A 45,786-nucleotide genomic window follows, 5' to 3' on the forward strand; every position below is an offset into this window, starting at 1 on the left:
CGTCGTCATCGCCTGCATCGGCATATGCAAGCCCGCTAAATAACATCTGCTGTTCAACACCCGCCTTCTTGCCAGAGGGCGGGTGTTTTTGTTCAATACGTACTATTTTTTACGCTCGCTATGTCTATTTCTTTGAGCTCTGTATTTTTGTTGCCGCTTTTAGCCAGTACTGGAACCTATTCTAATGAGTCAGTCTGATTCTCAAGCCCTGGACGAGATCTCCCAATTACGGGCCGCTCTGGATGAGGCGAACTATCGCTACTACGTACTGGATGATCCCGAGCTGACGGATGCCGACTATGACCGCAAGCTGCAGCGGCTGCAGCAGTTGGAAACCCAATATCCTCAGCTGGTCACCAGCGATTCGCCTACCCAGCGTGTCGGCGCCGCCCCAGCGGATGGTTTTCCCTCTGTGGCCCACGCGATTCCGATGCTGTCGCTGGATAACGCTTTTAGCCGTGACGATATCCATGCCTTCGCCGAGCGAGTGGCCGAACGCCTGGAGTGCACGGCAGACGAGGTGGAGTTTACCTGCGAGCCGAAACTGGATGGTGCGGCGGTATCGCTGGTTTACGAACAGGGTGTGTTGATTAGCGGCGCAACCCGTGGCGATGGCCGCACGGGCGAAGGCATTACTTCCAACTTGCGCACATTGCGTTCGGTGCCGCTGAAGTTAATGAGTAAAAACGTGCCTGAGCTATTGGAAGTGCGTGGCGAGGTCATTATGCGCCATGCGGGCTTTGAGGCGCTGAACGAGCGCGCTCGGGAAGAGGGCAGCAAGGTATTTGCCAACCCGCGTAACGCGGCGGCAGGCAGCCTGCGTCAGCTAGATCCGCGCATCACCGCCAAGCGACCGCTGGAATTCCACGCTTATCAGGCTGCGCGTTTGGAGCCGGACTTGGGTGATACCCGCCACAGTGAATTAATGACGCGGTTATCCTCATTAGGGTTTCGCGCCAGTTCAGAGCTAAAAGTCGTTAAAGGCCCCGAGGCGGTCGCCGATTATTGTGAGCAGTTGGGCGCAAAGCGTGATGCGCTGGGATTTGATATCGACGGTGTGGTGATCAAGGTAAACGATCTGCGCCACCAGCGTGAACTGGGCTTTGTTGCTCGCGCCCCACGCTGGGCGGTAGCGTTTAAATATCCTGCCCAGGAAGAGGTTACCACGCTGAACGATGTCGAGTTTCAGGTCGGCCGCACCGGGGCAATTACGCCGGTGGCGCGGCTCGAGCCGGTCACGGTCGCTGGAGTGACGGTTTCCAATGCCACGCTGCATAACGCAGATGAGATAGAACGACTCAGCTTGCGAAAAGGCGACTTGGTCAGTGTGCGCAGAGCCGGTGATGTAATACCTCAAATAGTTAGTGTGGTTAAAAAAAATAATGGCGATAAAATAGTATTTCCTACATTTTGCGAAATATGTGGATCAAATATAGAAAAAGTTACTTTATATAAAAAACTTAAAAATAAAAAAATACCGAAGCCTGGGGCAGCTTATAGATGTGTAGGTAAATTAGTGTGCCCCGCACAACTTGTTGAAACTATTAAGCATCACGTTTCTAGAAATGCTATTGATATAGAGGGTGTTGGAATATCACTGATTAAAAAGCTTGTTGATGATCGCAAGCTGAATAATCTTAGTGATTTGTATCTTTTAGATGAATTCTATTTAAAAGATCTGCCGGGTTATGGAGAACTTTCTGCAAAAAATATTAAATTTTCTCTCGATAGTGCAAGAAATATAGAGCTGGGAAGATTTATATTCTCGTTGGGCATTCCTAATGTTGGCGCAGAAGCTTCTCGAGTTATTGGTGAAAGCTTAGGTTTTGTGGAAAGATGTTTTTATATATATCCAGAAATTCTTTCTTTTGTTCCAGATGTTGGCTGGGCTGCTGCTGAGAGTTTCTATGAGTTTTTTAAAGATTCGCACAATATTGAAGATGTGAAAAAGCTTGTAAGTATAGGTGTTCCCGACGAAAAAGATTATGGTGTTAGTGCTGATCTGGCTTCTAGTGTGAGAATGAGTAAGATAATTTTACAAATGGAGTTTGATGGTGTTGCTTCAGGTACGGCGAGCAAGATTGAAGCTGCTTATGATTCCATTTCAGATTTTTTTGAAGATGCAAGGTCTTGTTTTTCATCGAATAAAATAAATTTTTCGAAAAAGGCTATTGTTGGGATTACTTCAAAAGTTGAGGATGAAGAGTTTTATCAAAAGTATTTAAAGATAGAAAAACAATTAATTGAGTTGGGTGTTCACTGGACTCAGGCGTTGGCTTTTTCCGAGAAAGGCTCCCAGCCGTTAAAGGATCAGATCTGGGTTATAACTGGAACTTTGGTAAATCTCACTAGAGATGAGGCAAAGAAAAAGCTTCAAATGGAAGGCGCTAAGGTTTCATCGAGCGTTTCAAGTAAGACCAGCTTTGTACTTGTAGGTGATAATCCCGGTTCTAAAAAAGACAAGGCTGAAAAATTAGGTATTGAAGTGGTTGATGAAAAGAGATTTCAAGAAATCGTCGGAGGCCTGAGTGATTGAAGTTCTTTCAGCCGTATACCGTGGTAGCAGGGACTACGCAGTAAAGTTATATGATGTTTCAGGTGGCTATAAAGTTTCTTGCTCTTGTCCTGCTTACCAACTTGGTGAGAAAAGACCTTGTAAACATTTAAGAGATTTAGCTAGTGGAGCATTTACTTATGGGTCTAATGAAGAACAACTGATGAGCTTTATTGTTGAAATGTCATCTTCAGGTTTGGCGGAGAAGGTGATTAATGGCAATAGTGAAGTTTTTTTTGGAAGAACTTCTGCGGGTAAAAAAAGAGTTTCTTCATCTATACCTAATAAGGTTTCATTACCTACTGCAAAAGATAAAAATTTTAAAAAGAGTCTAGCATCTACTACATGGGTTCTCACCGGGAAGCTAAGCACCATGACACGGGATGAGGGTAAGGCACGCCTGCAGGCGTTAGGGGCCAAGGTAGCGGGCAGCGTATCGAAAAAAACCACCTGTCTGGTCGCTGGCGAAGCCGCCGGGAGTAAACTGACCAAAGCCGAACAGATGGGTGTAGAAGTGATCGATGAAGCGACCTTTATTGAACGTTTGGCAGAGTGGGAGCAGGGTTAATGAGCCGTTTTATTGAAGTCCCCGCCAGAATGCTGCCACCGGAAACCCTCGATGCCCTGTTAGAGGCATTTGTGACCCGCCAGGGTTATGACACCACCGACACCACGGGTGAGGGGATGCACGGCTGGGTCGCTGAACTGAAAAAGCAGCTAGAGCGCAATGAGCTGATTATTGCCCACGACCTTGAGCTAGAGATGACCGAAGTCATGACCCTGGCTCGCTGGCGTTCGTTTGGGCGAGATATTGCCGATGACGAAGAAGAGGGCGATTATTGAGCGCGAATAATAGCGCTAATAATGCGCCGCCCTGGGTGTAAATGGTCCACCAGCGGCGCTTCTAGCGGCATCGGTTCATCGCACATGCGTGAGGCGATCACCTCGGCACATAGCGGGGCGCTCGCCAACCCGCGTGAGCCGTGTGCAGCGGATATCCACAACCCCGCATAGTGCTCGCCGGGTGTGTCGGTCACGCGGCTGGCATCTTTGCTCAGCAGTGAATAGTCTTCCCGCCATGCCTCTGCTATCGGCACTGGCCCTGCGTAAGGGGTTTTATCCGGGCTTGCCGCACGCACCGCAGCACGGCCCTGAAGTTTCTCTGGGCTCAACGCAATACCCGCCTGTTCCAACTCCGCTACCAACGCGGGCAGCGTTTGACGCAGCTCATCAATATTGCGTTGATGATCGTCGTCCGTCACATGGTTTGTCGCATTGTTGGGTACAAAGCTGGCGCCAAACGTCAGCACGCCATCCAGAGCAGGCGCTACATAACCACCGGCGCATACCACGCGAGCTGGGCCTGTTATGCCATCGGGTAGCGTTATCTCGCTTATCTGGCCGCGCACCGACTGCAGCAGCAGCTCAGCCGTTTGCGCAAATTGGTTGGCCAAATGCGCGCTGGCAATCACCACTTGATCCGCTTCCAACGTGCGACCATCGGCCAAACTGAGCTGCCAACCGCTCTCTCGCTGGGCAAGCGAGCTAACATCGCCCTGCTGAAAGGTCACTCCTGGCTGGCTAAGCAGGTGCTCACACAGCGCTTTGGGTCGAACCCAGCCCGCCTGTGGATAAAACAGGCCGTGAGGAGCGTTGATGTTAATCGCCGCCGTTTGCGATAACGCCGGGTTCTCCATGGCGGTGACGATATCGCTGGGCAGCGGGTGCAGCTCAATAAAGCGCTGTTGGCGGCGGGCTTCTTTATCGGTGCTCGCCAGCTGCACCACGCCGCAGGGCTGCCACAAAGCGTGGGCGGCACGTTGCTGTGAAAGCCAGCGCTGGCTATACAGCAGCCCGGTAAGATAGACACGGCTTTGATGATTGGTTTCGGCGGCTAGCTTTACGTATAGCGCGCCCTGGCGATTGCCTGAACCGCCCGCGCCGGGGGCTTCGCGATCGATAACCGTTACCTGGAGGCCGCGCCGCGCTAGGGCTGCCGCCACCGTACTACCGGCCAGCCCCGCGCCAATGACCGCCACATGCTTTACCGCCGCCAAGGGCGGTGGCGTAAACCAGGGCGTGGACTGGCGCCGCTGATCCACCGGCGGCGTTTCAATACTGCCTGCGAGCATTTCCCGCTTGCGGCCATAGCCCGGTACTTTCTTCCAGCTAAAGCCTGCTGCTTTCAAGCCGCGCTTAACGATGCCAGCACAGGTAAAAGTGGCGAACGTTGCGCCGGGGCGCGAGCGAGCGGCCATGGCGTTAAACAGCTCTGGCTGCCACATATCCGGGTTTTTGGAAGGCGCAAAACCGTCTAAAAACCAGGCATCGACCTGGCCATCCAACTGCTCCAGGCGCTCGGTGGTATCGCCGAAATGCAGATCAAGCGTGACGCGATCGGTCAGGTGCAGGCGGTGAATGCCGCTCACAGCGGAAGGCCACTGGGTGCATAGCACCTGTGCATAAGCGGCCAAGGAAGGCCAGCTCGCCAAGGCTTGCTCCAGTGCGCTTCGCTCAAAGGGGAATTTCTCTGTGGATAACAGATGCAGACGAGCACTGGCGGGCGCATGTTGCTCAAAACAGGCCCAGGCGCAGAGCATATTCAGCCCCGTCCCAAAGCCGGTTTCGCCAATCACAAAAGGCCGTTCGATGTCCCAGTTGGCAAAACGCTCAGGAAGATGGTTCGCGCCGAGAAAGACATGCTCGGTTTCAGCGCGACCATCACCCCGAGTGAAATAGATGTCGTCAAACGCTTGTGAATGGGGCGCTCCCTCATTCCAGGTAAGAATTGGCGTGGTTAATGCCGCAAGCGGAGGCAAGGCGTTTGGACGATGGGTCACGCGGGTATCCGTATTGATGAAAAGCTGGTTAAAAAATGATCAATTTGTCGGCGCTGGCGCTATCTCTGGCTTAGCGCAAAGCGTCCGCCGGGTTTGCACAGAGTTTTCCACAGGCTCTGTGAAAAAGCCGACGGACCCTCCACACTCGCCTATTAGGGTCAAGGTAAAACTTTTTTGAACGGCTTAACAATTACCTTGGCATAGACCCCTGCAATCATGTATGGGTCGACATCAGCCCAAGACTTAGCGTCTTCCAAGCTGTCAAATTCGGCCACCACCAAGCTACCTGAAAAGCCAGCATCGCCGGGGTTTTCAGCGTCAATGGCCGGGTGGGGGCCAGCTAGTATCACTCGGCCTTCATCGCGCAGTGCTTCTAAACGGGCCAAGTGATCAGGACGAGCGGCTAGGCGACGCTCTAGGCTATTGGGCACATCTTCACTGATAATGGCATACAGCATTTGGGGATAACTCCTTGATAAAAAGGGGATGCAACGTGGGCGTTCATTGACCGCGCTGGTAGAAGCGCGCACCATATCTTACCCATTGCGAACGATTTATTCACAGCTGAAAAGCGCATTCTGACAAACTGCTCCACACGGCGTCATTTATGTCCCGACTTCCTTATACTTTTGATGCCGATCAGCGCTACCCCGTTGATTTGCACATGCACTCCACCGCTTCTGATGGTGCGCTATCGCCCACCGAGCTGGTAACGCTGTGCGCCGAGCGCGGGCTGACGCATATGTCGCTCACCGACCACGATACCATGGACGGCATTGAAGAAGCGGGCCAGGCCGCGGCGCAAGCCGGGCTGTGTCTTATCCCCGGCTGCGAGTTATCCACACGCTGGCAGGGTGTGAATATCCATGTGGTCGCGCTGATGCCTGGCGGCTTGCAGGGGCCAATGGTGGATGGCCTGATTCAACAGCGTGAAGCGCGTATCCAGCGTGCGGAAGTGATAGCCGAACGGCTGGAAAAGGTCGGTTTAACGAATGCGCTGGAAAAAGCCCGCCTTCATGCAGGCAGCGACCGCCCCCTAGGCCGCCCAGATTTTGCCCGCGCGCTGGTAGCAGAAGGGTTGGTGCCTGATTGGGCCAGCGCCTTTAAGCGCTATCTGGGCAGCGGCAAGAAGGGGGATGTGAAAGCCCACTGGCCGGAAATCAGCGAAGCGGTGGGCTGGATTGTCGATTCTGGTGGCGTCGCGGTGATTGCTCACCCGCTGCGTCATGGCTTAACGCGGCGCAAGCGCGGTCTCTTAATGGATACGTTCCAAGCAGCAGGCGGGCAGGCGGTTGAGCTAGTCAGCGGACAGCAGAACCCGGACAGCACTCGTGATCTGGCACGTCAATTAGTCGAGCGCGAGCTGTACGCCTCCATGGGCAGCGACTTCCATTTTCCTGGAAGTCACGCGGCCCCCGGCAGCATGAGTTTAGTGCCCCGAACGGCAGCACCGCCTATATGGCAGCACCCGCGTTTGGCACACCTACGTGATTCGCCCGCTGGCGTGCTTTCGGCAGGGTGATTCGCTGCGCGCTTACACGATTCATTGAGTGCTTACACTATGCTATATGAGTGCGGTATGAATAAAGCTTACGATCAGGAGTAACTAAATGAGCCAATATTTTCAGATTCATCCAGAAAATCCACAAAAGCGGCTGATCGATCAAGCGATTGCGATTATTCGTAAAGGCGGTGTGGTCGCTTACCCCACCGATTCAGGTTACGCACTGGGCTGCCATTTGGGCGAGAAGAAGGCCATCGAGAAGATTAAATGGCTGCGCTCGTTGGATGATAAACACAACTTTACCCTGGTATGTTCCGACCTATCGCAAATCGGTACCTACGCTAAAGTGGATAACGATGTTTTTCGGTTGTTGAAAGCGCATACGCCAGGGCCTTACACCTATATTCTTGATGCCACGTCTGAAGTGCCGCGCCTGCTGCTTCATCCTAAGCGTCGATCCATCGGCGTGCGCGTACCGGATCACCGCATTACCCACGCGCTGCTGGCCGCACTAGGCGAGCCGTTGATGAGCGTCACGCTGATTCCCGTGGGCGATGACCTGCCCATGAATGACCCAGAAGAGATTCGCGAGCGTTTTGGTGCGCACTTGGATGCCATTATCGACGGTGGCGCCTGCCATTTAGACCCCACCAGCGTGATTGACCTGCGCGAACTGCCCCCGACCATCATTCGCGAAGGGCGCGGGGATATCACGCCCTTCCAGGCCTAGGGTTAGACATTAGCTAGTCAGAGGACGCATCTTGGTTCTCATCTTTCTTACGCGGGTCTTCGCTGTCTTCATCGAGCCAAGTCCCGCAGCGCAGGCAGTAGCGGGCTTTTTTATCATGGCGGTCGTGCCCGCAGCCGGGGCAGGCTTCCTCGGAGTAACGATCCTCACGTATTGAGCGGATCACCTGAGCGGAGAATACCCCGGTGGGCACAGCAATAATCGAGTAGCCCAGCAGCATCAAGATCATGGTAATCGCTTTACCCAACGCGGTGGCGGGGACGATGTCGCCGTAGCCCACGGTGGTCATGCTAACGATGGCCCAGTACATCGACATTGGAATACTGGTGAAGCCCGCTTCCGGTGACTCAATGGTGTACATCAACGCCGCGAACAGCGTGACCACCATGAAAATGGCAGAAAAAAATAGCAGTATTTGACGCAGACTGCGTTTTAACGCGTCGAGTAGCAGGCTGGCTTCACCGACAAACTCCATCAGGCGCAAAATGCGGAAAATACGCAGCACTCGCAGCAAGCGAACAATCACCAGCCCATGAGCGCCAGGGACCAGTAGCACTAGCCAAGTGGGTAAAATAGCGATTAAGTCGACGATTCCATAAAAGCTTTTTAGATAGAGCAAGGGGCGCTCAAGGCAGTAAATGCGAACTAACAACTCTAAGCTGAACAGTATCGTTAATGCCCACTCGATGTAGAAGAAAATGGGCCCGTAGCGTTCGGCGTAAATCTCGATACTACCCAACAGGATGACCGCGACACTCAACAAAATAGCCCCGATCAAGGCAATATCAAAGGCTTTAGCGCCCGGTGTGTCGGATTCGAAAATAATATGAAACAGTTGAGCGCGTAGGCCTTCCGCACCGGGGGTTAAGTTTAAATTCATCGCATCATCCTGAAGTGGGCCTCAATACGGTCCTTAAAAACAGTCCTGAAATAGCATTAAGCCGTTAGCGTAGCTCGGTTTGGTACGCCAAGCGATGGGCCAGTGCCAACGCAGCGTTACCGTAAGCCGTGCTGGGCTGACCATGGGCATCTAAGCCGCCGGGTAACGCCTGAGCGTACACGCGGGCGTTGTCATCCAGCGCGGGGTGGTCAGCGAGAGTGGCTAACGCCTGTTGGGCATCGCTTAGAAAGCTTGCCTGCTGGCTGTCGTGGTAGGCATCCAGCGCCAGCGTTGCGCGGTGTAGCCACTCAGCCGGTGAGTGCGCCTCGGGAAGTGGCCAGTGCTGGTTGCTAAGTGCATTGCCCCGAGATGCTTTGCTGCTATCTGAAGGGCGCAGCGGTACCTGTTCTGAAAGTGTCAGTGCCAATGCCCACAGCGCTTCCGGGTCGCCGTCCTTTAATTCAAGTTCTGCCTCGCGAATGGGCGTGCGGTAGCCACCGCTAATAATTTCGCCCTCATCCAGCACCAGCTCGATATGACTGCGCTGGCCTATCGCGCCTGGGTTTACTAAGCCATCGGTTAGCTGCCAGCTGCGCCGCGTAAAATCGGTGCTGAGTTGGGGGGCGAGGGCATGTAGCACGCTGCTAAGCTGGCCTTGAAAGGGGAGCAGTTCGGCAAGAGCTACCAGATCCAGTTCGTGGTCAGGAACTTGCCACTCCCACTCCTGTCGTTGAGATAATCCGCCGCCGCCCTGGCCTGCGGTTTTCACCGTTTGCAGCACTTTGCCATCTATTTTGCGCAGGCGTAGCGCAATATGCGCCTTCGCTAAATCGCCTTCCGGGGTGTCAAAATAGGTATTGGTCAACGTGTGCTGGTGTGAGGGTTTCGATACTAGAAACGGGTGGTTACACAGCGCGGCAGGTCCCTCTGGTGCAAGGGCAAGTTTCAGTTCTACTTCCATGGGGATTGGGTTTTTCATGACGCTCGCCACCTCGTTATCGTGACATTTAAATGAATATTTGATTACATTTATGAACTTTTCATGACGGCGGCGGGCGCACTCTTTATACTGGCGCCGCCATTTCCAGGCTTCCCGAAAACAGGCTAAAAGGCATTATGGTTACCTCCAATCCTTTTTCTTCGATGTTTGGCCGCTCGCCATTCCAGCCGTTATTGGCCCATATCGTCAAGGCAAATGAATGTGCCGATCTGCTGTTGCCGTTTTTTGAAGCAACGCTGGCTGATGACTGGGACAAAGCGGCTGAGCTGCGCGAAAACGTCACCCGCTTAGAGCATGACGCCGATACGCTGAAAACAGAGCTGCGGTTGAACCTGCCCAACACCATGTTTCTTCCGGTGTCGCGCTCCGATCTGCTCGACCTGATCAGCGTGCAGGACAAGATCGCCAACAAGGTGCGTGACATTACCGGCATTATGTTGGGGCGTAAAATGCGCGTGCCGGATGAATTGGCCGATGCAATGCGCGATTACATCCGTACCAGTGTTGCTTGTGTTGCCCAAGCCCGCCAGGCACTGGAAGAACTCAAGGATCTGCTTGAGTCCGGCTTTGGAAAAAACGTCTCCGACGTCATGCAGAACATGATCCGTGAACTGCACACCCTTGAGCACCAAGCCGATGACCAACAAGTGACGATCCGTCGCCAACTGTTCTCGCTTGAGAGCCAGCTACCGCCAGTGGACGTGATCTTTCTCTACAAAATCATTGAATGGGTTGGCGAACTATCCGATCGCGCTGAGCGCGTGGGTAGCCGTCTGCAGATACTGACCGCCCGCTAAGGGGATCTTCATGCTGATTATTGCCCAGTACGGTGAAATCTTCATTATCCTGGCCTGTTTGTTTGGCTTCTTTATGGCCTGGGGCGTTGGTGCGAATGATGTCGCCAATGCGATGGGAACCTCGGTGGGGTCGAAAGCGATCACCATCAAACAAGCGATCTTGATCGCTGTTGTTTTTGAATTTCTCGGCGCCTGGCTAGCCGGTGGCGAGGTTACCAATACGATTCGTAAAGGTATTATCGACCCCGAACTACTGCAAGACGATCCTCAGCTGTTGGTATACGGCATGCTGGCAGCACTGCTGGCGGCGGGTACGTGGTTGCTTGCAGCGTCTATGAAAGGTTGGCCGGTTTCCACGACGCACTCGATTGTCGGCGCGATTGTGGGCTTTGCTGTTGCAGGGTTAGGCCCCTCCACAGTGGACTGGGGCGCCGTAGGCACGATTGCTGCGAGCTGGGTGGTTTCTCCCTTATTGGCGGGCACCATTGGCTTTTTGCTGTTTAAATCAGTTCACCACCTGATTTTTGAAGATGCCAACCCGTTCACGGCTGCTAAACGCTACGTGCCGGGCTATGTGTTTCTGGTGGGCTTTATCGTTTCGATGGTCACGCTGACGAAAGGGTTGTCCCATGTGGGGCTGGACTTAACCTTTAATCAGAGCCTGCTGCTGTCAATTTTGCTGGGGTTGGTGATTATGGGTATCGGCTTGATTATGCAGCGGCGTATCAAGTTCGAGCACAACGCAAATGATCACTTCGGCTATGCCAACGTAGAGCGCGTGTTCGGCGTGTTGATGATCTTCACCGCCTGTGCCATGGCCTTTGCACATGGTTCAAACGATGTGGCGAATGCGGTTGGCCCGCTGGCAGCGGTGATCAGCGTAGTACAAACCGGCGGCGAAATTGGTGGTTCTGCGCTGGTGCCTTGGTGGGTACTGGTACTTGGCGGCGGCGGTATTGTCGTGGGTCTGGTCACCTACGGCCATAAAGTCATCGCGACCGTGGGTACCGGTATTACCGAGCTTACCCCCAGCCGTGGCTTTGCTGCCACGCTGGCGGCGGCCACCACGGTCGTACTGGCTTCTGGCACGGGCCTGCCAATTTCCACTACCCACACGCTGGTAGGGGCGATTCTTGGGGTGGGGCTTGCACGCGGTATGGCGGCGTTGAACCTGCGGGTTATCGGCACGATTGCCATGTCGTGGCTGATCACGCTACCCGCCGGTGCTGGCCTTGCGATTTTGTTCTTCTTTATGTTCAAAGGCATGTTCGGCTAACCACTGGTTGGCTAATAGCTAATAAGCAGTGCCTATAAAACGCAGTACGCCACGGCTCGAAAGACGTTAAGAAGTACCTGAGCGGGAACATCACAGCGGCATCTTCATGTTTATCTGCATTAGATTCAGCAGATTTGCATTAGAAGGTGCCGCTGTTTTTTGTGCTCTGGTAAAGTAACCCAGTTGAATGTGGTAAACGTCTGATGTTTCTTTCACCTGCTGCCGGAGAGCGGCCCTTGGATACGCGCTTCCCCTTTGTTGATTGGTTTCGTAACGCCTCCCCCTACATTAATGCTCACCGGGGGCGAACCTTTGTCATCTTAATTGAAGGCGAAGCGATGGCGTCTGGCCGCGGGGAGCAACTGATTCAAGATTTAGCCCTGTTGCACACCCTGGGCGTGCGCTTGGTCGTGGTGTTTGGTATTCGCCCCCAGGTGCATGAATCGCTCACCGCCGCGGGCGTTGAGCCCACCCGTATCGACGGCCGCTGGGTAGCGGATCGCGCCGTGATGGCCCATGTAGAGCAGGTCGCCGCCCGCCAGCGGCTGTGGCTGGAAGCGCGGCTGTCGCTGGGCCTGCCCAGCACCCCGCTGCACGGTGTAGAGCTCAGCGTGATCTCTGGCAACCTGGTGACCGCCAAGCCACTAGGCGTGCGTGAAGGCGTCGATTTCGACCACAGCGGTGAAGTGCGTCGGGTGCGTGCCAGCGCCATTGAAGGTCTGCTGGAAAAAGGTTCATTGGTGCTGCTGCCGCCGCTGGGCTTCTCCAGTACCGGCGAAGTGTTCGATTTGGACGCCTCCGAAGTCGCCCAGCACGCCGCCGTCGCGCTGAAAGCCGACAAGCTGATTCTGCTCGGTGAGTCGGAGGGGCTGGAAGATGAGCACGGCGCGCTACTGCGCCAACTCTCGCCAGCAGAAGCCGAGCCGCGTTTAACCAATGCCGTTCCTGGCAGTGAGTTAGCCCGCCATTTACAGGCCGCCTGCACCGCCGCACGGGAAGGCGTGGCGCGTACGCATCTGCTCTCCTGGCACAACCATGACGCCCTGCTAGGTGAGCTGTTCACCCGTGATGGCGTGGGTACCATGATTACCCAGCACCGCTACGAACAGCTGCGCCCCGCAACGCTGAACGATGTGGCGGGCCTGCTGGAACTGCTGGAACCGCTAGAGCGGCGGGGCATGCTGGTCGCCCGCTCCCGGGAGCGCCTGGAGCACGAAATCGATGATTACATGGTGATCGAGCGCGACGGTATGGTGATCGGCTGCGCCGCGCTGCATGTCTTCCCCGATACCAGCATTGCCGAACTCGCCTGCGTGGCCGTGCACGACAGCTACCGTGGCGGCGAGCGCGGCGAGCGTCTGGTGGAAGCCATGGAGCGCCGTGCCCGCCAGCGCGGCTTAAACGAAATGTTCGTGCTGACCACCCACACCGCCCACTGGTTTGTAGAGCGCGGCTTCCGCGCCGCCAGCCTGGAAGATCTCCCGCCACTAAAGCGCGAAACCTACAATCACGCGCGTAAATCGAAGGTGTTAGTCAAGCAGTTAGCGTAATGCGCTTATTCACAGCGCTGGATTAACGGGTTGGATCAACTAGCTTCACGCGGCATCAGCGAAAACATCGCCGGCTGTTGTCGCGCTTCTTGTTGAACAGCTTCATCGATCGGTGTGTCGTAGGTGTTGAGCAGGTAGCCCAGCACCGAATAGAAACCCACCATGGCGATCAGATCGATTACTGCCTTACGCCCGATCGCCTCGGCAAGTTCTGCTTCCTGCGCCTTGGCCAGCATGCGCTCATCGAATAACGCATCCACAGCGGTGACGATAAGGCCGTCGATGCCTTCGGGTGTACCGCGAATAGCCGTAATGCGGCGTTCGGAGAACCCCAGGGCGAGCGCCCGGCTCACATGATGGGCCCACTCGTAGGCGGAGCCCATACGCAGAGCCGCGCGTAATATCACCACTTCGGTCAGCGCTGGGCCTAACGCATTCTCCTTAACGACGTGTTGGCGCAAGGGCGCCCAGGCGCTAAGCAAAGCCGGGTGATGGGCCATGGTGCGATACACATTGAGCGCGCCAGCAAAGCCCTCGCGTAAGTCAGCGATCTCCTCAGGCCAGTTGGCGTCAGAAATGGGCGGGCAGGGGGACGGTGGCATGGGTGAACTCCAGTTAGATCGTTATTCAGATAGTTGTCGTGTTATTACTCTGCAATGGCGGCGTCGATGGCCCCGACGATACGCTCAATGATCAGATCTACTTCGTCAGGCGCAATGATATAAGGCGGTGCCAGCAGGATATGGTCGCCGTGAATGCCATCAATGGTGCCGCCCATCGGGTAGCTGATCAGGCCACGCGCCATCGCCTGCCGCTTGATCTTAGCGTGAAGCTTGCGAGCCGGGTCAAAAGGCGTTTTGCTTTCCCTATCCGCGACAACCTCGATACCGTGAAACAAGCCCCTGCCGCGAATATCACCCACATGGGGCGATGCATCGAGCGCCGCTTCAAGGCCGCTCTGCAATCTCATGCCCATTTTATTAACATTCGCCAGTGTCTCCGGCCGGGCAATGATCTCCACCACCTTGTTAGCGGCTGCGGCAGCCACAGGGTGGCCAAGATAGGTATGGCCATGCTGAAAAAGCCCAGACCCATTGGCGAAGCTGGCGTAGAGGTTGGCCGATAGCATCACCGCGCCGATCGGCTGGTAGCCGCCACCCAAACCCTTGGCGATCGTGATGATGTCCGGGACGACTCCATCTTGCTCACAGGCGAAGACGGTGCCGGTTCTTCCCATGCCGCACATCACTTCGTCGAGAATCAGCAGTACGCCGTATTTATCGCAAATGGCACGCACGCGCTTGAAGTAATCCGCCTCGGAGGCGACCGCCCCTAAGGTGGCACCGACCACGGGTTCGGCAACGAAGGCCATGACCTCTTCAGGGCCAAGTTCGAGAATTTTCGCCTCAAGCTCTTCGGCAAGCCGCGCCGCGTAGGCCTCGGGCGATTCATCGCTGCCCTTATCGCGATACGCATAACAAGGCGATACATGGTGGGTTTCTGGCAGGATAGGCTGAAACTGCTGGCGCCGCATGGCGTTGCCACCAGTGGCCAATGCGCCGATGGTATTGCCGTGGTAGCTCTGGCGTCTGGCGATGATATGCCGCCGCTGAGGCTGATTGATCTCGACAAAGTACTGCCGGGCCATTTTCAGCGCCGCTTCAACGGCTTCTGACCCACCCGACACCAGGTAGACGTAATCCAACCCGTCTGGAGCCAAATCCACCAACTTTTCGGCTAGCGCTTCGGCGGCATCGGTAGTGAAGAATGAAGTGTGGGCGTAACAGAGGCTATCGATCTGTGAGCGCATGGCAGCCAGCACTTCCGGGTGGGCATGACCGACGCTGGTGACCGCAGCGCCTCCTGAGCCATCCAGATAGCGGCGCCCCGTAGTATCCGTGATATAGACTCCCTGTGCTGATGCAGCATGAGGCAACTGCGCGCCGATACTGCGGTGAAGAATACGCGTCATAGTCTCTTTTCCCCATGATCAAAACGGTGAGCAGCTCACATGACAATGAGATTGACATACTCACAAAGATATTTGCAACAAATAAATCATTAAAATAACATATGAAACATATAGATCATTTGTTCGCAGAGCCAACCCTTATTTCTTCACAGAGCCAACGACTATGCAGCCGAGCGATTCGCTGAGAGAGCAGATGATTGCCCAGTACGATGCCATGTCTGCACAGCTGCAGCAGGCCGCGCGCTACGTTCTTGAGCATCCGCAGGACGTGGCGCTGGTGTCCATGCGCGAAGTGGCGCGCCATGCCGCTGTACAACCCGCCACCATGACACGGCTGGCCAAATTCTTGGGGTTGCCAGGCTACGACGAACTGCGGGCGCAGTATGCCGCGGCGTTACGCGAGGGGGGCGATGGCTTTGCGGCCAAGGTTCAAAAGCGGGTGGATGAAGGCAGTGAAAGGGGAGTAAGCGATATCGCCTCGCATATGCTTCAGGGGCTAAGTGTCCAGCTTGAAAAGCTGTGTGAGCCCGATTCGCTACGGCGGCTGGAAGCAGCGGCCGATAGGCTAAAGTCAGCGAGAAAGGTGTACGTGCTGGGTTTACGTTCCAGCCATGCCGTTGCCTGGCACTTCCATTACGTGATGACCCTGCTAGGCGAGCGTTCGGTGCACCTGGATGGGCCTGGAGGAACCGGCGGAGACGCGTTAATCCGCGCTACCTCTGAGGATGTCTTGCTCGTTATTTCCATCAAACCTTATGCAGCAGGGGCGCTGGAACTGGCCCAGTTGGCAAAAGCGCAGGGGGTAGGCATTGTTTCCATTACTGATAGTGAAGTCTCGCCGCTGGTAGCGCTGTCAGAGCAGGTCGTTCTATGCCCCACGGAAAGCGATAGCTTTTTCCATACGCTAACCCCCGCATTAGCTGTCTCCGAAGTGCTATGCAACTTATTGGCAGAATTCGATCGGCCCAAAACGCTAGAGGCGTTGCAGCAAGCGGATGAACACCTCTTGCATCTCAATACCTATGCGACGGCTATCCCCAGGCGGCGGTGAGAAGCTGACTTAAACCGACCAGTGTTTTGTCATTTTTTGGCAGTTTTGTTTAATGCGCCGAGACAGGCGCTCTAACAATACATGCTCTGTACCTGGCGTTGCGACCTCCTGCAATGCCTCTATCACAGTGGGTAAAACGCTGAGTATTTCATCGGCGAGACGTGCGCCTAAGCTCATGAAGTATGCAGGTTTAAATCCCAACGCCTGGGCGAGAGAAGCAAGGTGTGAGCGTTCGATACTGCCGGGCTGATCAATGCCAGACACTCGAAATGCAAAGCGGTTCGAGAGACCGCTATAGAGCGTCGTGCACATGAGATCGTAAAACGGGGCTAGTTGAACGCCCTGAGGCGTTTGCAATATAGAGAGGTTTTTGGCGTGGCTGTCATTGTTACCAATAAACAGGTTGAAAAAAAACCACTGCGAAAAACGCAGCAGGTCTTTTGCGGGAACACCCGCCGCCTGAAGTAACTGCCGACACTCAATGAGGCCAGGCCCTCCGTCGCTTTCGTATTTGAGGGTGGAAGGTGTCCCTGCTAATTGGCAAATATCTAGCTGGTGATAACGCTGTAAGTTGCCGTGCTCATCATAAAACCGGTCATAGCGCTTAACTAAACAGGCGCGTGTTTGAGGCTGGAAGGTAGCTTCAGCTACCCCTAGCGCTAACGCGGCGGCTAGTTGCATACAGAGCGTTTCATTAAGCGCAGAACACCACACGCCTTTCAAACCACGGATATCCGGTTTCAAAATATGGCTTGAAGGCGCGGCCCCTTCAGGCAGCGCCGGGCTGCCATCAGCGAGTACCATTAGCAGCAGTTTAGTTTGAGCGCCCGCTAATGAAATTCGCGCTTGGGGAGCAAGTTGCCCGGTTAATTCACCCTGGGTTTCATTATGCAGAAAGTCGTTTATAGCTTCCCAGTCCGTCTTGCGATAGCTGGCTGGTCGAGGCGTTTCACCTTGCGGGAGTAGGGTGTAGCCACTCGCCGTATCACCGCCAATCGACTTTAAAAGACCAAAAACAGTGGTGGTGTGGTGGCGTAGCTCAATATAGCGACGTAGTTCGCCCTCAGGCAGTAGGTTTTCGAAGTAGGCCAGCACACTATCGCCGCTATGTCGTTGTTGAGTCAGCGGTAGCTGGGGCGAAAGGCTATTCGCTTGGTTATTGGCTAGCCACTCCTGAGTATAGTCAAACCGCAACGGCTGAGTGTTATGCAAACGCCCGACATGCAGTTCCCCCCAGAACAGGTCAAGCGCTTCGCTATGGGCGGCCATGGTGATTCCCTTTGCGCTGTATAATCACTTCCAATCCCATTAGATCCAAAACATCGAGTACTTTTTGTAGCTGCAGGGTTGGCTTGCCGCGTTCAAGATCGACGATAAAGCGGTTGCCTGTACCCGCAAGCCCGGCAATATCACTTTGCAGCAATGATTGATCACGCCGGGTTTGTTGAACTAGTTTGCCCAGCTCTTCACTGCTGCGAATACGTTTTGCACTCTCTATCTGGGAGGTCATAGCGACTGTCCGATAAAATTACCGTACGGTAATGATAGACCATATTAGTGATCAAAACGCTATGATTATTCCCGATCGGTAACTTTCAGTGATTAGAGAGGCTTTCTGGAAGGAAATATTACCGAACGGGAATATTTCGGTGGTCAGTGATTTTATACGAAACGCATTAACGGGGCGGCTCGAGGCCGCCCCGTTAATGTGTGCGCTATATCTGAATAACAAACGCTTAGGTGTTTAAAATCACGCCACCATTGAGGTGCATGGTCTGGCCGCTCATGTAGGAAGACTCTTCGCTGGCCAGATAAACATACGCAGGCCCCATTTCGCTGGGCTGGCCTGCGCGATTCATCGGTACCTGACCGCCGAATGAGGCTACTTTTTCATCCTCAAAGCTGGCCGGAATCAGGGGGGTCCACACAGGCCCTGGCGCCACGGCGTTTACGCGAATGCCGCGATCCATCAGTGACATCGCCAGCGAGCGCACCAACCCCTGAATAGCGCCTTTGGTGGCGGTGTAATCGATCAGCGTCGCGTTGCCCTTAAAGGCGTTGATAGAGGACGTGCAGATGATCGTATCGCCCTTGTCGAGATGCGGCAGGGCAGATTTGGTGAGATAGAAATGGCTGAAAATGTTGGTCTGAAACGTACGCAGCAGCTGTTCATCGGGGATCTCGGTAATATCGTCCCAATCATACTGTTCAGCGGCATTATTGATCACAATATTAATCTTGCCGAAGTGATCGAGCGTGCGCTTAACAATATCGCGGCAAAAGTCTGGTTCAGCCACATCGCCTTTTAACACCAAGCAGCGGCGGCCTTCCGCTTCGACTAACCGTTTGGTCTCTTCGGCATCTTTATCTTCGTCTAAATAGGCAATCGTGCAGTCCGCGCCCTCGCGGGCATAGTGCACGGCCACGGCACGACCAATGCCGCTGTCGCCGCCGGTAATAATCGCGACTTTTTCCAACAGCTTGTCAGTGCCGCGGTAGCTTTCGCGAATGTACTCAGGCTCCGGGCGCATCGCGTACTCATCACCCGGCTGCTTATCTTGATGCTGGGGAGGTTGCTTTTGATCACTCATGTGCGGTCACTCCATTGTTGGCACGGATGTGTGGCGTTCAAACTGATGGTTACTACCTATGACTGATGGTTAACATTGATGGTTAACACCTAAGGCAAACAGCAAATATTCACTCCTCGAATATTCGCCAACCTTCAACGTAGACCAAAGGCGTAGAAACAAGCAAGCCGCCGTTAATTAATGGACTTTTATAGATTTCAGGGATTTAGCTGAGATTCGATAACAGGCGTTAAGGTAAAACCCCATTCTGATAAATAAATAACCTATGTTAAGTAAATAAATGGGTTTTTAAATGGCGGCGCGCATAAATTGACAATAATAGAAAGAGCGCTATGTTTTAAAAGTGCTCGGTTTTAAAAGAGCTAGGCTTTAAAAGAGCTAGGCTTTAAAAGAGCTAGGCTTTAAAAGACTAACTTTTATAAGCGCTATATCAAGCACTATGTTTTGAAGGTAATCAATCTATTAAGGAGGATGAGGATAAGTTCACTAGGATAAGTGCTTATTTTCTCTAAGTGCATAATTTTATTAACGTATTAGGTATTAACATCGTAGCGTTAATGAGGTGCACCCGATAGATTCGCAGTGACGCTGATTGTGTTTCACCACGGATGCTGATAAGTGAGACGACAAGGAGGAAGTGACAGATGACCGATCAAGGAAAGCAGCCCAATCCAGGCGCACCCAACCAGACAAGCCACTCAACGGAGTCGCTCAAACAGCAAGGACGCGATACCGCACATGAGGTGAGTGATGCGGCCCATCATCAGGCTGAAAGCTATTTCAATCAACAACGCGATAATGCTGCAGATCAGTCCCACAAGCTAACCGGCGTTCTGCAAAAGATGGCCGACGAGTTTGATAATCAGCAGCAGCCTTATTTTTCTAAACAAGCACGAAAGTTTGCTGATACCACTGAGCGCTTTTCGCATGGTTTGCGGGATAAAGATTTAAACACCGTATGCAATGAAGCGAAGAGTTTTAGCCGCCGCGAACCCGCGCTGTTTATTGGTGGTGTTATTGCCGCGGGTTTCTTGGCTTCCCGCTTTCTGCGTAGTTCTGGCCAGCACTCGCATAGTGACGATTCGCACTCACGTTATTCAAATACCACCGACGAGCGCGCAACGGGTCTTCCGATGCAGGAAAACGTACCTGCCGGGCAGGCGTCACCAGTTAGCCAATCATCAAGTCTTTCAGGCAGCTCCGTTGCCGGTAATGGAGCAGTAGGTTCATCGGGTCGAGAAAATGGAATGCCCTAACGTAAGGGCCAGGGAGGCATAGAATGGATTCGGATAACAAACCCACGTCGCAAAGTTCATCGGTCGGTACGCTACTGTCGACGGTGATGCAGGAAATTAGCTCGCTGGTGCGCAACGAAGCCGCGCTCGCCAAGACCGAGATGACCGAGAAAACCCATCAAGCGATGGGCGCCATCGCTTCGATTGCGATGGCCGGTGCGGTACTGATGGGCGGCTTTTTAACCCTGTTGGCAGCGTTAGTCTTTCTGCTTAATGAGGTGCTTCCGCCCGAGACCACACCGTGGCTCTCTGCGTTGATTGTCGGCGTCGTTGTGTCGGTTATCGGTGTGATGATGCTTAAAGCGGGCCAGAAGAAACTGCAGGCGCGTAATTTGATGCCCAGCCGTACGATGCATAGTTTGCAAAGCGACAAAACAACGGCGAAACAGCATCAGCACAACGTCAAGGAGGAGTTGAAATGACGGATCATGACCATCAGCGCAGTCCCGAAGAGATTGAAAAGGATATCAATCAATCGCGCGAGCGCCTTGATTCTACCCTGCATGAAATCGAAGAGCGCTTCTCTCCTCAGCAGCTGTTGAATACCTCCTATGAGTATATTCGCCATGGAGGCGCTAACGAATTCGTGTCTAATTTAGGCACCACCATTAAGCAGAACCCGCTGCCGTTTCTGGTCACCACTGCCGGTCTTGGCTGGTTAATGCTGGCCCAGCGTCACCCAAATGAGCCACACCACAAGCAGCAGTACGCGTCTGATATCGACCAGCGCTTTTACACCGGTGGGCAGTCTTCATCGGGCACTAGCGGCTCCCATGGCGCGCCAGGTATACCCGTGCATGAAGGCACGCATCCCAACGCTGGAACGCCCACCTACAGCGGTAGTTCAGAAAGCCATAGCGATGGTCAAGGCCGTATGAGCCGGGCGAAAGAAGGTGCCAGCAGCATGAAAGACGGTGCCAAAGACAAAGCCCAACACTTAGGCGAAAAAGCCAAGCACACCGCACAGCAATGGGGCAGTAAGGCTCACCAAATGGGGGATAATATGCGCAATTCTTCATCCCATCTTCAGCACAGTGCTCACGATCGCATGCACGATATGGAGCATCGTGCTCACCAGTCCGGGAGCCAAGCCTCCGATTTTATCCAGGATCATCCGCTAGTGGTCGGCGCACTTGGGTTTGCGCTGGGTGCTGCCTTAGGCGGTATTTTCCCCGCCACCAAGAAAGAGGATGAGTACATGGGGGAGTATCGCGACCGCGTTATGCATAAGGCTGCCGAAACCGGGCAAGCGCAAGCGGATAAGGCTCAGCACTCTATCCATGAAAAAACCGAATCTGCCCATGAAAAAGCCGAATCTGCTAAGGGCGATTCCCATCGCGCTAACGATGCGAATGTAAACGCCCCACAGCATCAGGAAGCGGGAGTTGCAGGCTCACCCACCCCAACGCCCACAACGGAGCGCTCTGCACCTGAGAGCCATGACCAGAAACATGACCATCAGAAACATAGCCAGGGCTTGGCGGGGTCGAGCACACCTTCCGGCAACACCCAAGGGTCGGGGACTAACCACACGCCCTAACATTGCTGATATGGCTGATAAAAAATGAGTGAAACCAGTGGCCGCTTAATGCGGCCACTGGTTTTTAGCAGGGACGGTTTAGCAAGAACGGTTTAGCAAGACCGGTTTGGCTAGAACAGTCGGCATAAAAAGTCAGCACAAAAGCCGCTACCAGCGCTAATCGATAGCGGCAAACCATAAGCATTATTGGGATTCCCAATACGGTCCGTTTAATACGCTATTAATTATCCAACTGCCTGTTTTTAAATGGTTATATTTAAAATGGTGATTGGTTGGACGCCGCGCTGCTGCATTGCAAGTTAGTCAGTAACAGCTACAGTAAAAGCAGCTTGGATAGGAGGTGAGATTGATAGCCTTCATTCTTGCGTTTATCACGCTATTCAAGGAGCCCGGTTGGCTGAGATAGCCAGGGCAATAAGGAAACCCAGACCCTCACCATAAGGAAAAAGCGATGACTCAAGCCTCCGAGCATGACAAAAAAGCGCCTAAAGATCGCGACGATCACCACGATGATGCCAATCCAATGCCGGATACCCATCACGTTAATCCCGATTCCGACAGCCAGAAATCAAAGGATGACCAGAAAAAAGGTCACTGAATATGCTTTGAGCGCTGCTGATAACAGCGCTGATACCGCTAAGGCGCTACTGATGAGTAGCGCCTTTTTCATTTAACGCTAAACCTCGATGTTGATAGACGACGTTGATACGGAAACGTCATCTAACGAGGTAGGCAGCAACTGCCCCAATGAGGAGTAGAGGGCGTCAGAAGAGGAGGCTGCAACCGCTTGATCCGTCTTTTCCATGGCTTCTTCCGCTTTCTTTAGCTCACGACGAGCTTCCTTGTCTTCTTCACTCAGCCGAATCTTGAGTTCGTTAACCGCTTCGCGAAGCGCTTTCTGGGCGTCAGTCAGTACGCCGCGTAGTGCATGTTCACTAGCGCTGGCGCCATTGGATTTCGAGCGGTTGTCTTCATTCTGAATGGGGCTGGGTAGGCTAGGTAATAAGCCGAGCTCGCTGGATTCATCGCCTACAGGCTCGCCCGCTGCTTTTTCGGCCTCTTGTTCCGCCTCTTCCTCTGCTGTTTGCGCATTGGCCTCGGCTTGCTGCGCGTCACTCGACACCGTTGCCTCAGCGCTCTCATCGCCACCCGTTTGGGCCGCAGCTGAATCGGCCCCGCTGGCTTGAGCGACTGTTGTTGGCGCTGCTGCTGTTGGAACCATTGAAGGAATAGCGGTCATGCCAGCACCGCCGCCACCTTGATTGCTCAATAGTTTAGCCGCACCGGCAAGTTCACGGGCGATGCTCTTGAGCTCCTTGGCCATGTTTTTTAGCTGTTCAGGAGAGGCGAAGGCCATCATGGCTTTCAGCATTTCAATCCGCTGGCGCAGGAAGCCCACTTTATCGGTAGCCTGCTGCTGGGAGGCTTCCTTTGGAGAAGGTAAAGACGCCAAGCTCTCCAACGCTTCCTGCTGCTTTTTAAGACGTTTAGTGAACGGGTCGTCTTCAGCGGGCTCGCTCTGTTGAGGAGCGACACGAGTAGACGTTAAAAACTGTGGCTTATCCTGGCGCTGGTTAATCAGTGTAAATAACGAAAATCCTATCTTCATGGCGATGGCCTCTTCTCATTGTTATAAGGTATCGGCCATTTGGCTTATGTCTTTAGACGCCGCTTAACTTCCACACTTAGCCTGCCTTCACCTAGCTTCAGTTTCAGCTTCTGACCAGGCTGGGTATCTTCCGCGCGTCGAATCACCTGGCCCTGTTCATCCTGGGCAATCGCATAGCCACGCCCCAATACCGCCAGCGGGCTGACCGCATTGAGTTCCCGTGCAGCACTGGTTAATCGCGCCTGGCGGTTTTTGAGCTGGCGCTGCATGGCCGCACCCAAACGGCGCTGTAGCTGGCTCACCCGCTCGCTTTCTGCGCGATGCAGCCGCGTCATATCCTGGCTGGCTAAGCGCTTGCTCAGCTGTGTTAGCTGGGCTTTATGCTGGCTGAGCGTTTGCTGAATGGCGCGATTCAAGCGCTGATCAAGGGCGGTTAAGTGCTGGCGCTGGCGGTTGAGCTGCTCGCCGGGGTGGCGCAGCTTGGCGCGCAGAGTATCCAGCCGCTGGCTGTCGCGCTCTAACCGTGACTGCATGGCCCGCTGTAAACGGCTGTGCTGATGCTCCAGCTGGCGCTTGAGAGTGTTCTGATCCGGCACTAATCGTTCGGCGGCGGCAGAGGGCGTGGGCGCGCGCATATCCGCGGCGAAATCCGCTAGAGTGACATCCACCTCGTGACCTACCGCTGACATCACCGGCAGCCGGGAGTGAAAAATCGCCCGCGCTAGGTGCTCGTTATTAAACGCCCATAAATCTTCCAGGCTACCGCCGCCACGGGTGATCAAAATCACATCCCGCTCGGGGTCCAATCGCGCCTGACGGTTGAGCAACGCCAGCGCCGATATCATCGCCGGAGCGGCTTCAGCGCCCTGTACCGGCACCGGAATCAGCGTTACATCCGCCAGCGGCCAGCGCGCTTCCAGCACCGCCAACACATCGCGAATGGCCGCCCCGGTGGCGGAGCTCAAGATCAGCAGCTTGCGGGGCGGGAAGGGCAGTGGCCGGGCGTTGGCAAACACGCCTTCGCCTTCCAGCTGCGCTTTCAAGCGCTCAAACGCCGCCAGCAGTTCTCCCAGGCCCGCGGCCTGAACGGCATCGGCAATTAGCTGATAGTCGCCTCGCGGCTCGAACAGCGACACCCGCCCGCGAAGCTTGACCTGATCGCCATCTCGCATCGGCGCCGAGACAAAACGTGCCCGCTGACGAAACAGCGCACAGCGAATCTGCGCGCGGTCATCCTTCAGTGTGAAATAGACATGCCCAGAGGCAGGTCGGGAAACGTTAGAGAGCTCGCCCTCCACCCACACCTCGCCCACATCGCGCTCGAGGGTCTGCTTGGCGCGCTGGTTGAGTTGGCTGACGGAGAGTGTAGTGGGCGTTGGTGCGTTCATTGCTGTCCCTTGCTTTAGGGAATCCGGGAATTTTTACGGCTAGTTGCGTAAAATGGCGTCGTTATTACGAAAAATCATTGTATTACCCAGGAGATGACGAGGAAATGCTATGAGCCACCATCCAACACCGCTGATCGCTTTTTACCGTGGCCAGGCAACGGATCATCAGGGGCGTTATATCAATGACATCTGGGCCTTGTCGCACTTCTGGTTGGAGCATACCCACGATTATATTCAGTGGCTTTTTCCCATCCCTGAGGTTGGCCGCTTTAACCATTTTGCCCCGCGGCTGACCGATGTCGAGCGTGAAGTATTTCAAGACGATAGCGCGTTACGTGAAAAGCAGCGAGTCTCGCTGGATGTCATGTTGAGCTTTTTAGGTTTAACTCGGGATGGGATCACCATTACTGCCCAACCGAGCCTCAATATCCGCGATCATATTTGGCTCAAAGCAGGCGGGCATAATCACCTGCGTATTTCGCGGATAATTCGTTCTTTGGCACTTTGTCACCAACCTAAACTGGCAGCGGCGTTCCAGCAGGCAGTGATTGAGATTGGTAGTACTCAGGGTATTGTCTCCGCACAGTCGATGGCTTACTGGCGCGCAGCCTCGGATGCCAAACACACTGTATGAAGCGTGATTGCGTTTCTACTTTTATTCTTTTTTGTTGGGAGTTAGATAATGAGAATTTGGGACGATGAAATAGTCAAAGAGTTATATTTCCGTCTTACCTCGAAAGAAAGAGCCGGGCTTGAGGTGGTGGTGAAAACTCTTCGGGAAGCCTACCCAAAGATCGATATCTATCAGTCTATTTTAGGCGGTGGGGCTGCGATTAGTGCGGGAAAAAAATTAAAGGGAAAACCTAAAGGACGGCCATTATTTTCAATCACAAAGCCAAGAAGAAATAAGCCATCTTGTGTGAGGATAAGGATAGATTCTAAGAAAGATAGGGAGAAACTTGCAGATGCTGTAGGCCGTTCCTGGGACGATATTAATGAAACAAGATTTAATTTAAGTAGTTTTCCAGAAGCTCTGGCTGAGTTTAATGTTTTATTAACAGATTTAAATGATTCTATTGAGGTTGTTCGGGAACGAAGCAATGGACATGGTTATTTACCATCAGATTATCAAAATATCGTTATTAGCCCCACAGAAGCAGAAAATGGAAAAGATTTCCCTGAGGGGGCAAGCTTAAAAGTATTTGTCAATAGGTATGAAAGAAGCCGAGATGCAAGAGATGCATGTATCGATGAGCATGGTGCTAGCTGCTTTTTTTGTGGGTTTGACTATGGTGAGAGGTATGGAGATGCGTACTCAGGTTTTATTCATGTTCATCATATCGTTCCTATTTCCAAAATCGGCAAAAAATATAAAGTAAATTCTGAAAAAGATCTGGTGCCGGTTTGTCCGAACTGCCATGCCGTCATTCATTTTGGTGGAGAAACGCTATCTTTGGATGAGGCCAAAAGGGTTTTGTCTCCTGATAATGGAGCCTGAACTCAACCAATCGGTGAAGCACCTGCGGTTTCTAGCGCTATAGAGTAGTCTCCGAAAAACAACTGGGCTTGGGGCGCTAGTCCAGTTGCCTCTACCCACACCTCGCCCACATCGCGCTCAAGGGTCTGCTTGGCGCGCTGGTTGAGTTGGCTGACGGAGAGTGCCTGGGGAGTAGGGGAAGCCATAGGGTTATGCCCGCTCTAATAAATAACGTTTTAACGCCGCAGGGTCGGGCACGCCCTGAATCACTTCGCCATCGATCACCAAGGTCGGCACCGACTGAATGCGCGCCTCTTCCACCGCGTGGCGTTGTGCCGCCTGGTGCTGCTCGCGGTAACGGCCTTCGGCCAGGGCGTCCAGCACCGCTTGGCGCTCCAGGCCCACTGACTCACCAATATCCGCCAGCACTTCCGGATCGCCAATATCGCGCTCCTGCTGGAAAAACGCTTTTAAGGCCGCCATGGAGTAGGGGTGACCCAATCCCTGCTCTTCGGCCATGGCAAACACCTCAAAGGCTTTATCGGTACGCGGCTGGGGGGAAATATTGGGCAGCGTAATGGGCACGCCGAGTTTTGCCGCCATGGGGTAAACCGAATCCTGCCATATTTTAGGCAAGTAAGGATCCTCCACTTTCAGCGTAGGCACCGGGGCAGGGCGCAGCTCGAAAGGCCGCCAGCGAATTTCTACATCCATACCGTCGGTTGCTTGAACAATGGCCTCTTCAGCCAGCAGGCAGAAGGGGCAAACGTAATCGGTGTAAACAATAATTTTTTGAGACAAAAGGCCCCCTTTGGATGAAAAAAATAACCGACAAACAGCCTACCAGCATTCGTCATTAGCATTTGGTATAAGTCTAACAGCGTCACTGCATTGCTGGGGCACCCCTCAAAACGCTATAATAGGGGATTAACCTTTCACGCCCCACTTCCTCTCAATCAGGGTGTTGCCGCTATGCTACGTATGGCCCAAGAAGCGCTTACGTTCGATGACGTACTTCTCGTTCCAGGCTTCTCCGACGTTCTACCCAAGGATGTCAGCCTCAAAACTCGCCTGACCCGCAATCTCTCGCTCAATATTCCCCTTGTTTCTGCCGCGATGGACACCGTTACCGAAGCCCGTTTGGCGATTGCCATGGCTCAGGAAGGCGGTATTGGCATTATTCATAAGAGCATGGCGGTGGCTCAGCAAGCAGCCGAAGTGCGCAAGGTCAAAAAGCACGAAAGCGTGATTGTGAAAGACCCGGTCACCGTTAGCCCCAAAGCGAAGCTGGAAGACCTGCTCGCCATGGCTCGTGAATACGGCTTCTCCGGCTTCCCCGTGGTAGAAGGCGAAACCCTGGTGGGTATCGTGACCGAACGCGACATGCGCTTCCAGCCCAACCACGGCGACAGCGTAGCGGACATCATGACGCCGCGTGAGCGTCTGATCACCGTGGCCGAAGGCACCGAGCTTGAAGTCAGCAAAGCCAAAATGCGCGAACACCGCATCGAGAAAATGCTGATCGTCGACGATGAGTTTCACCTGCGCGGTTTGGTGACCTTCCAAGATATCGAAAAAGCCCGTACCTACCCCATGGCCGCTAAAGATAGCGACGGCCGTCTGCTGGTGGGTGCTGCGGTGGGCACCGGCCCTGAAACGCCGGACCGCATTGCGGCGTTAGTTGAAGCAGGCGTTGACGTGCTGGTTGTCGATACGGCCCACGGCCACTCCAAAGGCGTCATCGACCGTGTGCGCTGGGTGAAAGAACACTATCCTGACCTGCAGGTGATTGGCGGCAACATCGCCACCGCTGCCGCCGCAGTCGCGCTGGCTGAAGCCGGAGCAGACGCTGTTAAGGTTGGTATCGGCCCGGGGTCTATTTGCACCACGCGAGTTGTGACCGGCGTTGGCGTGCTGCAAATCACCGCCGTTGCCAACGTAGCCGAAGCGCTAGAACCGTTTAATATCCCGCTCATTGCCGATGGCGGCGTACGTTACTCTGGCGATATCGCGAAGGCGATCGTCGCTGGCGCTAGCACTGTGATGCTGGGCAGCATGTTTGCAGGTACGGAAGAAGCGCCGGGTGAAGTTGAGCTGTTCCAAGGGCGTACTTATAAAGCCTACCGTGGCATGGGTTCCATGGGCGCGATGTCCCAGACGCAAGGCTCTTCAGACCGCTACTTCCAGAGCAAGGACGAAGGGGTTGAAAAGCTGGTGCCGGAAGGCATTGAAGGTCGCGTACCTTATAAAGGCCAGATGACGGCTATCGTGCACCAAATGCTAGGTGGCTTGCGCGCCTCTATGGGCTACACCGGCTGCCACGACATCGAAGAAATGCGTACCAAGCCAGAGTTTGTCAAAATCACCGGCGCTGGTATGGCCGAATCCCACGTTCACGACGTGCAGATCACCAAAGAAGCTCCCAACTACCGGGTGAGCTAACCAGCAAGATTAGTTATATGGCGCGGCGGGCATTGCCCCGCCGCTTGCTTTTTGGCCTTACCAGCGGCACCCACACCGCTTAACCGAGACCCCGCCATGAGTGACATTCACGCCCATAAGATTCTGATTCTCGACTTCGGCTCGCAGTACACCCAGCTGATCGCCCGCCGTGTTCGCGAGATCGGCGTTTACTCCGAAGTCCGCGCGTTTGATATCACCGAAGAAGAGATCCGCGAGTACAACCCCAACGGCATTATCATGGCCGGTGGGCCGGAATCCGTAACGGAACTGGACTCCCCGCGTGCGCCGCAGTGCGTGTTTGAAATGGGCCTGCCGGTGTTTGGCATCTGCTACGGCATGCAAACCATGGCCGAGCAGTTAGGCGGTAAGGTTGAAGGCTCCAACCAGCGTGAATTTGGCTACGCACAGATTCAGATCGACGAAGACAACGCGCTGTTCAAAGACATCAAAGACCACGTAGACGCGAAAAGCGGCAAAGCCCTGCTGGACGTATGGATGAGCCACGGCGACAAGGTGGCCCAAGCCCCTGACGCGTTCACCGTGACCGCCTCCACGCCGAGCTGCCCGATTGCCGCGATGGCCTGGGAAGAGAAGCAGTTTTACGGCGTACAGTTCCACCCGGAAGTGACCCACACCCTGCAGGGCCAGCGCATTCTTGAGCACTTCGTGCTGGATATCTGTAAAGCCGAAAAGCTGTGGACGCCCGCACAAATCATCGAAGACCAGGTACAGCGCGTGCGCGAGCAAGTGGGCGACCGCCACGTACTGCTTGGCCTTTCCGGCGGGGTGGATTCTTCAGTAGTTGCAGCATTGCTGCACAAAGCGATTGGCACCCAGCTGACCTGCGTATTTGTCGACAACGGCCTGCTGCGTAAAGCGGAAGGCGACCAGGTCATGGAAACCTTCGCCAAGCACATGGGCGTGAAGGTGATCCGCGTAGACGCCGAAGACCTGTTCCTCGGCAAGCTGAAAGGCGAGAAAGACCCGGAAGCCAAGCGCAAAATCATCGGTAACACCTTCATCGACGTATTCGATGAAGAGGCCAGCAAGATCGACGGCGTCGACTTCCTGGCCCAGGGCACCATCTACCCGGACGTGATCGAGTCCGCCGCCTCCAAAACCGGCAAAGCGCACGTGATCAAATCCCACCACAACGTCGGTGGCCTGCCGGAAACCATGAAGCTCAAGCTGGTCGAGCCGCTGCGCGAACTGTTTAAAGACGAAGTGCGCAAACTCGGCCTGGAACTCGGCTTGCCCTACGACATGGTCTACCGCCACCCATTCCCTGGCCCCGGCCTGGGCGTGCGTATTCTGGGCGAAGTGAAGAAAGAGTACGCCGATATCCTCCGCGATGCCGACGCCATCTTCATCGAAGAGCTACGTGCCTCCGGCTGGTACGAAAAAACCAGCCAGGCGTTTGCTGTGTTCCTGCCGGTGAAATCGGTAGGCGTAGTCGGCGACGGCCGCCGCTACGAATGGGTCATCGCACTACGCGCGGTAGAAACCATCGACTTCATGACAGCCCGTTGGGCGCACCTGCCCTATGAGCTGCTGGAGAAGGTTTCTAACCGGATTATCAATGAGTTGGAAGGGGTTTCACGGGTGACTTATGATGTTAGTAGTAAGCCGCCTGCTACGATTGAGTGGGAGTGAATGGACGTTAGGCAGTAGCTGGCACTAACTGGCATTCAATAGCATCTAAGCCCGTGTAATTGCGGGCTTAGTTGTTTAAATTTGCAAGCTAAATTTAAGCCATGTAGCGTTGAGTGATAGGAGGAGCTAAGGATAAATAAGCATGGTGTTGTAAGAAACAATGTTATTTATAAGTGAGATGTTTATCAGAAAATCCTCTTAGAATTTCTTAAAAGTTTGAGTCTTCGAGCGTATAGCATAGTACCCATGTACATCGCTGAACTAGCCACGCTAAATATCTAAAGCTAGTTAAAATTTAGTAAAGGCTAGGCTTGGCGCTCTCTATGGGGCCAAGTCATTGGCTCGTCGATAGATGTCACGCTAGAACTCATTTTTTTAAGCGAATAAATCAGCTGTGACAAAGCCATCACGAGCGTTTTTGACTGAATCACGAAACAAGGTTTTCGTCCTTGAACCTTCTCGCGCATCTGATCGTACGCCCGATTCGTGAATGATTTCTGATGAAACAAGCTGCCACTTCGGCGGGAAAAAGAGATCGATATTGCCTTTCGCGCCTAAATATTTTGCTTTAATTCGCTTGCGTGCGCTGGTCAACTCTGGCACTGCTTCGCGACAATATTTGTCGAGTTCGCAAAATAGCCCTTGGCAGTCGATACCGTGTAGCTTTCGACCGAACAAGCCGTGAAAAGGCAAATCAAGGCGTGAAAATTCATGCTCTTGACGGTCAACCATCCAAAGAATTATGTCTGCTGGCGAGTAATCTCCAAAATCGGTAAAAGCCTTCTTTAGTCCACGCAGCGCACCTGGGCCTGCCTGGGTATAGTCGTTCTCGTTGAAGTCGATCAGATCGGAATAGTTTAGGTCAATCGACGTCTGGTAGGCCATAAAAGGGCCCATGAGCGGAAAGCTCTGTAATATGTCGACCACGGCTTTTAGCGATGATGCCTGAAGAATCTTTTCGGCACAGGCATGATCGAGGAACATGTGTTTAAACAACGCAACGTGATTGCGGTGCTTTTCATCAAAACCGAATGCCTTATTAGCGCAGAGGATAAATGCACCAGTGTAGAGTCCTCCATTCTGTATCTTGACTCGCTCAAGAGCTCGTTCGAATTCTCCTGAGCGCAGATGTTGGAGGCATGGTGCACCGCCAAGTTCATTGGTTAAAGACTTCCAAGTAGCGATATTGCTGAAGGTGCGAAAGGCAGTGATCTGAAACACTCTGTCATGTGCAGTGGTTTCAGCATGCTGCCCATACGCCACATCCCTGATCATGAACTGGGATACGCGATCAGCTGCCCGGAATACATTACAGAACTTATAAGTCTGAAGGATAGGATCGGATGTCCAAGATTGGCTTTGCCCGCGTAGTCGCGCCTCGAAAATAGCTTGCCGGCGTGAAGCGAATGTCCAGTACAGGTCGTAAACATTCTCGCGAATTTTGGGAGGAGTGCGACGAGTAAAGTGTTTCATAGGCTTGGTCATAGTTGTCTCAAAAATACACCTGTGCCGTGAAGATTGAAGTAACGAGTATCATTAGCGAGCTTTTTTGCTGCTATTCTTTCGCCTATCGTGTCGAGATGGCGCTCGTGTCCTGTCCAATGGTCAAAAATAATCGCCCCTCCGACTTGGGTCCGATCCGCTATAACACGAATTATCGCTTCTGCCGACGTAAAATTGTCAGTATCCACGAAAGAAAGCACTAAGTCTTCGGTTGCAAGACGCGTTACGGTTTCCACTACGTCACCCTCGACCACCTCCACGTTTCGACCGGAGAAGACCGCTCTAACCATGTCCACATCAAGAAATACGCAATCAGGATGGCGGTACATATCAAGCGAGCTACGTTTCGCAGGAAAGCCGTCGAATGTGTCGAAGCCGTATACCTTCCAGTCGGCTCCAAGAGCATTAATGAAGCGCGAGATCAGCATGGTGGTGCCACCTTTGAACATGCCGAACTCCGCAACGCACCCCTTGAGTCCACGTCGTTGAGCGTTCTGCAAGCATTGAAAAATATGGACGAGGCAATGCTGATAGCCATTGGCAAAGGAAGGAATGAAAAGGTCACGCCTGACTTCCTCAAAAACAGGATCGTTGAATTCAAAATGCGAGAAGCCGCCAATAACGATCTTTGTCTCGGCCGGAAGCGTCAATGCGATAGCTTCGAGTATTGGCTCCTTACCGGCATCCTCGGCGACGACTAAAATATCTGGATGGTGGGCGGGTAGCTCTTCGAGGGTTCTTACTGCCGCTCCACCATTTCCGGAAAAGATGCCAATTAGCTCTGCCGCACCTGAGATGAATACGGGGTCAGCTGCAACCTCGAAGGCAGCCGAAGACCATCCGGCAATGGCCACTCGCGAGCCTGGCTGACGTTGAGCAACAGCTTCGCGCATCCTTAGTTTGAGTTTGTAAATATCTTCGGGACTCATACGACTGCTGCTGGTTGGAGAAAGGTATTCAGGGCCTGCCTATTGCTATGGATAAGCAATGAGAGCAATTCGATCGAGTATTCAGATAGTCTGGTTGCGAGCACTAGTCTTTCTTGTGGAACAGCATAGCTTTCAGCCCCATGCCAACAGGCATCAAATGCTTTTTTCACATCCTCAATAATCTCTGCAAGTGGGCGAGTGGATAATTTAAGCTCAAGCCGGTCGATCAAAGTGTCGAAATTTTGTTCGTGGCTACTGAGTGGGATGGGTGCATTTTCCGACAACAGCACACCGGGAGGCAGAGTCTCGGCAAGGAAAAGGCGGTATTTTTCTACGTAAACAAGAAGATCTACGGCAGTATCTAACTCCGTCTCGCCGGCCAGGCCCACACCGGACATCAAGAGCGTGTCAAGGCGATCCACTTTACGCGCAATGTTTGGCTGAATACTAACCAACTCACCCCGTTTCTTCCATGCCCCACCATATGCGCGATCCTTCTCAACATGCAATTTCTTCAAAGCCACCTTAAAATCGCTAACTATATCTGTGTTTCTGCGTGAACTTGCAGCGAAGAAATCGGCAATAGGCTGTTGTGGAATCGCCTTCAACAGGCCGGGATATTTAGTCGAGTACCGTTCGTACAATGCAGCCACGTGGTCGTGGGCAGGCAACTGAGCCAGCTCATAGGCCAATCGTTCTTCACCCCACGTGTTATGGGCCTGTGCAACATGAAGTAACGTCAGACCACTATCTAGCAACGGGTCACCAACCTGTCCAAAACTTCCAAGCGGCGCTTCGGGCTGTGCGGAAATTTTTGCCTCAAGCTCAAACCAGCGTTCTAGTTTCAGCTGACATTCTTCCCACGGTGTCGCGAAAGGCGCGCGACCTATGCCAAAATCGTAAGGCGAAAGCCCATGGAAATCAGTTACCATCTGACCTCCACGTTCAAAGTAATCAGAATAAATGTGAAACGACATTGCGAGATAGTCGGCTTGACCAACCTCCGCATTCACCCAGTAAGCTAGCATCTCATGCAGAATACTCCACTCGAACGCATTGGCTCCCGAAAAACCCCACCATACGTCGCTGCTACGCAGCGCGACCGACATGTGTAGCCGGTCTTCGCGGATGATCCAGCCGATCCAGTTGTTGCAAGGGATGTCTTTTGACGGCTCATAATCAACGGCGGGATCGAACAATGTCATCACAGCTTGACGGCTTGCTCGATCTGCCAACAAAATCTTTCGCACTGCATCTATCTGGTCGATGTTTCCCCAGCGCCTTAGACGAGGTCCATACGCTCCTCTCCATGTATTACCATCATCGGAGAAAAGTGGTGCCCGAGGAAGATACTTGGAAAGCCAGCCTATATCGTTTTGGCCTGCGAGAACCCACATGCTTTCAGCGAATTGTGCAACGATGTCATTGTTGCGTCTTGGCACAAACAAGTAGCGTTCTAATGGTTGCGCTAACCGAGTTTTTTTTGCGATCAACTCCTTTGTAAGACGTCCTTTAACAACGACTTCGGCTCCGTCTAGCAAAAGCTCACGGACACTGCTGACGACCGCAGAGCTAATGTTGCGATATGATGACATTATAGAGATTGCCCTCTTATAGAAACCACCTTCTAGACCCTTTGCAGCAGAGTTAAACCATACGTTGGTGCTCTTGTGAGAACCGCTTCCAGCTTGAGGAAAAATCTATCGGATCTGCGAGAACTTGGTTTGGATGTTTAGCAATCTGCGGCTCAAGCCAATCCGTTAGTGGCTTGGCTTGAGCCGAACTGTAACGGCGATAGTCGCGTGGATTTCGTTTATAACTTAAAGCATCGAGAATTGGTTGCGGTAATGATGGAGCCATTGAGCCGAAATATAAAAAATGATTTGATAATAAGACCCTGTTTACCCGCGTGTCATGCGCAGTGTTGAGTGGACATTGTGCTCCATCAGTTTGGCTATGTACGGAATTTTCCTGAAGCCACGGCGAAGTTCGTGCCTCTCGATGATAAATATTGTCACCAACCAATTTTTTCGGCGTCCCATTACGTACCGGGCGCCGTGTTGCAAAATCAGGGGCACCCCAATAATCATCAAAGTTAGTTTCCTGTGTCACTATCATCGCGAAGACGCAGCGCAGCGCAGGGTTTAACTTGACGCCGGTCAATCCAATTATCCAGTCGCCACATTGAGCTCTTTCGCGGATATTAGGCTTACAGCAAGCTAGGCTACAAAGGCCATTGAACGGGTTGGGCGCGAAACCAAGGTCATAACTCACGGCGTAAATATAGACGTTGTTCATCTGCCACCACAGTTAGTATGAGGAAAATTACTATCTGGCTGACGTGGCGTGCCATCAGGATTTTCAAAAGGATCGCATCTACCTTCAATGGCGTCGATTATATTATTGGAGTTCCAGCTAACAAGAGCATCACCATAGTCCTTGAAAGCGTCAGGTACATCATTATCTGTACCGCCGCGCTCGAAAACACCAACAATCCGCTTACCAAGCTGGTTCGCTTTATTTATCTCCCAGTCGACCCAAGGTCGGTTGTGGGTATTTTTACCTACCAACACCACTACAGTCGATGCCCAAGCCATTTTCATGCGCAATAAGCGTTTAAGGGTTTGATCTGAAATGCGTCCTTCATCGATGCGACGCTGGTTAGCTGGCTTTGCTCTGATTGAGCTGTTACGGATTTCGTAGCTATTACGCCCAAGCATTTGCGTTAGGCGAGAAACGTGAGCGTCATCGGCGTGATGATGGCTAATAAAAATGTGGCGACGGCGAGACATGATAACATCCATTATTGACATTATAATTAAGACATAATAATGGTATCTATAAGATGAAATTTCAATGATTTATAATCGGTCACTATATTGTGAGTAGTGTCCTTTATTTTTCTGCTGTTAATTATTTTAAATATTTGAAATATATATAAATTTTTGCTCTGAATAGAAATTTTTTGACTTCGGGGAGCTTACAGAGGCTCATCGGACTGTTTAGTAGTGCACGAAAAAGGTTTATGGGCAACGGCGCATAAGCATGTAGATATGCGTAAGGTATTTACCTACTATAAAAGAGAGAAAGGTATTATCAATGATTGATTTATTGCGGCTCCATATTGTTTGGGATCATCAATCAACCGAAGGGGCGCGTATTGCCGAACAGATCTCATGTCATTTTGATGGTATCGGGATGGAGCGTGACGGTGTTGCATACCGTGTGCCAGTGAGATTTTCTAGTACTCCTTGGGTAAGTGAAACGCCCCTTCCGCGCTCGATTGATTTCGCGCGTGCGCGTCATAATGTCATTATTCTTTTACATGACGAAGAAATGTACGACCATCGTTTTGCGTGGAATAGCTGGGTATCTAATCTGAGGGAAGAGATCATCAAGCGGGGAGGGGAAGATATTTACGTCCCGTTCGGCAGTATAACCGGTGAAAAGCCCTTAGATAAGGATGCGAATGACTGCATCCAGTATCAGCGACGCAATAAATGGTGCGAGCTTGTCAACGATGACGCACGGGATCAGCGCTTGTTGTTGCTAATCCTTATCTGCGTGCGTGAACATTTACGCAAATTAGCCGGTAAAACCCAAAAGGAGCCTATCTTCGTTAGTCACGCCAAAACAGACGGTGACCAGAGCGCGCGTGCAATTGTCGACTTTATCAATACAACCAAAGAAGGTGTGCCGCTCGAAACATTCTATGATGCAACTGAACTTATGCCGGGAGAGAATTATGAAGGTCGCTTTAATGAAGAAATCGCCAGAGGCACTCTCTTGGCAATCGTTTCTGACGTATATGAATCACGACCTTGGTGTGTATTCGAACTCACACAAGCTAAGCGCTGGCGGCGCCCGATCGTACTCGCGGATATCGGCGGCAAGCGAATAAGCCGTACCTACCCTTATGGCGCCAATTTACCGCGAGTGCGGGTGAAACCAAACCCAGAAGATCCAAGCTGGATCGAGCCTCTATTAGTAGAAACGATGTCAGAAGGATTGCGCTGCGATCTCTTCGAACAACAAGCTTCGGTGGCTTCACCGAACAATACGCTAGTGTTAACACGGCCTCCTGAACTTTTTGACATCATACATCGCGATAGTCTCCCTGACCTTATTGTCTATCCTGATCCGCCGCTTGGCGATATCGAAGCCGCTCTTGTGGAGCGTGCGCTTGCAGCCGTCGCACCTACGACTCGTCTGGTCACGCTGGGAGAAATTACATGAGTGAGCTTAATAAACGACTCATTGCGCTTTCAGTTAGTGATGCGCCTGACCGTGCGCGGCTTGGATTTCCTCAGCGCGAGATTGATAGAGCGGTTCTTACAATCTGCACCGCTTTAGTCCGTGCTGGTGCTGAGATCGGATACGGAGGAAATCTCGATCCAAATGGTTATACCTTTAAAATTTTCCGTCACCTTGCGGGAGCCTATGCTGGCATGCGCGAAACGCCATTCCATCATTTTATTCCCGAGCCTGTTGCGCGAAACACAACCTATGAGCATCTCCATGAGGCCTTGAATGAAGGACGTGGCGTAGTACAAACAAAGATCGCAAGAGGAGATGCATTCTTCAACGCTCGCCTGGGCGGTGGCGGAATCCGACTTGACGGAAGAGTTGTTCAAAATGATGCGCAGCTTACCGCTTGGTTTGCTGAGGTACCTTATGCATTGACCACTCATGCTTACAGCACTGCGCGGCGTAAAATGGCTGAGTGCTGCGATGCGCGCGTAATCATAGGCGGCAAAATGGGCATATTAGCCGACCCTCTCGATATTTACGATGGTGCAATGCCTGGGATTGTCGAAGAGGCGATCTTGGCACTCGAAGCGGGGAAACCTCTGATCGTCCTCGGAGCGTTTGGAGGCGCAACGCGTGATATTGCCATCGCGCTTGGTTTATTGGATCAAGCTTGCAAGGTTCCACGAACTCAGCAGCATGTAAGTTATGCGTCCGCTATTAAGCGGATCGCCAGCCTTGCCAGGTGCATTCCCAATGAGTTTCACGAAGAACTTAGTAATATTGCCGACGATGATCGGTCAGAGCAGACGGCATTCCAGGCCACGTCGCTTATTAAAAAATGGTTGGGAAATATAAGCGTAAAACAGTAACACGTGGATGGTATATTTCGGCTAGTAGGCTTACCCGAGTACCTAGTCAAAGCCTTATATTTACTCTATTTCGCGATTAAGAATCACTCGCTCGCATACGGTAAAAAACGCAGTGAGGTCTTTCTGTTCGTCGACTTCGTGCACCGTAATAGTAGCCTGTTGTCATGGTCAGGGGAGTTCGCCATCTAGGATGATAGTTTAGCGGAGCAAACGCTCCTGTTTGTAGTGCTCTATCTGCCAGCTAGGAGCCGTTCACCTTGTCGATTATGAATATGTGCATAAGCGGCACAATCTGGAAAATCTCATTGAGCGAGTGGTTCTGATTTATAGAAAAGATCACTCAGAACGCGATAAGCCAGGATGATAAATTAGCGCTTTTTTGAGGAATTCCATGTTTATCTATTCGACTTAATTAAATTTTTTAGGCATGTTTTCTTTTTTTAAGTAATGGTTAGAGCCCATGAATAACTATGACAATTTACCCCAAGAGTGGGGAAAACACCTAAAGCCTGATGCCCCCATAATCCCTCAACATTATATTGCACCTAAAACATCAAATACGCTGTTTTTTGAGGGCATGTATCCTGAACCGTTTGAGCAAATGTGCTGGTGGTTATTGCAAAAAGATCACACACTGACAGGCTGTCAACGTTTAGGCAATAAGGGAAGGTTATCGCAACATGGCATTGATATCTTTGCGTTTGATAGTGTACGTAAAGATCGTCTATTAGTGTTTGAGTGCAAATGTTGGCGAAATTTCAACGGGGGTGCATTGACGGAAGCAGTAGATCGTTTCCTTAACAATGAATGGGCAGAAACTGCAGAATGTTTCACCTTGATTTTGGCACAAGAAGGTACTAAATCTCTCGATCGTCACTGGGTTGTTGCCCGCCAAAAATTGTTAGACAGAGGGATCGAGGCTGATCTATGGACTGCAGAACATCTTACGGAAAAAATGAAGAGTGCTCCTGACGTACTAACTCGTTTCTTTTCTGGTCCTGACGTCCAACAGTACTGCAACCAATGGATGCAAAAAGTAGGTTTTCACGAAGCATTACTTAAAGCCGTGACTGATCCACGTAATAATATTTCAGAATTGGCACTAGGTTTTTTGGCTAACGAAATAGTTAGTAAAGATGAGCTTACTACACGACATGTTAATGGTAGATGCTGGTCATTAAGCCAGCAATGTATCGATGTAACAGCTCTGCTACCTTCATCTGAGGAGTATCCCGGCTCTGCAATTGTCTCGATTAAAAGCCCAGATACCGAAGGAGTTATAGTCGCCTTGAATCAGCCATGGCTATTAAATCGCTTCTTGGGTAATGATGGTGAGCCTCTGTTAACTAAGTTTCGCCCTTTTTTTCAGGGGATTGCTGGCCAACAAAAAAACAATCACATTATAGATTTGAAAAATTGCCGATTTTTTCTGTCAGAGTATGCTACTCATGAAATTGCAAGTGTTGCGGATGAATTATCAAAGGCATACTTAAAAAGCCTCCGGGAGATAGAAGCCCAGTGGGAGGCGAAAAATTTTCCATTCGTGAGCTGGCTGGGCACTAGGGTGGCTGTATGCAAGGTTAAGGGCTGGGTTTGGGCATTAATGACCGAGTTTGCCAACGCCCACGACACTAATAACGGCACTTCTGAATGGCATATGTTCCACAGTGCTCCAGACAGATTGATGCCAGTTTCTGCCTCTGGATACTCTGGGGTTCTTTCTGGCGTAACCATTGCTGGGCTTTGTAGCAATGATCAAGTTGCAATCCTGTGGGAACCACCAAAGCTTGAATATAAGCCATTCAATAATGCTGGTTGGTCTTGCAATGTGGTTTATCAATGGTTAGTAAGTGAGCTGTTACCTGCTGTTGGGCGTTGGCGAGTACTGCAGGTCAGCCGAGATTGGCGCAACTGGTTGCATCCGCTCGCTACTCGTAAACGTATGATCCGTGCAACTCAATTCTGGAGTAGTGAAGAAGCCTATATCGATGTGCGCCACGTATCATTAATGGATGCAGAGCATTTTCGAGAACTTGGCATATTGTGCACTCTGCAAACTCTTCAGAATTTTTACAATAGCACACGAAGTGGACGCACTTGGTTTACGCAGGTTCACTTGACAGGATTGTATCAAGCAATGTTACTACTGCTTGAGGGAGAACACGGCTATGTCGACTACATGAGTTCAAATCTCGGTATTCGCACACCATGTGACAATCATGATCATCTGCGCGAGGCCTTGCGATCAATAATTAGCCATTCTTATACTACCCCAATTAACCCAAATATAGATTATGTCATGAGAGCTATGCTTGAAGCAGTTGGTGACGAGGATAGTTGGATAAGTGGAGCAGCGCGAGAAAGAATTTTTCACGCTCTGATTCCATACATGGTGGCTTGCGATCGTCAATTGTTGATTGATCGACATAGCCTGTATCTATAATGGAAGTGCTTGGGTATTCAAAGTAATTTAGTGCTTAACTGTTCGGTCTATAGAATATTAACTTATTTTCCAGTGGTGCTTGTCTTTCTAGGCATCGATGGTGGCTTCCGTACCTATCGATGGCAGGCAGCATTGAGTTTAGCTATCTCAAAGTGGGGCCTACAGAGCTGAAGCCTAACCGGCGGTGGGCGCAGCACGGGCGATACGGAGTTACTTGGGCGAACAGTGTATGGCACCTTGTAGTGGCGATCTTTGTAATTGAAGGTCTGATCGCCACTAAAAATAATGAACTAACTACCTCTGCTTTTTATATTGCGCTGCTCCTTTAAACGTATCCATACCGGCTGCATAGTCAATAAGTGGTCAAGCAGTGACACTATTCGAGGGTGACATTGACACTCGCAAAGTTTTTATTTGGCAAGGCGGCGACGTCCAATGGGGAGGGTAAAGATATACTGAGCGAGTCCTTGGGCGGTCTTTAGGAGCTGTTAAGATGGAGGGTTTTCTCTTTTGACGCTGACGGCGCAAGTATGCCTAGCTAGCCGTAACGGACAGAGCTGCCGAGCTTAGCTTTCATTTGCCGAATGGCGGTATTGCATTACAGCTATTGCAGTATTACAAGGCAATTTACTCGCCTTATACGATATAGCTCTGTTTGAGGAGGTCAATCTAGTTTCAATTAATCCTTGTGATGTCGTAAAGGAAGCGCTGAACAATTCATCTCTGGGCAACTGAAGCGGTCAATGTGGCCCGAGTATTGTCTCCGCGATCACTATTTAGCCACTGTCGGTGGCTTTTTTACCGGACTGCCGTGTTTCCGGCTGCCAGGCCGGATTTCAAGACACACTAACCCCATGAGCGTGTTTCTGGCCTCGTCCAGCCAGTACTAGGTTGGCCAACGCAAATAGGCTGAACAACTGCGCTTGGTTCTTGGTCAGCCCCTTGTAGCGAACCTTGCGATAGCCAAACAGGTTCTTAATGACATGAAACGGATGCTCGACCTTGGCGCGGATACTGGCTTTGGTCTTTTCGAAGGCCAGCAGCAGCGTTTTCTTCCGGCTGTCTTCCATTTTCTTAATCGCGCCGCGTCTGACAGCAGCACAGCACCGAGTCTCCGGATCCTGCGTATCTTCACCCAGGTATTTCGCCATACCGAGATACCCCGCGTCGCCGTATATCCGTTTGTCATCCTCTCGGACCAGATGCCCCGCCATGGTGACATCGGCGACATTAGCTGAGGTGGCGACCACACTGTGGGTCAGCCCAGTCACGGCATCGACGCCGATATGGGCCTTCATCCCGAAGAACCATTGATTTCCCTTCCGGGTTTGCTTCATCTCCGGATCACGTTGCTTAGCTTTGTTCTTGGTGGAAGGCGCCGCCGCCACAATGGTGGCGTCAACGATAGTGCCCTCGCGCATGAAGAGGCCCTGTTCGGCCAGGCTGGCGTTGATCTCCTCGAAGATCCGTTGGGCCAGGGCATACTTCTCCAGCAGATGGCGAAAGCGAAGCAACGTGGTCGCGTCGGGAACACTCTCGATGGCAAGGTCGATACCGATGAAGTCACGCATGGCCTGGCTGTCATAGATGGCATCTTCAAGCGCTTCGTCGGCCAGTCCGTACCATTGCTGAAGGAAATAGACCCGCAACATCCGTTCCAGACCAATCGGTGGCCGACCGCGCTTGCCCGCCGATTTAGGGAAGTAAGACGGCGACAACGCCTCGATCAGGCGTTGCCATGGCATTAGGGCATCCATCTGGGCCAGGAACCGTTCCCGGCGAGTGACCTTCTTCTTGTTCTGGTGCTCAACCTGAGCAAACGAGATCTGCTTCATCGGAAACTCTGTCGGACAGTGGAAATCCCTATTTTACCCTGCCGGTGGCACTTAAGCAGCAACGGCCGTATTTATGCAGCGGTTCCTAAAGTTAATCACCAAGTCTGCACCCAAAGTTCATTCTTGAAGCAAAATTCTTCACTCAATACTGTTGTGATAGTTATTGAGAAGTTTGCCCAACCGTCGAAGACCTTCTGCCAATCGGCTTCGATTTGTCTCTCCTCCTAGTGAAATTCTAATACTATTTGTCGGTGCGCTGTCAATATGAAAAGCGCTGCCTGGGGAAACTGTAACTCCATACGCACGTAATGCACGTGTGAAAGTACTTCCTTCGCAAGGGAGTTCTACCATTGAGTACCAACCATTTGTTACGGTTATGCCAGCAAGGTCAAATGCTAATTTTTTCCTAACGAAGCCTTCCTGTCTCTTGGCTTCAATCAAGCGCTCTAACAATCCCTTTTTAATAATGCAGTTGATTACGCATATCGAATGTGGTGAAACTCCAAAACCATACCGAGTCCTCGTTTTAAGTACAATTTCTTTATAAAGCGAAGGGTATTCTAACAGTCCAGCGTGCAAGCGATTTGAGATCATTTTTGTTAGGCTTTTGATTTTAAAAGTCTGATTTTTAAGATAATCAAGAAAGCTTGATTGGTTGTTGGAGATATGTGCATATGCAGCATCTTCTATTACTATTGACCCGGATCTTTCAATTAAAGATGCAATATTTTGCACTTCAATTGACGATAGATACGTTCCACGCGGATTATGCATTTGTGGCATTAGGTAAAAAAGGCGGCAGCCGTATTTGATTAAGCGTTCAAACTCCCCAGTGTTATTATTTTCCTTCAATTTGAATATTTTAAAGCCTAACGAACTGCAAAGCGTTATAGCATGAGGGTAGGACATCTCGTCGATACCTATGGATCGATGGCCTGATATTCGAAGTGTGATTAAAGCCAGAGCTAACGCAGCCTGACCTGATGATACGATAATGCCACTCGCCGAAGGTTCGATTAATTTTTCTAACACTTCATAATGCAAGTCATCATTAAAGCGTAGGTTGGTGGCGAAGTATTCATTAGAGCATTCGAGGAGAATTTGGGAATCAACGCCAGAGCATGGATAGCAGCTTGTCAGGCTAATTTGTGTCTCACTCACGTGTACCTCCTATTTATGATTTACGAGTTTCACTGATCCACGTTGCAAAGATTGAATTTTACTGGAAAGATGTTCAATGTGAAGATGTGATTACCAATCCCAGTATAGGGGAAATTAACAAAATGAAGCTGATCGGGAAAGTTGCTATCATCACCGGTGCATCGAGCGGTATAGGCCGAGAAACGGCCCGGTTGTTTTCCGAAGAAGGGGCCATGCTTGTATTGCATGGTAGGAGGAAAGATCGACTTGCTGAACTAGCCTCCGAGCTTGGTAACTGTGTATACCTATTTGGCGATATAACCGATGCGAGCGTTCCAATACAACTATTGAGTGAAGCGTTGAATAAATTTGGCAGGGTAGATGTTGTAGTTAATAATGCGGGTGTGAACCATGTAGGAACAATTGAAGAGGTAGATATTGAGAAATTATGTGAAATGGCTCGCATAAATGTTGAAGCAAATTATAGACTTATCTACACAGTTCTTAAGCATTTTAAGGCGGCGGGTAATGGACATCTTATCAATACTACTAGTGTTATGGGTGGAAAGGTTCGGCCGACTGCTGGAGGTTATGCAGGTACTAAGCATGCTATCGAGGCATTATCAGAAGCCTTAAGAATTGAGCTTGCTGGTACGCCCATAAGAGTATCGTGCATAGCTCCTGGGTTGGTGCTTACTGAGCTTCATCGTGATAGTGAGCAGCATCCAGCAAAATCTCGTGGTATAGGCCAGCCACTTGAGCCACGCGACGTTGCGCAAATCGCCTTAATGATCGCCACCCTTCCTTCTAGGATCAACATACCTCAAGTATTGCTGCTTCCTCAAGATCACGCCATTTAAAGGTAGGTTGCTGCCTACAGAGCTAACAAGCAGACTTTTATGTATATTCTTTCTATATGTAAGAGTATGGTTATTTAGCCTACTCAGCAAATATTCAATTCCACTCCTAGGCTTTTACTAAAAGTACCTTTGCTCAGCTATGTGGCTTTAAAATGGCTCGAAATGCTTATTAATACCCCATGGACTCTGTTTTTTCGCCGTTTATACTTTGAGTAATCTTCTCTCACGGCTTTCCTATAAAGTCTAACGGCCAAGCTTTCGCAGCTATCTCATCATTCGGAGCAGTCATGTTTAGAATCAAAGCTCACTAATCTCGCTATTAATCGGTAGTGATCTCTCCTAATATAGCGTTGCTCTCTGCTAAGCTTTGATAAATAAATCTTTAGTGGCTTGAATGCATGGGATAACTGCAGAACATTGAGTTACAGGGTAGAGGTAGGAGGATTAACACCGATATTTTCACTTCCTTGCCTAATAAAGCAAAGCATGGGATGGCAATGACTTATCCAGATCCAACGTTAAAAAAAATCACCTATGGGGGAGACCTGCATCAGCTAACGACAGATAGCCAAAGTCATTGGCATCCACAGTATCACCAATAGTTGAGAGATACAGTGCAATGGTCTGGCCCATGGTTATCATGTCCAATCAGTAAGTAATCAGCGCAGACATACTGCCTGGAAAGTGACGAAGCGACTGCCAAGCCTGATTTACTGGGTCACGGATCAATTGATGCATTAATGGAGTTCTCAGCAAATTAGTGGCTTCCTGACCAAGGCCAACGGTGTTTATATGAGTCATAAGTAGATTTAAGTGCTAATCTAGAATTACAAGAAAAAGAGCGGAAAATTATGGAAACTGTTTCAACTGCTAGGCCAGCAGCGCTGTCAGCTGCAGTGGGCGAAGCGGGTGTTTTTACATGGTGGGCATTAGACAACGCCCTACCAGGTGTAAGAACTGCGCCATACTGGACTTTGGGAGGCAGGCACGGTGCTTCATGTGCCAGAAAGAATTAGGTCAGGTGACCATGCTGTCAACACCATTGGAAGTTGTTCAAATGGCTTTCTATTAGAGCGCGGCTGTAAAAGATCACGGCCACGATAATAGCTCAGACGATAACATGTTTATTCGTACTCGGCGAAGGGGCACACGCATGATCACACTGGGTAATAGGTCGGAATTTGCCGAGCTCGGGCTAAGATGGTCTTAGGTGAATGATGAGGAGCGTTGAAAATCGCAGGTTCTGAGCTTATTGTTTGAGTTAAAGTATAAAAATCCCAAAGTTTTCGACAGTTTTTATAAGTTAGTAGAGTAAAGGAAGTTGCCAATGAGTATGTAGTGACAGGAATTGGAAATGAAAATCTACTGTCATATGTTAGAGAAACTATGTTTCTAGCGAGGGGGTAAACCATGCACGATAATGGCATTCATCTTATCACTGAAGTTCAGGGAAATATTGGTAGTGGTATAAACGAGTATAAGGATGTGCTTTCTTGGGCATTTAAAAAAATAGGGATTACTCACTTTAGTTATGTCTATTTGGGATATGCCCCTTCCGAAGTTGATGAGGCAGTTATAATAGGGAATTACCCTGAAGCTTGGGTGGAGCTATATGAGTCTCAATCACTATTTCGCACTGATCCTATAATTAATCAATCATCAAAAACCTCAACGTCTTTTTTTTGGGAAGATACTTTAAAACTAAATCGAAACTCGGAATATATTTTTAATATGTCAGCTGAATATGGCATCGAACAAGGGTTTACAG

42 protein-coding genes and 2 pseudogenes (1 of these 44 running past the window's edge) are annotated in these 45,786 nt (G+C 51.5%); 24 read left to right on the top strand and 20 right to left on the bottom strand.

Annotated elements, in window-relative coordinates; all coding sequences use genetic code 11:
* The 5 genes and pseudogenes from zipA to MLE19_RS06030 all read left to right on the top strand — a co-directional run.
* Nucleotides 1-39, top strand: the 3' portion of a protein-coding gene (gene zipA, locus MLE19_RS06010; RefSeq protein WP_240717157.1) for a cell division protein ZipA. It extends 1,836 nt beyond the left edge of the window; only the last 39 of its 1,875 coding nucleotides appear in the window; its start codon lies beyond the left edge, outside the window; its stop codon occupies nt 37-39.
* A 145-nt stretch (nt 40-184) separates the two neighbouring features.
* The gene (gene ligA, locus MLE19_RS06015; protein WP_240717158.1) at nt 185-2,536 is read left to right on the top strand and encodes an NAD-dependent DNA ligase LigA; all 2,352 of its coding nucleotides are present in this window, start codon (nt 185-187) and stop codon (nt 2,534-2,536) included.
* Nucleotides 2,529-2,654: pseudogene (locus tag MLE19_RS23190) on the top strand (hypothetical protein); the annotation flags it as partial. The gene ligA and the pseudogene MLE19_RS23190, both read left to right, overlap by 8 nt.
* Nucleotides 2,655-2,885: 231 nt before the next feature.
* A pseudogene (locus MLE19_RS06025) lies at nt 2,886-3,122 on the top strand (BRCT domain-containing protein); the annotation flags it as partial.
* Nucleotides 3,122-3,397 carry a YheU family protein gene (locus tag MLE19_RS06030; protein ID WP_176303260.1) on the top strand — a complete coding sequence of 92 codons (276 nt, stop codon included), beginning with the start codon at nt 3,122-3,124 and terminating at the stop codon, nt 3,395-3,397. The pseudogene MLE19_RS06025 and the gene MLE19_RS06030, both read left to right, overlap by 1 nt.
* Here MLE19_RS06030 and mnmC read toward each other — a convergent pair.
* Both mnmC and MLE19_RS06040 read right to left on the bottom strand, forming a co-directional pair.
* Nucleotides 3,391-5,394, bottom strand: a complete 2,004-nt coding sequence (mnmC, locus tag MLE19_RS06035) for a bifunctional tRNA (5-methylaminomethyl-2-thiouridine)(34)-methyltransferase MnmD/FAD-dependent 5-carboxymethylaminomethyl-2-thiouridine(34) oxidoreductase MnmC (protein WP_240717159.1) — start codon at nt 5,392-5,394, stop codon at nt 3,391-3,393. The genes MLE19_RS06030 and mnmC overlap by 7 nt on opposite strands.
* 158 nt (nt 5,395-5,552) lie before the next feature.
* Nucleotides 5,553-5,852 (bottom strand): YciI family protein, encoded by a 300-nt coding sequence (locus tag MLE19_RS06040; protein ID WP_240717160.1) that lies wholly within the window; start codon nt 5,850-5,852, stop codon nt 5,553-5,555.
* A gap of 149 nt (nt 5,853-6,001) precedes the next feature.
* On the opposite strand from MLE19_RS06040, the gene MLE19_RS06045 reads away from it, so the two are divergent.
* Together MLE19_RS06045 and MLE19_RS06050 are read left to right on the top strand one after the other, a co-directional pair.
* On the top strand, nt 6,002-6,916 hold the full coding sequence (locus MLE19_RS06045) for a PHP domain-containing protein (RefSeq protein ID WP_240717161.1): 915 nt from the start codon (nt 6,002-6,004) through the stop codon (nt 6,914-6,916).
* Between the two features lie 88 nt (nt 6,917-7,004).
* On the top strand, nt 7,005-7,628 hold the full coding sequence (locus MLE19_RS06050; protein ID WP_240717162.1) for an L-threonylcarbamoyladenylate synthase: 624 nt from the start codon (nt 7,005-7,007) through the stop codon (nt 7,626-7,628).
* A gap of 13 nt (nt 7,629-7,641) precedes the next feature.
* Here the strand turns inward: MLE19_RS06050 and MLE19_RS06055 are convergent, their stop codons facing one another.
* Both MLE19_RS06055 and MLE19_RS06060 read right to left on the bottom strand, forming a co-directional pair.
* A complete protein-coding gene (locus MLE19_RS06055) occupies nt 7,642-8,526 on the bottom strand; it encodes an ion transporter (RefSeq protein ID WP_240717163.1) in 885 nt (294 codons plus the stop codon).
* A 64-nt stretch (nt 8,527-8,590) separates the two neighbouring features.
* Nucleotides 8,591-9,505 carry an inorganic triphosphatase gene (locus MLE19_RS06060; protein WP_240717164.1) on the bottom strand — a complete coding sequence of 305 codons (915 nt, stop codon included), beginning with the start codon at nt 9,503-9,505 and terminating at the stop codon, nt 8,591-8,593.
* Nucleotides 9,506-9,642: 137 nt separating this feature from the next.
* Here MLE19_RS06060 and MLE19_RS06065 point away from each other — a divergent pair, with 137 nt between their 5' ends.
* From MLE19_RS06065 to argA, 3 genes are all read left to right on the top strand, one after another.
* Nucleotides 9,643-10,323 carry a TIGR00153 family protein gene (locus MLE19_RS06065; RefSeq protein WP_008959036.1) on the top strand — a complete coding sequence of 227 codons (681 nt, stop codon included), beginning with the start codon at nt 9,643-9,645 and terminating at the stop codon, nt 10,321-10,323.
* 10 nt (nt 10,324-10,333) lie between these two features.
* Nucleotides 10,334-11,599, top strand: coding sequence for an inorganic phosphate transporter (locus tag MLE19_RS06070; protein WP_008959035.1), 1,266 nt, complete (start codon nt 10,334-10,336; stop codon nt 11,597-11,599).
* 236 nt (nt 11,600-11,835) lie between these two features.
* On the top strand, nt 11,836-13,149 hold the full coding sequence (gene argA, locus MLE19_RS06075) for an amino-acid N-acetyltransferase (RefSeq protein WP_101148038.1): 1,314 nt from the start codon (nt 11,836-11,838) through the stop codon (nt 13,147-13,149).
* A gap of 35 nt (nt 13,150-13,184) precedes the next feature.
* On the opposite strand, the gene MLE19_RS06080 is transcribed toward argA, so the two are convergent.
* Together MLE19_RS06080 and MLE19_RS06085 are read right to left on the bottom strand one after the other, a co-directional pair.
* Entirely contained in the window at nt 13,185-13,751 is a 567-nt protein-coding gene (locus MLE19_RS06080) for a carboxymuconolactone decarboxylase family protein (protein WP_240717165.1), read from the bottom strand.
* Between the two features lie 44 nt (nt 13,752-13,795).
* Nucleotides 13,796-15,121: an aspartate aminotransferase family protein gene (locus MLE19_RS06085; RefSeq protein WP_240717166.1), complete on the bottom strand. Its 1,326-nt coding sequence runs from the start codon at nt 15,119-15,121 to the stop codon at nt 13,796-13,798.
* Nucleotides 15,122-15,284: 163 nt separating this feature from the next.
* Here MLE19_RS06085 and MLE19_RS06090 point away from each other — a divergent pair, with 163 nt between their 5' ends.
* Nucleotides 15,285-16,172 carry a MurR/RpiR family transcriptional regulator gene (locus tag MLE19_RS06090; protein ID WP_240717167.1) on the top strand — a complete coding sequence of 296 codons (888 nt, stop codon included), beginning with the start codon at nt 15,285-15,287 and terminating at the stop codon, nt 16,170-16,172.
* Nucleotides 16,173-16,181: 9 nt separating this feature from the next.
* On the opposite strand, the gene MLE19_RS06095 is transcribed toward MLE19_RS06090, so the two are convergent.
* From MLE19_RS06095 to MLE19_RS06105, 3 genes are all read right to left on the bottom strand, one after another.
* Nucleotides 16,182-17,441 (bottom strand): type II toxin-antitoxin system HipA family toxin, encoded by a 1,260-nt coding sequence (locus tag MLE19_RS06095; protein ID WP_240717168.1) that lies wholly within the window; start codon nt 17,439-17,441, stop codon nt 16,182-16,184.
* On the bottom strand, nt 17,428-17,682 hold the full coding sequence (locus MLE19_RS06100) for a helix-turn-helix transcriptional regulator (RefSeq protein ID WP_008959029.1): 255 nt from the start codon (nt 17,680-17,682) through the stop codon (nt 17,428-17,430). Before MLE19_RS06100 ends, MLE19_RS06095 begins: the two co-directional genes overlap by 14 nt.
* Nucleotides 17,683-17,908: 226 nt before the next feature.
* Nucleotides 17,909-18,763 (bottom strand): SDR family oxidoreductase, encoded by an 855-nt coding sequence (locus MLE19_RS06105; RefSeq protein WP_240717169.1) that lies wholly within the window; start codon nt 18,761-18,763, stop codon nt 17,909-17,911.
* Nucleotides 18,764-19,407: 644 nt separating this feature from the next.
* Here MLE19_RS06105 and MLE19_RS06110 point away from each other — a divergent pair.
* The 4 genes from MLE19_RS06110 (at nt 19,408) to MLE19_RS06125 (ending at nt 22,196) form a co-directional block, all read left to right on the top strand.
* On the top strand, nt 19,408-20,019 hold the full coding sequence (locus tag MLE19_RS06110; protein WP_240717170.1) for a hypothetical protein: 612 nt from the start codon (nt 19,408-19,410) through the stop codon (nt 20,017-20,019).
* A 23-nt stretch (nt 20,020-20,042) separates the two neighbouring features.
* Complete coding sequence (locus MLE19_RS06115; RefSeq protein WP_008959026.1) at nt 20,043-20,480, top strand: phage holin family protein; 438 nt, start codon at nt 20,043-20,045, stop codon at nt 20,478-20,480.
* Complete coding sequence (locus tag MLE19_RS06120; RefSeq protein WP_240717171.1) at nt 20,477-21,598, top strand: DUF3618 domain-containing protein; 1,122 nt, start codon at nt 20,477-20,479, stop codon at nt 21,596-21,598. Before MLE19_RS06115 ends, MLE19_RS06120 begins: the two co-directional genes overlap by 4 nt.
* Nucleotides 21,599-22,049: 451 nt before the next feature.
* Entirely contained in the window at nt 22,050-22,196 is a 147-nt protein-coding gene (locus MLE19_RS06125) for a hypothetical protein (protein WP_008959023.1), read from the top strand.
* 78 nt (nt 22,197-22,274) lie between these two features.
* On the opposite strand, the gene MLE19_RS06130 is transcribed toward MLE19_RS06125, so the two are convergent.
* Together MLE19_RS06130 and xseA are read right to left on the bottom strand one after the other, a co-directional pair.
* On the bottom strand, nt 22,275-23,207 hold the full coding sequence (locus MLE19_RS06130; RefSeq protein ID WP_240717172.1) for a hypothetical protein: 933 nt from the start codon (nt 23,205-23,207) through the stop codon (nt 22,275-22,277).
* A gap of 44 nt (nt 23,208-23,251) precedes the next feature.
* Complete coding sequence (gene xseA / locus MLE19_RS06135) at nt 23,252-24,595, bottom strand: exodeoxyribonuclease VII large subunit (RefSeq protein WP_240717173.1); 1,344 nt, start codon at nt 24,593-24,595, stop codon at nt 23,252-23,254.
* A 109-nt stretch (nt 24,596-24,704) separates the two neighbouring features.
* Between xseA and MLE19_RS06140 the strand changes: the two genes are divergently transcribed.
* Together MLE19_RS06140 and MLE19_RS06145 are read left to right on the top strand one after the other, a co-directional pair.
* The gene (locus tag MLE19_RS06140) at nt 24,705-25,229 is read left to right on the top strand and encodes an opioid growth factor receptor-related protein (RefSeq protein WP_240717174.1); all 525 of its coding nucleotides are present in this window, start codon (nt 24,705-24,707) and stop codon (nt 25,227-25,229) included.
* A 48-nt stretch (nt 25,230-25,277) separates the two neighbouring features.
* Complete coding sequence (locus MLE19_RS06145) at nt 25,278-26,093, top strand: HNH endonuclease (RefSeq protein WP_240717175.1); 816 nt, start codon at nt 25,278-25,280, stop codon at nt 26,091-26,093.
* 2 nt (nt 26,094-26,095) lie between these two features.
* Here the strand turns inward: MLE19_RS06145 and MLE19_RS06150 are convergent, their stop codons facing one another.
* Nucleotides 26,096-26,278 (bottom strand): hypothetical protein, encoded by a 183-nt coding sequence (locus tag MLE19_RS06150; protein ID WP_240717176.1) that lies wholly within the window; start codon nt 26,276-26,278, stop codon nt 26,096-26,098.
* 4 nt (nt 26,279-26,282) lie between these two features.
* Nucleotides 26,283-26,873: a DsbA family oxidoreductase gene (locus MLE19_RS06155; protein ID WP_240717177.1), complete on the bottom strand. Its 591-nt coding sequence runs from the start codon at nt 26,871-26,873 to the stop codon at nt 26,283-26,285.
* A 171-nt stretch (nt 26,874-27,044) separates the two neighbouring features.
* Here MLE19_RS06155 and guaB point away from each other — a divergent pair, with 171 nt between their 5' ends.
* Together guaB and guaA are read left to right on the top strand one after the other, a co-directional pair.
* Nucleotides 27,045-28,514, top strand: coding sequence for an IMP dehydrogenase (guaB, locus tag MLE19_RS06160; protein WP_240717178.1), 1,470 nt, complete (start codon nt 27,045-27,047; stop codon nt 28,512-28,514).
* A gap of 96 nt (nt 28,515-28,610) precedes the next feature.
* A complete protein-coding gene (gene guaA / locus MLE19_RS06165; protein WP_240717179.1) occupies nt 28,611-30,188 on the top strand; it encodes a glutamine-hydrolyzing GMP synthase in 1,578 nt (525 codons plus the stop codon).
* A 375-nt stretch (nt 30,189-30,563) separates the two neighbouring features.
* On the opposite strand, the gene MLE19_RS06170 is transcribed toward guaA, so the two are convergent.
* The 5 genes from MLE19_RS06170 to MLE19_RS06190 are packed head-to-tail and all read right to left on the bottom strand — an operon-like array spanning nt 30,564 to nt 35,412.
* A complete protein-coding gene (locus MLE19_RS06170) occupies nt 30,564-31,673 on the bottom strand; it encodes a nucleotide kinase domain-containing protein (RefSeq protein ID WP_240717180.1) in 1,110 nt (369 codons plus the stop codon).
* Nucleotides 31,670-32,620 carry a TylF/MycF family methyltransferase gene (locus tag MLE19_RS06175; protein ID WP_240717181.1) on the bottom strand — a complete coding sequence of 317 codons (951 nt, stop codon included), beginning with the start codon at nt 32,618-32,620 and terminating at the stop codon, nt 31,670-31,672. The genes MLE19_RS06170 and MLE19_RS06175 overlap by 4 nt, the downstream gene beginning before the upstream one ends.
* Nucleotides 32,617-34,215: a thymidylate synthase gene (locus tag MLE19_RS06180; RefSeq protein ID WP_240717182.1), complete on the bottom strand. Its 1,599-nt coding sequence runs from the start codon at nt 34,213-34,215 to the stop codon at nt 32,617-32,619. The genes MLE19_RS06175 and MLE19_RS06180 overlap by 4 nt, the downstream gene beginning before the upstream one ends.
* 52 nt (nt 34,216-34,267) lie before the next feature.
* Nucleotides 34,268-34,918: a hypothetical protein gene (locus MLE19_RS06185; RefSeq protein WP_240717183.1), complete on the bottom strand. Its 651-nt coding sequence runs from the start codon at nt 34,916-34,918 to the stop codon at nt 34,268-34,270.
* Nucleotides 34,915-35,412, bottom strand: a complete 498-nt coding sequence (locus MLE19_RS06190; RefSeq protein WP_240717184.1) for a TIR domain-containing protein — start codon at nt 35,410-35,412, stop codon at nt 34,915-34,917. The genes MLE19_RS06185 and MLE19_RS06190 overlap by 4 nt, the downstream gene beginning before the upstream one ends.
* 307 nt (nt 35,413-35,719) lie before the next feature.
* Here MLE19_RS06190 and MLE19_RS06195 point away from each other — a divergent pair, with 307 nt between their 5' ends.
* The 3 genes from MLE19_RS06195 to MLE19_RS06205 all read left to right on the top strand — a co-directional run bounded on the left by MLE19_RS06195 (nt 35,720) and on the right by MLE19_RS06205 (nt 40,183).
* Nucleotides 35,720-36,856 (top strand): toll/interleukin-1 receptor domain-containing protein, encoded by a 1,137-nt coding sequence (locus tag MLE19_RS06195; protein WP_240717185.1) that lies wholly within the window; start codon nt 35,720-35,722, stop codon nt 36,854-36,856.
* Nucleotides 36,853-37,740 carry a hypothetical protein gene (locus tag MLE19_RS06200; RefSeq protein WP_240717186.1) on the top strand — a complete coding sequence of 296 codons (888 nt, stop codon included), beginning with the start codon at nt 36,853-36,855 and terminating at the stop codon, nt 37,738-37,740. The genes MLE19_RS06195 and MLE19_RS06200 overlap by 4 nt, the downstream gene beginning before the upstream one ends.
* A gap of 460 nt (nt 37,741-38,200) precedes the next feature.
* Nucleotides 38,201-40,183 (top strand): hypothetical protein, encoded by a 1,983-nt coding sequence (locus MLE19_RS06205; protein WP_240717187.1) that lies wholly within the window; start codon nt 38,201-38,203, stop codon nt 40,181-40,183.
* 836 nt (nt 40,184-41,019) lie between these two features.
* On the opposite strand, the gene MLE19_RS06210 is transcribed toward MLE19_RS06205, so the two are convergent.
* A complete protein-coding gene (locus tag MLE19_RS06210; protein ID WP_240717188.1) occupies nt 41,020-42,018 on the bottom strand; it encodes an IS5 family transposase in 999 nt (332 codons plus the stop codon).
* Between the two features lie 138 nt (nt 42,019-42,156).
* Nucleotides 42,157-43,179: an aminotransferase class I/II-fold pyridoxal phosphate-dependent enzyme gene (locus MLE19_RS06215; RefSeq protein WP_240717189.1), complete on the bottom strand. Its 1,023-nt coding sequence runs from the start codon at nt 43,177-43,179 to the stop codon at nt 42,157-42,159.
* On the opposite strand from MLE19_RS06215, the gene MLE19_RS06220 reads away from it, so the two are divergent.
* Both MLE19_RS06220 and MLE19_RS06225 read left to right on the top strand, forming a co-directional pair.
* Nucleotides 43,167-44,018, top strand: a complete 852-nt coding sequence (locus MLE19_RS06220; protein ID WP_240717190.1) for an SDR family oxidoreductase — start codon at nt 43,167-43,169, stop codon at nt 44,016-44,018. The two genes, MLE19_RS06215 and MLE19_RS06220, sit on opposite strands and share 13 nt — an antisense overlap.
* A gap of 1,410 nt (nt 44,019-45,428) precedes the next feature.
* Nucleotides 45,429-45,786, top strand: a 358-nt coding sequence (locus tag MLE19_RS06225; RefSeq protein ID WP_240717191.1) for an autoinducer binding domain-containing protein, incomplete at its 3' end; no start/stop codon positions are given.

Origin of the sequence: Vreelandella neptunia, from assembly GCF_022489065.1 — a bacterium.
Classification (GTDB): Bacteria; Pseudomonadota; Gammaproteobacteria; order Pseudomonadales; family Halomonadaceae; genus Vreelandella; species Vreelandella neptunia_A.

What these genes read in the sequence shown, in the direction of transcription:
- ligA (WP_240717158.1), top strand. Translation starts at nt 185, where the DNA reads ATGAGTCAGTCTGATTCTCAAGCCCTGGACGAGATCTCCCAATTACGG.
- MLE19_RS06030 (WP_176303260.1), top strand. Translation starts at nt 3,122, where the DNA reads ATGAGCCGTTTTATTGAAGTCCCCGCCAGAATGCTGCCACCGGAAACC.
- MLE19_RS06040 (WP_240717160.1), bottom strand. Translation starts at nt 5,852, where the DNA reads ATGCTGTATGCCATTATCAGTGAAGATGTGCCCAATAGCCTAGAGCGT.
- MLE19_RS06045 (WP_240717161.1), top strand. Translation starts at nt 6,002, where the DNA reads ATGTCCCGACTTCCTTATACTTTTGATGCCGATCAGCGCTACCCCGTT.
- MLE19_RS06050 (WP_240717162.1), top strand. Translation starts at nt 7,005, where the DNA reads ATGAGCCAATATTTTCAGATTCATCCAGAAAATCCACAAAAGCGGCTG.
- MLE19_RS06055 (WP_240717163.1), bottom strand. Translation starts at nt 8,526, where the DNA reads ATGAATTTAAACTTAACCCCCGGTGCGGAAGGCCTACGCGCTCAACTG.
- MLE19_RS06060 (WP_240717164.1), bottom strand. Translation starts at nt 9,505, where the DNA reads ATGAAAAACCCAATCCCCATGGAAGTAGAACTGAAACTTGCCCTTGCA.
- MLE19_RS06065 (WP_008959036.1), top strand. Translation starts at nt 9,643, where the DNA reads ATGGTTACCTCCAATCCTTTTTCTTCGATGTTTGGCCGCTCGCCATTC.
- MLE19_RS06070 (WP_008959035.1), top strand. Translation starts at nt 10,334, where the DNA reads ATGCTGATTATTGCCCAGTACGGTGAAATCTTCATTATCCTGGCCTGT.
- MLE19_RS06080 (WP_240717165.1), bottom strand. Translation starts at nt 13,751, where the DNA reads ATGCCACCGTCCCCCTGCCCGCCCATTTCTGACGCCAACTGGCCTGAG.
- MLE19_RS06085 (WP_240717166.1), bottom strand. Translation starts at nt 15,121, where the DNA reads ATGACGCGTATTCTTCACCGCAGTATCGGCGCGCAGTTGCCTCATGCT.
- MLE19_RS06090 (WP_240717167.1), top strand. Translation starts at nt 15,285, where the DNA reads ATGCAGCCGAGCGATTCGCTGAGAGAGCAGATGATTGCCCAGTACGAT.
- MLE19_RS06095 (WP_240717168.1), bottom strand. Translation starts at nt 17,441, where the DNA reads ATGGCCGCCCATAGCGAAGCGCTTGACCTGTTCTGGGGGGAACTGCAT.
- MLE19_RS06100 (WP_008959029.1), bottom strand. Translation starts at nt 17,682, where the DNA reads ATGACCTCCCAGATAGAGAGTGCAAAACGTATTCGCAGCAGTGAAGAG.
- MLE19_RS06105 (WP_240717169.1), bottom strand. Translation starts at nt 18,763, where the DNA reads ATGAGTGATCAAAAGCAACCTCCCCAGCATCAAGATAAGCAGCCGGGT.
- MLE19_RS06110 (WP_240717170.1), top strand. Translation starts at nt 19,408, where the DNA reads ATGACCGATCAAGGAAAGCAGCCCAATCCAGGCGCACCCAACCAGACA.
- MLE19_RS06115 (WP_008959026.1), top strand. Translation starts at nt 20,043, where the DNA reads ATGGATTCGGATAACAAACCCACGTCGCAAAGTTCATCGGTCGGTACG.
- MLE19_RS06120 (WP_240717171.1), top strand. Translation starts at nt 20,477, where the DNA reads ATGACGGATCATGACCATCAGCGCAGTCCCGAAGAGATTGAAAAGGAT.
- MLE19_RS06125 (WP_008959023.1), top strand. Translation starts at nt 22,050, where the DNA reads ATGACTCAAGCCTCCGAGCATGACAAAAAAGCGCCTAAAGATCGCGAC.
- MLE19_RS06130 (WP_240717172.1), bottom strand. Translation starts at nt 23,207, where the DNA reads ATGAAGATAGGATTTTCGTTATTTACACTGATTAACCAGCGCCAGGAT.
- xseA (WP_240717173.1), bottom strand. Translation starts at nt 24,595, where the DNA reads ATGAACGCACCAACGCCCACTACACTCTCCGTCAGCCAACTCAACCAG.
- MLE19_RS06140 (WP_240717174.1), top strand. Translation starts at nt 24,705, where the DNA reads ATGAGCCACCATCCAACACCGCTGATCGCTTTTTACCGTGGCCAGGCA.
- MLE19_RS06145 (WP_240717175.1), top strand. Translation starts at nt 25,278, where the DNA reads ATGAGAATTTGGGACGATGAAATAGTCAAAGAGTTATATTTCCGTCTT.
- MLE19_RS06150 (WP_240717176.1), bottom strand. Translation starts at nt 26,278, where the DNA reads ATGGCTTCCCCTACTCCCCAGGCACTCTCCGTCAGCCAACTCAACCAG.
- guaB (WP_240717178.1), top strand. Translation starts at nt 27,045, where the DNA reads ATGCTACGTATGGCCCAAGAAGCGCTTACGTTCGATGACGTACTTCTC.
- guaA (WP_240717179.1), top strand. Translation starts at nt 28,611, where the DNA reads ATGAGTGACATTCACGCCCATAAGATTCTGATTCTCGACTTCGGCTCG.
- MLE19_RS06170 (WP_240717180.1), bottom strand. Translation starts at nt 31,673, where the DNA reads ATGACCAAGCCTATGAAACACTTTACTCGTCGCACTCCTCCCAAAATT.
- MLE19_RS06175 (WP_240717181.1), bottom strand. Translation starts at nt 32,620, where the DNA reads ATGAGTCCCGAAGATATTTACAAACTCAAACTAAGGATGCGCGAAGCT.
- MLE19_RS06180 (WP_240717182.1), bottom strand. Translation starts at nt 34,215, where the DNA reads ATGTCATCATATCGCAACATTAGCTCTGCGGTCGTCAGCAGTGTCCGT.
- MLE19_RS06185 (WP_240717183.1), bottom strand. Translation starts at nt 34,918, where the DNA reads ATGAACAACGTCTATATTTACGCCGTGAGTTATGACCTTGGTTTCGCG.
- MLE19_RS06190 (WP_240717184.1), bottom strand. Translation starts at nt 35,412, where the DNA reads ATGTCTCGCCGTCGCCACATTTTTATTAGCCATCATCACGCCGATGAC.
- MLE19_RS06195 (WP_240717185.1), top strand. Translation starts at nt 35,720, where the DNA reads ATGATTGATTTATTGCGGCTCCATATTGTTTGGGATCATCAATCAACC.
- MLE19_RS06200 (WP_240717186.1), top strand. Translation starts at nt 36,853, where the DNA reads ATGAGTGAGCTTAATAAACGACTCATTGCGCTTTCAGTTAGTGATGCG.
- MLE19_RS06205 (WP_240717187.1), top strand. Translation starts at nt 38,201, where the DNA reads ATGAATAACTATGACAATTTACCCCAAGAGTGGGGAAAACACCTAAAG.
- MLE19_RS06210 (WP_240717188.1), bottom strand. Translation starts at nt 42,018, where the DNA reads ATGAAGCAGATCTCGTTTGCTCAGGTTGAGCACCAGAACAAGAAGAAG.